Origin of the sequence: Pseudomonas sp. MIL9 (genome assembly GCF_016887925.1) — a bacterium.
GTDB lineage: Bacteria > Pseudomonadota > Gammaproteobacteria > Pseudomonadales > Pseudomonadaceae > Aquipseudomonas > Aquipseudomonas mohnii.
Map to the genome: position 1 here is coordinate 56,840 of NZ_JAFEHE010000007.1, position 57,671 is coordinate 114,510.

The 57,671-nt window shown below is 61.0% G+C and carries 49 protein-coding genes and 2 pseudogenes (2 of these 51 running past the window's edge); 31 read left to right on the forward strand and 20 right to left on the reverse strand.

What is annotated here, in order from left to right; translation table 11 throughout:
* The 13 genes and pseudogenes from JQF37_RS09595 to arsJ form a co-directional block, all read left to right on the forward strand.
* A protein-coding gene (locus JQF37_RS09595; RefSeq protein ID WP_130207831.1) for a transporter crosses the window boundary here: on the forward strand, window positions 1-186 show its end. Its footprint begins 807 nt before the window's first position; 186 of the gene's 993 nt are visible here — the last part of the coding sequence; the start codon falls outside the window, past its left edge; the stop codon is at window positions 184-186.
* A 224-nt stretch (window positions 187-410) separates the two neighbouring features.
* Window positions 411-1,277, forward strand: a complete 867-nt coding sequence (locus tag JQF37_RS09600; RefSeq protein WP_223272682.1) for a helix-turn-helix domain-containing protein — start codon at window positions 411-413, stop codon at window positions 1,275-1,277.
* A gap of 1,108 nt (window positions 1,278-2,385) precedes the next feature.
* A complete protein-coding gene (locus tag JQF37_RS09610) occupies window positions 2,386-3,939 on the forward strand; it encodes an FAD-binding oxidoreductase (RefSeq protein WP_130207837.1) in 1,554 nt (517 codons plus the stop codon).
* A gap of 234 nt (window positions 3,940-4,173) precedes the next feature.
* A complete protein-coding gene (locus tag JQF37_RS09615) occupies window positions 4,174-5,739 on the forward strand; it encodes a methyl-accepting chemotaxis protein (protein ID WP_204149622.1) in 1,566 nt (521 codons plus the stop codon).
* 217 nt (window positions 5,740-5,956) lie between these two features.
* Window positions 5,957-7,399 carry a carotenoid oxygenase family protein gene (locus tag JQF37_RS09620; protein WP_189340413.1) on the forward strand — a complete coding sequence of 481 codons (1,443 nt, stop codon included), beginning with the start codon at window positions 5,957-5,959 and terminating at the stop codon, window positions 7,397-7,399.
* A 171-nt stretch (window positions 7,400-7,570) separates the two neighbouring features.
* Window positions 7,571-9,049: an aldehyde dehydrogenase family protein gene (locus tag JQF37_RS09625; protein WP_130207843.1), complete on the forward strand. Its 1,479-nt coding sequence runs from the start codon at window positions 7,571-7,573 to the stop codon at window positions 9,047-9,049.
* A 95-nt stretch (window positions 9,050-9,144) separates the two neighbouring features.
* Entirely contained in the window at window positions 9,145-11,040 is a 1,896-nt protein-coding gene (locus tag JQF37_RS09630) for an FAD-dependent monooxygenase (RefSeq protein WP_130207845.1), read from the forward strand.
* Between the two features lie 526 nt (window positions 11,041-11,566).
* Window positions 11,567-11,938 carry a metalloregulator ArsR/SmtB family transcription factor gene (locus JQF37_RS09635; RefSeq protein WP_103405557.1) on the forward strand — a complete coding sequence of 124 codons (372 nt, stop codon included), beginning with the start codon at window positions 11,567-11,569 and terminating at the stop codon, window positions 11,936-11,938.
* Between the two features lie 46 nt (window positions 11,939-11,984).
* A pseudogene (locus JQF37_RS31335) lies at window positions 11,985-12,119 on the forward strand (arsenical-resistance protein); the annotation flags it as partial.
* Complete coding sequence (arsH, locus tag JQF37_RS09640) at window positions 12,112-12,828, forward strand: arsenical resistance protein ArsH (protein WP_130207847.1); 717 nt, start codon at window positions 12,112-12,114, stop codon at window positions 12,826-12,828. The pseudogene JQF37_RS31335 and the gene arsH, both read left to right, overlap by 8 nt.
* Before the next feature lie 12 nt (window positions 12,829-12,840).
* Window positions 12,841-13,353, forward strand: coding sequence for a tyrosine-protein phosphatase (locus JQF37_RS09645; protein ID WP_130207849.1), 513 nt, complete (start codon window positions 12,841-12,843; stop codon window positions 13,351-13,353).
* Window positions 13,354-13,376: 23 nt separating this feature from the next.
* A complete protein-coding gene (locus tag JQF37_RS09650; protein WP_130207851.1) occupies window positions 13,377-14,381 on the forward strand; it encodes an ArsJ-associated glyceraldehyde-3-phosphate dehydrogenase in 1,005 nt (334 codons plus the stop codon).
* Between the two features lie 9 nt (window positions 14,382-14,390).
* Entirely contained in the window at window positions 14,391-15,611 is a 1,221-nt protein-coding gene (gene arsJ, locus JQF37_RS09655) for an organoarsenical effux MFS transporter ArsJ (protein ID WP_130207852.1), read from the forward strand.
* On the opposite strand, the pseudogene JQF37_RS09660 reads toward arsJ, so the two are convergent.
* Window positions 15,515-15,823: pseudogene (locus JQF37_RS09660) on the reverse strand (hypothetical protein); the annotation flags it as partial. The gene arsJ and the pseudogene JQF37_RS09660 sit on opposite strands and share 97 nt — an antisense overlap.
* 292 nt (window positions 15,824-16,115) lie before the next feature.
* Here JQF37_RS09660 and cynR point away from each other — a divergent pair.
* Window positions 16,116-17,000, forward strand: coding sequence for a transcriptional regulator CynR (gene cynR / locus JQF37_RS09665; protein WP_130207854.1), 885 nt, complete (start codon window positions 16,116-16,118; stop codon window positions 16,998-17,000).
* A 177-nt stretch (window positions 17,001-17,177) separates the two neighbouring features.
* On the opposite strand, the gene JQF37_RS09670 is transcribed toward cynR, so the two are convergent.
* The 3 genes from JQF37_RS09670 to cynS all read right to left on the reverse strand — a co-directional run bounded on the left by JQF37_RS09670 (window position 17,178) and on the right by cynS (window position 18,702).
* Window positions 17,178-17,840 carry a carbonic anhydrase gene (locus JQF37_RS09670; protein ID WP_130207858.1) on the reverse strand — a complete coding sequence of 221 codons (663 nt, stop codon included), beginning with the start codon at window positions 17,838-17,840 and terminating at the stop codon, window positions 17,178-17,180.
* A gap of 41 nt (window positions 17,841-17,881) precedes the next feature.
* Window positions 17,882-18,130 carry a DUF2790 domain-containing protein gene (locus JQF37_RS09675; RefSeq protein WP_130207860.1) on the reverse strand — a complete coding sequence of 83 codons (249 nt, stop codon included), beginning with the start codon at window positions 18,128-18,130 and terminating at the stop codon, window positions 17,882-17,884.
* A 104-nt stretch (window positions 18,131-18,234) separates the two neighbouring features.
* Complete coding sequence (gene cynS, locus JQF37_RS09680) at window positions 18,235-18,702, reverse strand: cyanase (protein ID WP_130207862.1); 468 nt, start codon at window positions 18,700-18,702, stop codon at window positions 18,235-18,237.
* 395 nt (window positions 18,703-19,097) lie between these two features.
* Here cynS and JQF37_RS09685 point away from each other — a divergent pair, with 395 nt between their 5' ends.
* Complete coding sequence (locus JQF37_RS09685) at window positions 19,098-19,553, forward strand: cupin domain-containing protein (RefSeq protein WP_130207864.1); 456 nt, start codon at window positions 19,098-19,100, stop codon at window positions 19,551-19,553.
* A 185-nt stretch (window positions 19,554-19,738) separates the two neighbouring features.
* On the forward strand, window positions 19,739-20,665 hold the full coding sequence (locus JQF37_RS09690) for a Gfo/Idh/MocA family oxidoreductase (RefSeq protein ID WP_103405550.1): 927 nt from the start codon (window positions 19,739-19,741) through the stop codon (window positions 20,663-20,665).
* Window positions 20,666-20,833: 168 nt separating this feature from the next.
* Here JQF37_RS09690 and JQF37_RS09695 read toward each other — a convergent pair whose 3' ends face one another.
* From JQF37_RS09695 to JQF37_RS09715, 5 genes are all read right to left on the reverse strand, one after another.
* Window positions 20,834-21,040 (reverse strand): hypothetical protein, encoded by a 207-nt coding sequence (locus JQF37_RS09695; RefSeq protein ID WP_047530768.1) that lies wholly within the window; start codon window positions 21,038-21,040, stop codon window positions 20,834-20,836.
* A gap of 197 nt (window positions 21,041-21,237) precedes the next feature.
* The gene (locus tag JQF37_RS09700; protein WP_130207866.1) at window positions 21,238-21,666 is read right to left on the reverse strand and encodes a hypothetical protein; all 429 of its coding nucleotides are present in this window, start codon (window positions 21,664-21,666) and stop codon (window positions 21,238-21,240) included.
* A 135-nt stretch (window positions 21,667-21,801) separates the two neighbouring features.
* Window positions 21,802-22,215 carry a VOC family protein gene (locus JQF37_RS09705; protein ID WP_130207868.1) on the reverse strand — a complete coding sequence of 138 codons (414 nt, stop codon included), beginning with the start codon at window positions 22,213-22,215 and terminating at the stop codon, window positions 21,802-21,804.
* 91 nt (window positions 22,216-22,306) lie between these two features.
* Complete coding sequence (locus tag JQF37_RS09710) at window positions 22,307-22,966, reverse strand: TetR/AcrR family transcriptional regulator (RefSeq protein ID WP_130207870.1); 660 nt, start codon at window positions 22,964-22,966, stop codon at window positions 22,307-22,309.
* A complete protein-coding gene (locus JQF37_RS09715; protein WP_130207872.1) occupies window positions 22,953-23,804 on the reverse strand; it encodes a 3-hydroxybutyryl-CoA dehydrogenase in 852 nt (283 codons plus the stop codon). The genes JQF37_RS09710 and JQF37_RS09715 overlap by 14 nt, the downstream gene beginning before the upstream one ends.
* Before the next feature lie 167 nt (window positions 23,805-23,971).
* Between JQF37_RS09715 and JQF37_RS09720 the strand changes: the two genes are divergently transcribed.
* On the forward strand, window positions 23,972-25,012 hold the full coding sequence (locus JQF37_RS09720; RefSeq protein WP_130207874.1) for an AraC family transcriptional regulator: 1,041 nt from the start codon (window positions 23,972-23,974) through the stop codon (window positions 25,010-25,012).
* Window positions 25,009-26,823 (forward strand): ABC transporter ATP-binding protein, encoded by a 1,815-nt coding sequence (locus JQF37_RS09725; protein ID WP_130207876.1) that lies wholly within the window; start codon window positions 25,009-25,011, stop codon window positions 26,821-26,823. The genes JQF37_RS09720 and JQF37_RS09725 overlap by 4 nt, the downstream gene beginning before the upstream one ends.
* Window positions 26,824-26,826: 3 nt before the next feature.
* Here JQF37_RS09725 and JQF37_RS09730 read toward each other — a convergent pair whose 3' ends face one another.
* From JQF37_RS09730 to JQF37_RS09740, 3 genes are all read right to left on the reverse strand, one after another.
* Entirely contained in the window at window positions 26,827-27,780 is a 954-nt protein-coding gene (locus tag JQF37_RS09730) for an alpha/beta hydrolase (RefSeq protein ID WP_130207916.1), read from the reverse strand.
* A gap of 179 nt (window positions 27,781-27,959) precedes the next feature.
* Window positions 27,960-28,958, reverse strand: a complete 999-nt coding sequence (locus tag JQF37_RS09735) for an NAD(P)H-quinone oxidoreductase (protein ID WP_130207878.1) — start codon at window positions 28,956-28,958, stop codon at window positions 27,960-27,962.
* A 172-nt stretch (window positions 28,959-29,130) separates the two neighbouring features.
* On the reverse strand, window positions 29,131-30,360 hold the full coding sequence (locus JQF37_RS09740; protein ID WP_130207880.1) for a YbfB/YjiJ family MFS transporter: 1,230 nt from the start codon (window positions 30,358-30,360) through the stop codon (window positions 29,131-29,133).
* A gap of 115 nt (window positions 30,361-30,475) precedes the next feature.
* Here JQF37_RS09740 and JQF37_RS09745 point away from each other — a divergent pair, with 115 nt between their 5' ends.
* Window positions 30,476-31,351, forward strand: coding sequence for a LysR family transcriptional regulator (locus JQF37_RS09745; protein WP_130207882.1), 876 nt, complete (start codon window positions 30,476-30,478; stop codon window positions 31,349-31,351).
* 42 nt (window positions 31,352-31,393) lie between these two features.
* On the opposite strand, the gene JQF37_RS09750 is transcribed toward JQF37_RS09745, so the two are convergent.
* Window positions 31,394-32,116, reverse strand: coding sequence for a pirin family protein (locus JQF37_RS09750; RefSeq protein WP_130207884.1), 723 nt, complete (start codon window positions 32,114-32,116; stop codon window positions 31,394-31,396).
* Between the two features lie 265 nt (window positions 32,117-32,381).
* Between JQF37_RS09750 and JQF37_RS09755 the strand changes: the two genes are divergently transcribed.
* Entirely contained in the window at window positions 32,382-33,332 is a 951-nt protein-coding gene (locus tag JQF37_RS09755) for a GlxA family transcriptional regulator (protein WP_130207886.1), read from the forward strand.
* Between the two features lie 157 nt (window positions 33,333-33,489).
* A complete protein-coding gene (locus JQF37_RS09760; protein WP_130207888.1) occupies window positions 33,490-34,974 on the forward strand; it encodes a winged helix-turn-helix domain-containing protein in 1,485 nt (494 codons plus the stop codon).
* On the opposite strand, the gene JQF37_RS09765 is transcribed toward JQF37_RS09760, so the two are convergent.
* Entirely contained in the window at window positions 34,939-37,743 is a 2,805-nt protein-coding gene (locus JQF37_RS09765; protein WP_130207890.1) for a winged helix-turn-helix domain-containing protein, read from the reverse strand. The two genes, JQF37_RS09760 and JQF37_RS09765, sit on opposite strands and share 36 nt — an antisense overlap.
* A 358-nt stretch (window positions 37,744-38,101) precedes the next feature.
* Here JQF37_RS09765 and JQF37_RS09770 point away from each other — a divergent pair, with 358 nt between their 5' ends.
* Both JQF37_RS09770 and JQF37_RS09775 read left to right on the forward strand, forming a co-directional pair.
* Window positions 38,102-38,677, forward strand: coding sequence for a flavodoxin family protein (locus JQF37_RS09770; RefSeq protein WP_130207892.1), 576 nt, complete (start codon window positions 38,102-38,104; stop codon window positions 38,675-38,677).
* 34 nt (window positions 38,678-38,711) lie between these two features.
* Entirely contained in the window at window positions 38,712-39,536 is an 825-nt protein-coding gene (locus tag JQF37_RS09775) for an alpha/beta hydrolase (RefSeq protein ID WP_130207894.1), read from the forward strand.
* Between the two features lie 106 nt (window positions 39,537-39,642).
* On the opposite strand, the gene JQF37_RS09780 is transcribed toward JQF37_RS09775, so the two are convergent.
* The gene (locus tag JQF37_RS09780; protein ID WP_130207896.1) at window positions 39,643-40,059 is read right to left on the reverse strand and encodes an AraC family transcriptional regulator; all 417 of its coding nucleotides are present in this window, start codon (window positions 40,057-40,059) and stop codon (window positions 39,643-39,645) included.
* 227 nt (window positions 40,060-40,286) lie between these two features.
* Between JQF37_RS09780 and JQF37_RS09785 the strand changes: the two genes are divergently transcribed.
* The 5 genes from JQF37_RS09785 to ycaC all read left to right on the forward strand — a co-directional run bounded on the left by JQF37_RS09785 (window position 40,287) and on the right by ycaC (window position 45,464).
* Complete coding sequence (locus JQF37_RS09785; RefSeq protein WP_130207897.1) at window positions 40,287-41,207, forward strand: LysR family transcriptional regulator; 921 nt, start codon at window positions 40,287-40,289, stop codon at window positions 41,205-41,207.
* Between the two features lie 705 nt (window positions 41,208-41,912).
* Window positions 41,913-42,329 (forward strand): DoxX family protein, encoded by a 417-nt coding sequence (locus JQF37_RS09790; RefSeq protein WP_130207898.1) that lies wholly within the window; start codon window positions 41,913-41,915, stop codon window positions 42,327-42,329.
* Complete coding sequence (locus tag JQF37_RS09795) at window positions 42,322-42,933, forward strand: antibiotic biosynthesis monooxygenase (protein WP_130207900.1); 612 nt, start codon at window positions 42,322-42,324, stop codon at window positions 42,931-42,933. The genes JQF37_RS09790 and JQF37_RS09795 overlap by 8 nt, the downstream gene beginning before the upstream one ends.
* Window positions 42,930-44,768, forward strand: a complete 1,839-nt coding sequence (locus JQF37_RS09800) for an amidohydrolase (RefSeq protein ID WP_130207902.1) — start codon at window positions 42,930-42,932, stop codon at window positions 44,766-44,768. Before JQF37_RS09795 ends, JQF37_RS09800 begins: the two co-directional genes overlap by 4 nt.
* Window positions 44,769-44,837: 69 nt before the next feature.
* On the forward strand, window positions 44,838-45,464 hold the full coding sequence (ycaC, locus tag JQF37_RS09805; protein WP_095942850.1) for an isochorismate family cysteine hydrolase YcaC: 627 nt from the start codon (window positions 44,838-44,840) through the stop codon (window positions 45,462-45,464).
* Window positions 45,465-45,653: 189 nt separating this feature from the next.
* Here ycaC and JQF37_RS09810 read toward each other — a convergent pair whose 3' ends face one another.
* Together JQF37_RS09810 and JQF37_RS09815 are read right to left on the reverse strand one after the other, a co-directional pair.
* Window positions 45,654-47,081, reverse strand: coding sequence for a mechanosensitive ion channel family protein (locus tag JQF37_RS09810; RefSeq protein WP_130207904.1), 1,428 nt, complete (start codon window positions 47,079-47,081; stop codon window positions 45,654-45,656).
* Between the two features lie 208 nt (window positions 47,082-47,289).
* Window positions 47,290-48,309: an alpha/beta hydrolase gene (locus JQF37_RS09815; RefSeq protein ID WP_130207906.1), complete on the reverse strand. Its 1,020-nt coding sequence runs from the start codon at window positions 48,307-48,309 to the stop codon at window positions 47,290-47,292.
* Between the two features lie 159 nt (window positions 48,310-48,468).
* Between JQF37_RS09815 and JQF37_RS09820 the strand changes: the two genes are divergently transcribed.
* A complete protein-coding gene (locus JQF37_RS09820; RefSeq protein WP_130207908.1) occupies window positions 48,469-49,368 on the forward strand; it encodes a LysR family transcriptional regulator in 900 nt (299 codons plus the stop codon).
* 221 nt (window positions 49,369-49,589) lie between these two features.
* Here JQF37_RS09820 and JQF37_RS31340 read toward each other — a convergent pair whose 3' ends face one another.
* The 3 genes from JQF37_RS31340 to gspG all read right to left on the reverse strand — a co-directional run bounded on the left by JQF37_RS31340 (window position 49,590) and on the right by gspG (window position 51,977).
* Window positions 49,590-50,183 (reverse strand): hypothetical protein, encoded by a 594-nt coding sequence (locus JQF37_RS31340; protein WP_239142515.1) that lies wholly within the window; start codon window positions 50,181-50,183, stop codon window positions 49,590-49,592.
* Window positions 50,184-50,340: 157 nt separating this feature from the next.
* The gene (locus tag JQF37_RS09830) at window positions 50,341-51,528 is read right to left on the reverse strand and encodes a type II secretion system F family protein (RefSeq protein ID WP_103406644.1); all 1,188 of its coding nucleotides are present in this window, start codon (window positions 51,526-51,528) and stop codon (window positions 50,341-50,343) included.
* Between the two features lie 14 nt (window positions 51,529-51,542).
* Window positions 51,543-51,977: a type II secretion system major pseudopilin GspG gene (gspG, locus tag JQF37_RS09835; RefSeq protein ID WP_130211324.1), complete on the reverse strand. Its 435-nt coding sequence runs from the start codon at window positions 51,975-51,977 to the stop codon at window positions 51,543-51,545.
* A gap of 206 nt (window positions 51,978-52,183) precedes the next feature.
* On the opposite strand from gspG, the gene JQF37_RS09840 reads away from it, so the two are divergent.
* Window positions 52,184-52,792: a lytic transglycosylase domain-containing protein gene (locus tag JQF37_RS09840; protein ID WP_130211325.1), complete on the forward strand. Its 609-nt coding sequence runs from the start codon at window positions 52,184-52,186 to the stop codon at window positions 52,790-52,792.
* A gap of 206 nt (window positions 52,793-52,998) precedes the next feature.
* Window positions 52,999-57,671, forward strand: partial view of a manganese-oxidizing multicopper oxidase MnxG gene (gene mnxG / locus JQF37_RS09845; protein ID WP_130211326.1) — the 5' portion only. 1,141 nt of this gene lie beyond the right edge of the window; the window shows 4,673 of its 5,814 coding nt (coding positions 1-4,673); it begins with the start codon at window positions 52,999-53,001; its stop codon lies off the right edge, out of view.

A 57,671-nucleotide genomic window follows, 5' to 3' on the forward strand; every position in this document is an offset into this window, starting at 1 on the left:
GATGATCGAGCGAACGGCCACCGTCTGGAGGACTCGCGTGAGAAGGTGCTGGGGATCGGTCCGGGCCTGTTCTGGGCCATCAACAAGTCGGACGGGTTCTGGTTGAATACCTACCGCGAATCTCAAGTGGAGAATCGCGCGCGCAACGATTACGTTGTGCAGGTCCGGTTGGCCCACGCCTTCTGACATTATCCGAACCAGTCGATCAGTGGTGTAGGCTGGCTCGCGCGCTTCGGACATACTTGTGTCCGGTGCGCCGTGCCACCTCTACCATTGAACGATGAGCAGAAGAGGGCCCTCCAATGAATCAACTATCGATCCTGTCAACTGAGCAGCTCCCGGCGGGAGAGCGCATGGCTCAGTGGGCCCAATGTATAAGCCTGTACGCAGGCCAGACGTCCGCAGTGGTCATGCAGAACGAGGAGAGCTCTGTCGAACCCTACAGTCCAAGGGGGTTCAGAGGGCGACTGGAGTTCGGTGACCTGGGTGATCTCCACATTTGTCGAATGATGGCGAGTCCGCATCGGTATCGGAGGAAGTTCCGTGCCGCGCAGGCTCATGAAGGGACCAACTGGACGCTCGTGCTTCAGGAGGGCGGCGTCAGTCATTTCGAGCAAGGCGGGAACACCCTGATGCTGGTGCCCAACCAATTCGCGCTTATCGACGTGAATCAATCGCTGGAGGTGACCAGTTCAAAGGGGTGCGAGCAAATCATCATTCCTTTGGCAGGTCAGCGGTTCAGCCTTGGCGGCAGCGGGCGTCTGTACCACCTGCAGACCGAAGAAGGCCTGCCCAGGATGCTGCGTAGCATGCTGCACGATGCACTGGCGCAGTATTCAAGCCTTTCCTACAGGGCCTCCCGATCTGTCGGGGACGCACTTCTTGGTGTGTTGGAGAGTGCCATCGAGCAGTCCTGCTCCGGGGAAGAGGAAGAGAAAACCAAGCCTTCTCTCATTGCCATGATCCAGGGGTGTATCGAAGAGAACTTGCATGATCCAAGTCTGAATGCAGAAATCATCGCGCGTAACTTGAACTGGTCATCACGATCGCTGCATCGCCATTTTCAGAACTGCTTTGGGTGCACCTTCAGTGATTATGTCTGGCAAAGAAGGCTGAGTCGCTGTGCCGAGCAAATGCTGGACGTCTCGCAGTTCAATCGTTCCATCACTGAAATTGCATTTGGCGTGGGGTTCAGCAGCAGCTCCCACTTCAGTCGCAGTTTCAAGGAGGCTTTTGGTATGACACCTCGCGCGTATCGCAAGTCCCTCATACGCTGAGTGTTCGGCTGAGGTGTCTCGACGGATCAAAACCAGGCTGATCCAGGCAAGTCGAAGGAGGTATCGGGCTCTTAAGGTTTCACTGCACTTTCTACCGCTGATCGAGCGGCCATCAACAACAAGAAAGCCAGGTGAAACTCATGTCCTTGCCAAGCCAATGCCGCATGCCGCGGCCAGTGTACACGCCTCGAAACAGTCGAAATCTCCCTGCCATAGTCCTGCTCTTTCTATCGAGCCTGCCTCTATCAGTGACTGCCTTAGCCGAGGACCGTTCCCCTCAGAAAGTTTACCAGGCCGTTTGTGCGCGCTGTCACGAGGAAGGCATTGCGCTGTCGATTCGAGGCTTCCCTGCGGCAGTGGTGCAGTGGAAGGTACGTAACAGTGTAGGTGCCATGCCTAGATTCCCTGCCACGGACATCGACGATCAGTCGCTCTCTGAGCTTGGCGCATACATCCAGCAATTGAAGCCCATTGCCGCCAATCAAGGTGAGCGGCAATGAACCGTCGGCAGTTTCTCAATAGAAGTGGAGCGGCTTTGGCGGTTGGAGGGCTCTCTTTTGCCTTGCCCACCCGCTTGATGGCCTCTCCAGATCTCGATCCAGTCGAGCGGCCTGTCCTCTTGGTTGGCAACCAGTCACGTCCATCGCGAGCTTTCGACGTGGCGTTCACCCATTCACTGCATCTCCCTTCTTCCAGGATTCGGCGCGTGGCGTGGAGGGATGGCGTTACACCCCGCACCCTGGCCGAGTTCATTCAGGAGGTTGCCGGAAGCGGGCTGATGGTTGCTGGGCTGGTCCAATGGGGGGACTGGGAAATCCTTCAATCGCAGTTGCCTCCACATGGGGTTCTGCACCATCTGCGGCATACGCAAGCGGCTTGCGGTACTCAAGGCATCCGATTGCATTCTCCAGGCGTCACGCAAGAGGGCGTCGTCTCGAGTTCGACGCGTGTTGGACGCAAGAGTTGGGCAGCAATGAGCGGTGTCTTCGCTGCTTCGGCTGTACAAAAAAGAGAATCGCCAGGGGGATGGCAGTCCGAAAGCCCCGTCTCCTCTACCCCCTACGTCTCTTTCGTCCTTCTGACTTGATTGTTTCCCTGGAGCTGTGACATGACCACTTCAACAAATCTGCCTGCTGGCGTGAGCCAAAATACCTTCAACCAAGCCGTCTCCGAGTACGCCGCGATTGTCGGCAACGACAACGTTTTTGTAGCCGATGAATCAATGTCGCCTTACATGAAGGCCTACATTCCTGTTGACGAGAAACTCTATGCACCCTCCGGTGCGGTCTCCGTGTCGAGTGTGGAGCAGATTCAGGAGGTCCTGAAAGTCAGTCATAAGTATGGGATCCCGCTGTGGCCTATCTCGACGGGCAGGAACTTTGGCTACGGGGAGGCCTTGCCTGCCGTACCTGGGCAGCTCCTTCTGGACCTGCGCAAGATGAACAAAATCATTGAGGTGGATCCTGTGTTGGGCACTGCCCTGGTCGAGCCAGGCGTCACCTATGCCCAGCTTCACGCCTATATCAAGGAGCACAACATTCCGCTTTGGTTGAGCGTGCCTGGTCCTGGACCGCTGGTGGGGCCGCTCGGACAAACCCTCATTCGCGGCGAGGGGTACACCGCCTACGCAGAACAGTTCTCGGCCTGCTGCGGGATGGAAGTGGTTCTCGCCGATGGTCAAGTCGTCAGGACGGGACTCGGCGGCATAGAAGGTACCGGCGCCTGGCAGACCAACAAATATGGCTATGGTCCCTATCTGGATGGCATTTTCAGTCAATCCAACTTCGGCATCGTCACAAAGCTCGGGCTGTGGCTGATGCCCGCCCCGGAAAGCTACGAGATTTTCACGATCAGCTTCCCGCTTTACGCAGATATCGAAAAGGCTGTCGACTTGGGGCGCCGGCTGAAGCTGTCCGAGACCGTCCGGTCGCCGCTGTTGATCGCGTCGACCGCTACCGGGATGGCGCTCGCAGGCGTTCCCCGCTCGGTGATCAAGCCTGGGCCTGGCGCTCTTACTGCTGACGAAATCCAGGCGTTTGCTCAGAAAAACCATCAGCCAACGATCTCCATGACCGCCGCTCTATATGGCACCAGGGATCAGATCGCTGCCCACCTCAAATTCGTTGAAAAGGAAGCCAAGGCCGCGGGTGGGATGTTGCTGCATGGCGATCAACTGAACGTGCTGCCGGAAAAACTGGTGCATCACTTCCATGACATGTTTACGGGAACGCCTGACCTTCAGGAGTTTGCACTGCTCAACTGGATTGGTGGTGGCGGTCTGATCTGGTTTGCTCCGATCTGCCCGACCCGAGGCAGTGAGGCGATCAAGCAGATCGACATGATGAAATCACTTGCCGCCGAGTTCGAGTTCGATTTCATCGATGCGTTCTTCCTGAACGGCCGCAGCATGGTGCATCTGTTCAACCTGTTCTATGACCGCAGCAATGAGGATCAGAAGAAGAGGGCGTATGCCTTCTTCGAGAAGGCGCAAGCGACTTTCGCGAAGGCGGGGTATGGGGTGTATCGCAGTAATCCCGCGTTCATGAAGAAAACGGCGCAAGTCTATGGCTCGGCGCAAATGGACCTCAATCGGCGAATCAAGAAAGCCCTGGATCCGAAGGGCCTGATTGCTCCCGGGATGTCAGGCATCACCATAGCCTGACCGGCTGAAGGCGGTATTCCACCGAAGGATAAAAAGCTCGGTGGAATACCTGCTGTTCTCCTGTCTGCGCATCGCCGTATCAATTTCTCCATCCAGTTGACTGACAGCCTTGGTCAACGCTGGCGCAGCCAGAATAAATAACAAGAAACCCTGGAGCCTGAAGTCCCGGTCAATCCTGAGAGTCCTTCCACTTCTCGGTGCCGATCAGGTCTCCACAATAAAAGGGGTACCCGTATGGGGTATGTGTTGAGCAATCTCTCGATTGGTCGAAAGTTGCTTCTAGGCTTTGGATTGGTTGTCGTGGTGGCGTTGGGCGTAGCCAGTGTGGGCTTCATCAACATCTTCGCATTGTTAGAACGTGGCGACCTGATGACGGGTATTGCTGAAAGCCAGGTCCACTTGCTTCGCGCGAAAGTGGCTCAGCAGGAATACGTCCGCTCTGGATCTCTGGACTCCGCGCAGCGCGCCCAGGCGTCGCTCACGGCTATGCAGTCTCGGTTGGACGCGCTTCTGGGGTCCCGCCTGAACAGTGAGCAACGGGCGCTTCTGGTGGAAATGAAGTCCGCTACGAAAGCCTGTCAGGCGTCTTTTGATCGCTTGGGGGGGATTGCGGATGGGGCTTCCCATGGAGGGACGGCGTATGAAGACCTGGAACAACAATTTGCCAAATTGATGGGTCTTGCAGAGGCCGCTTATGTGGCGCCTGGCAAAGAAATGGCGGCTCTCGATAGACGAATCCCACGCCTTATGGGATTCAGCTGTTTCGCTCTCCTCTTGGTTGCGGGTGCCGTTGCTTTGTTTTTGCACCGTCAGATCGTCTTGCCTCTGCGTCATGCCGTCTCGGTGTTGCGTACCGTAGCAGCAGGAGACCTTTGCATTGCGATCGAGGTTCGCCAACAGGATGAGTTGGGGCAGTTGCTGCTTGCGACTCGCCGCATGGTCTGTGATGTACGTGGGGTGGTTGAACGGATTGGCGGCGGCGTTGAAACGCTGTCGGCGATGGCGGCCGGCTGCGCTGTTATCAGTGCAGGAGCCGGCGAGATTACGCGCAGGCAAAGCCAGGAAGCAGAGCAGAGCGCGTCGGCACTCGTGCAGATGGCTGCAAGTGTGCATGAAGTGGCGAGCCATACGCAGCAAGCGTCTGTGGCGGCGCGCGATGCGCAACAGCAGGCGCGATCCGGCGCCATGATGGTGGCCGACGCAGTGGGCAGGATCGATGGATTGGCAGAAGGCGTGCTGGCAACTAAAGCCAGTATGGTTTCCTTGTCCGCAGAGAGTGAGCGAATCGGCGGCATACTCGATGTGATCAAGTCTGTTGCCGAGCAGACGAACCTCCTGGCGCTCAATGCCGCGATCGAGGCTGCTCGCGCGGGAGATCAAGGGCGCGGATTTGCGGTTGTTGCAGACGAAGTCAGGGCGCTTGCAAGACGAACCCAGGACGCCACGATGGATATCGCCACGACTATCGAGTCCCTGCAAGAACTGACGCGGCAAGCCCTGTATCGCAGCGAGGATTGCCTGGTGCAGGCGAGCAGGGCCGTTGAGCAAGTCCGTCTGGCCGATCACAGTTTGATATCGATCACACAGTCGGTTTCTCTGATCGAGCAAATGAACCAGCAAATCGCTGCGGCGGTCACGCAGCAGAGTGCCGTAGCCGAGCAAGTGAGTCGGAGCGTCGTCAAGGTGCGAGACGATGCGCAGGCCAGTGCTGCCAAAGCCAGCGAGAGCACTGGCTTCAGCGACGCGTTGCAACACCTCAGCGTTGAGCTGAGCCAGTGCATCACGCTGTTCCGGTACTGATATGCCGCGGTTCTGAGGAAACGGGAGTCGCGTGCGGCAGCATTCAGCAAACGCTGTCCTTGACAGTCAAGTTGTCGCACCGCTCAGGCAAGTCGTGTCGCCTTTCCAAGTCTAAATTCGTGCTCGGATGCTGCGCTCAGCTCCAGGGTTTCGCCCATTGCGGCGAGCATGAAAACAAGAATCCGGTCGAACCGGTTCTACGATTTAGGTGATGCACATGACTCTGCAATTTCCGGCTCTGCCTAATTTCACTGGCTACAATGCCCCGATGCGCACTGACTGCGAGATCCTGGATCTCGAGGTGGCTGGAGAGATTCCGGCCGAGATCGAGGGTACCTGGTATCGATGTGGTCCCGATCCACGCTTTGCGCCCAAGCTTGGCGACGATATCTATGTGAACGGTGATGGCGTTGTGAGTATGTTTCGCTTTCACCGTGGGCGAGTTGAATTCCGTATGCGTCACGTCCGCACCGAGCGCTTCCTCGCCGAGCGCGAAGCGGGTCGCGCCCTGTTCGGTGCCTATCGCAATCCCTTCACCGACGATCCTCTTGTGGCCACTGTCAGCGGTAACACCGCCAACACTACCGCTTTCTTCCACGCTGGCCGTCTGTTCGCCCTGAAAGAGGATGGGCTGCCCTACGAGCTGGATCCCGACACCCTTGAAACACGCGGAACCTGGGACTTCAAAGGCAAGCTGACGAGCAAGACCGTGACGGCACATCCCAAAATCGACCCTGCCACAGGGGAATGGTTGCTGTTTGGTTATGAGGCTGACGGACTCGGCTCAAGGGACATGGTCTTCGGTGTGGTCGACAAGCACGGAAACCTGATCCGCGAAGACTGGTTTGAAGCACCGTATACCGCAATGCAACACGATTTCGCGGTCACTCAGGACTACGTCATCTTCATGGTCTTCCCGACGACCGCCGACGTTGAACGCATGCGCAAGGGTGGGGATCACTGGGTGTGGGAGCGTGACAAGGAGAGCTGGATCGGCATCTTGCCGCGTCATGGCTCGGTGGACCAGCTGCGCTGGTTCAAACGACCTGCGGCTTATTCGTTTCACGTGGGTAATGCCTATAACGAAGGCAGCATGGTTCACATGGACCTGTGTCTGTCCCAACGCAATGCCTTCCCGGGCATTCCCGATGCAGACGGTGCGCCTTACAACCCCGAGGAGGCGGCGCCATTCCTGACCCGCTGGAGCTTTGATGTGCAGGATCCCGAGCAGAGCTTCAGCTCGCGACAGCTCAGCCCCATCCCCGGGGAACTTCCTCGGGTAGACGGGCGAGTGGTTGCGGCGAAGCACCGGGTCATCTACTACGGTGGCATCAACCCGGAACTTCCCCTGAACATCTCCGGCCCCATCGGGCCAGGCTCCAACTTGTTGGTTCGTGTCGACGTCGAAAGCGGCGCTGTCAGTGCACTGCATCTTCGCGATGCCGATTCGTTCCAGGAACCACAGCTGGTTCCCGCCGCCGACCACGAAGGCTATCTGCTGGTGGTAGTGGATCATCACGACCGGATGCTCGCCTCGGTGGCGATCCTCGAGGCGGCCCACCCGGAAAAAGGGCCTGTCGCCACGATCAAGCTGCCCATCCGATTGCGTGACGCTTTCCATGGTTGCTGGGTTGCAAGTGGCGCGTCGAACGGAGCCTGAGCCCCCTGCCAGGCGACCACCACTTTCAGCGACGACTCAAGGCACGGGAAGGGCTTTAGATCCCTTCCGTGCCGTTGCGTCTTTCTCGTTTGTACATCAACTGTCGATTGTGCTTTGAGCGCGAATCTTGCGCAGCTCGTTGGCACATCACGAAGATCAAGGATTTGCACCATGGAACACACTCAAGTACCGCGCTATCTCATTGAAGGTCATCAGTACATCAACGGTGCCTGGCGCACAGGTCGCTCTGCCAAGCGCCTGGACGATAACAATCCGTACACCGGCGAAAAGCTTCTGGAGATGCCGCTGGCCTCTATCGGCGATCTCGATGACGCCTACCAATCTGCCAGGACGGCTCAGGATGCATGGGGGAAAACATTTCCCGGGCAACGCCGCGAGTTGCTGGAGAACCTGGCCCGTGTAATGGAGGCGCGAGCCGAAGAAATTGTCGAATGGCTGATCCGGGAGTCGGGCAGTACCCGGCTCAAGGCGGGGTTCGAATGGCATAACACGCTGCAACTGGTGAGGGAGTGCTCGGGGCTCCCATTCCAGGTCGAGGGGCGCATCCTCAGCAGCCACAAACCGGGTGAGCAGAGTTTTGTGTTCCGCGAAGCACTGGGGGTCGTGGGGGTTATCAGTCCCTGGAATTTCCCTCTTTACTTGAGTATGCGTTCGGTCGTTCCGGCCATTGCGCTGGGCAACACCGTTGTACTCAAACCGGCCAGTGACACGGCTGTCAGCGGTGGGTTGCTGATAGCGCACATGTTTGAGGAAGCGGGATTTCCTGCCGGAGTGATTAACGTCCTGGTCGGTGCCGGCTCTGAAATCGGTGATGCGTTCGTCGAGCACCCGGTGCCGAGTCTGGTTTCCTTCACGGGTTCGACTGAAGTCGGGCGAAATGTCGGACGGATTGCTACTGGCGGCGCCCACCTCAAGAGGGTTGCCCTGGAACTGGGCGGCAATTGCCCTCTGGTTGTCCTGAAGGACGCTGACGTCGAACTGGCGGCTCATGCCGCTGTCGTTGGGCGTTTTCTCCACCAGGGTCAAATATGCATGAGTGCCAATCGGGTCATTGTCGAGCGTTCGCTCTACGCGGATTTCGCCGCACTGGTCGTCGAGCGTGTCAGGAAACTCAAGGTGGGTGACCCCATGGCAGCCGATACGGTAATCGGTCCGCTGACCAATCAAGCGCAGATGCAGTCGTTGCAGGCCAAGCTCGCCAATGCAAGGAACTCCGGCCTTGAGGAGCTTCATGGCGGCGCGCCGAATGGCCTCGTGTTGCCGCCTCATGTTTTCGGCAAGGTTCCCGCGAACCACGAACTGGCACTGGAGGAAACCTTCGGCCCGGTACTTCCTCTGCTTGTCGCCGATAACGAGGCCCATGCGCTAGACCTCGCGAATGCAAGTGAGTACGGACTTTCCAGTGCGGTTTTCACTCGCGACATGCAACGGGGTATCGAGTTCTCGCGAGGGATTGTGGCCGGCATGACCCACATCAACGACATCACTGTGGACGACCAGCCGAATGCGCCTTTCGGTGGAGAGAAGAACTCCGGGTTGGGGAGGTTCAATGGCCATTACGCCATTGACGAGTTCACCCGGGCTCACTGGATCACCTGGAGACAAAACGGCGCGAACTATCCGTTCTGAGAACACCTGGCCCCCTGATGGGGGCGAGTCGCCGCCGCACCGAAAGGCACAGGCCAAACGGTAACCATCGTTCACGTAGTGTGAGGACAACATTCATGCAGTTTCATCTCAACGGTTTCCACGCGGGTGATCCCTGCCTGCAACCCGCAAAGGAGGGTGTGCACAATCACGAATTGCCTGAAGCAGTTGATGTACTTATTGCTGGCAGCGGTCCTGCGGGATTGGTATTGGCAACACAGCTCTCGAAATTTCCAAACATCGTGACGCGCATCCTCGAGAGGCGCTCCGGGCCTCTGCTGATGGGGCAGGCCGATGGAGTCGCCTGCCGAACAGTCGAGATGTTCAATGCGTTTGGCCTGGCCGACCGACTGCTGCGTGAGGCCTACTGGGTCAACGAAACGGTGTTCTGGCGACCTGACGCCAGTCATCGAGGTTCGATCACCCGTACGGGGCGAGTCCAGGACACCGAGGACGGTCTGTCGGAATTCCCGCACTTGATCGTCAATCAGGCGCGAATCCAGGATTACCTGCTTGAGTCCATGGAGAAATCCAGCCGCCGGCTGGTCCCTGACTACAATTGGGAAATCGTCGAACTTGCGCGTGACGACACAAACCCCTATCCCGTCCAGGTGACCTTGCGCCGTACAGATCCCGGTCACGAGGGGCAGGAGCGCCAGATTCGAGCCAGGTATGTGGTCGGTTGCGATGGTGCCCGCAGTGTGGTGCGTGGCGCTATCGGGCAACAACTGCGCGGCGATGCTGCCAACCATGCCTGGGGAGTGATGGACGTATTGGCGGTAACCGACTTCCCCGACATTCGTCTCAAGGCGGCTGTTCAGTCCGCGACGGGTGGAAATCTGCTGATCATTCCTCGCGAAGGCGGTCATCTCGTTCGTTTCTATGTCGATCTTGGCATCGTCGATCAGGACAATCGCCAGTCCATTCGGCAGACCAGCATCGAGCAGATGACCTCGATTGCCCGGAGCATTCTTCATCCTTACACGTTGGATGTGAAGGAAGTCGCCTGGTCCTCGGTCTACGAAGTCGGGCAACGTCTGACCGATCGCTTTGACGACTCCCTGGATCAGCGAGGTGATGAGCGCGAACCAAGAGTTTTCATTGCCGGTGACGCTTGCCATACGCACAGTGCCAAGGCTGGCCAGGGCATGAACGTTTCAATGCAAGACGCGTACAACCTCGGTTGGAAGATTGCAGCAGTGCTCGAAGGGCGCAGTGATGCCACTCTCCTGAAAACCTACACCCAGGAACGTCAGCCTGTCGCTCAGGAACTGATCGACTTCGACAAGCACTGGGCGGCACTGATGGGAGGACGGCCAAAGGACCCTGATAACCCCGGCTCTAGCGGAATCGACCCCGCCGAAGTGCAAGAGTATTTTGTCCGCGCCGGGCGTTATACGGCAGGTGTGGCAACACGCTACAAGCCTGGAATGCTGACGGGGGAGGGTCACTGGCAGCATCTGGCCGAGGGGTTGCACATAGGAAGCCGGTTCCACTCGGCACCCGTGATTCGCCTGGCAGACGCCAAGCCTGTCCATTTGGGGCACACGGCTTGTGCTGATGGTCGCTGGACGCTCTACGCCTTTTCTGACAAGGAGCAGACAGGTCTGCGCGGTCTGTGCAATTTCTTGAGCGAAGCCGCGTCCCCCTCGTTGCGGCGCATCGCGGCGCTGAACGCTGACGTGGACGGCATCCTGGATGTACGGGCGATTTTCCAGCAACCTCACCGTACGTTGCGCCTGGAAGATCTGCCTCCGCTTTTGCTTCCACGAAAAGGACGATACGGGTTGATTGACTACGAAAAGGTCTTCACCGCGGACAGTCACCTGGATGTATTCGCGTTACGCGGCATTGATCGTGAGCGGGGCGCAATGGTACTGGTGCGACCGGATCAGTTCATCGCCCATGTTTTGCCCCTGGATGGATACGAGGCGTTGGAGGCGTTCTTGCGTCCGGTCTTCAATGGCGAGTGAAGGTGTGGGCTTGAATTTCCCCAAGTCCAGTCACCTGGGGCAGCCGTGTTGATCGATCCTTCCCGATCTTGATGGCTTTGGTTTATCCGCTATCGGTCGCTCAACCTTGTTCGTGTCGATCGGATCTGTACCCACCTGCCGCATTCGGCAGGTGGGTACGTTGGGTGCACTCGCGCAGGCATCATTAGCCGATGCGAACAGGCGTGAGACTGTTTCTGTGTGAGCGCCTGACTCATTACAGCTTTCGAATATTCAATTTCCCCAATATATCCAAGGCATTTCGCCAGGTGCCAGCCTGCTGCTCGCCTTAAGATCAGGGCTTTGAGCTGATTGTGATCCTCAGGAAAAGGCGCCTTGAGGAAATATTTCGTTTCTTTTCCTTTACCTTATATACGTAAAAACATATATTCGATAAATCGTATATGAGTCGAGATTTCACAGTGACCTACAAGCGCCGGCACCCTTCACGACATTCATGAGCGCATCAAGTTATTCATCCTGGTGAAACCAAACGCTGAGCATCGATATGGCTGACCATCTGACACCGACCACTGTTTTCAAATGCCTGGCTGACGACACCCGTGTCCGCACCATGCTGCTCATTACCCGTGAAGGAGAGCTTTGTGTGTGCGAGCTGACCTGCGCCTTGAACGAGAGCCAGCCAAAAATCTCCAGGCACCTGGCGCAATTGCGTACGTGTGGCTTGTTGTCGGACCGTCGCCAAGGTCAATGGGTGTACTACCGCCTGCACCCCAACCTCCCTGATTGGGTTCATCAAGTGCTGACCACCGTGCTGGAAAGCAACAGGCACTGGCTGAGCCCTGACGCCAAACGCCTTGATGAAATGGGTGACCGTCCTGAACGCGCAGCCGTGTGCTGTGCAAGCAAAATCGCCTGATTGCGCCTTCGACTGCGAGACTGCTTGATGAAAATCCTGTTTCTCTGCCTTCGCCACGGTGATTGGCCCATTGGTGGAAGTGCCAGTGCTGATTTCCCTGGTCGGCGTGGCCCTCTGGTTGAAACGCCGCTGGTTCGATGAATCCAAGAGCGCCGCTGCGCAGGACAAAGACTATGTTTGATGACCTTATCCCCCAACTCGATACCGAACTGGTTGATCTCCCATCGACAGACAAACTCGGTATCGAAAAGACCTCCATCCATAAGCCGCGCATTTTGCTGCTGTACGGATCGACCCGTGAGCGCTCCTTCAGTCGCCTGCTGGTAGAGGAGGCCGCTCGACTGCTTGAGCACTTCGGCGCCGAGGCGCGGATTTTCAATCCGTCAGGTTTGCCGCTGCCCGATGACGCAGCCGACGATCATCCCCGTGTGAAGGAACTGCGCGACCTGATGCTGTGGTCCGAGGGGCAGGTCTGGTGCTCTCCAGAACGTCACGGTTCCATGAGCGCGGTCTTCAAGGCGCAGATCGACTGGGTGCCACTGGCGATGGGCGCGGTACGCCCGACCCAGGGCAAAACCCTCGCCGTCATGCAGGTGTGCGGTGGTTCGCAGTCGTTCAACGTGGTCAATCAGCTGCGAGTGTTGGGGCGTTGGATGCGCATGTTCACCATCCCCAACCAATCCTCCGTGCCGAAGGCCTATATGGAATTCGACGATAACGGCCGGATGAAGCCTTCTCCGTACTACGACCGCGTCGTGGATGTGATGGAAGAGTTGGTGAAATTCACGCTGTTGCTTCGCGACCGCCAGGACTATCTGGTGGATCGTTATTCCGAGCGCAAAGAGTCAGCGGAAGAACTCATGAAACGTGTCAATCAGCGCTCCATCTGAGGACTTTTCACTGTGCAACAACACCCATATTCCGTATTGCCCCTGGCACAATTCAACGGCCAGTTGATCTTCACCCCGTGCCCAGGCACGAAGGGCATCAGGCCTTTCGAGGCATTGCAAACCCTGAAAGATGCGGGGGCCTCGGCGTTGCTGACGCTGATGCCGACCGAGGAGTTGCTTCAGAACGAGATCGACCTGCTGCCCGAAGAGTGCCAGATGCTTGGCATCGAGTGGTTTCACCTGCCAGTAGAGGATGATCAAGCTCCTGGCGAAGCATTTAAAGCCGCATGGGGGCAGCACCATCGGCGACTCCAGCAGCTGCTGACCGAAGGGAAAACCATCGCCATTCATTGCAAGGGCGGTTCGGGTCGCACGGGCTTGGTCGCCGCTCAACTGTTGATCGAGAGCGGTGTGCCATTCAGCGATGCCATCCGCGATGTTCAGTCGTTGCGCCCACGTGCCATTCAGCATCCCGCCCACATTGAATACATCGGCCAGTTCGACACCCGGTCGAACGCTCACTGACAGCAGATATGGAGCACCACAACATGACGATCAAAGTTGGCATCAATGGTTTCGGCCGGATCGGTCGCCTCGCGCTGCGAGCCGCCTGGAGCTGGTCAGAGTTTGAGTTCGTGCAGATCAACGATCCAGCAGGGGACGCGGCGACTCATGCGCACCTGCTTAATTTCGACTCGGTACATGGTCGTTGGCATTACCAGGCTGATTCCGAGGGCGACAGCATCGTCATCGACGGCAAACGAATCCAGGTGACGGCCAATAAGGCGATTGCCGACACCGATTGGTCGGGCTGTGATCTGGTGATCGAAGCCAGCGGCAAAATGAAGACGGTTGCGGTCCTCCAGGCTTACCTGGACCAGGGCGTGAAGCGAGTGGTGGTCAGTGCGCCAGTGAAAGAGAAGGGCGCGTTGAACATTGTCATGGGCGTCAACCATCAGCTATTCAAACCGGCGGAACATCGCATCGTCACCGCCGCTTCATGCACGACCAACTGCCTGGCGCCGGTGGTGAAAGTCATCCACGAGAAACTGGGCATTCGCCACGGTTCGATCACCACCATCCACGACCTGACCAACACCCAGAGCATCCTCGATCAGCCGCACAAGGACCTGCGCCGAGCGCGTGCCTCGGGGATGAGTTTGATTCCGACCAGCACCGGATCGGCCACCGCGATTGCGGAAATTTTCCCGGAGCTGCGTGGTCGCCTGAATGGTCACGCCGTACGCGTACCATTGGCCAACGCCTCGCTGACGGACTGCGTCTTTGAGGTCGAGCGGGCCACCACGGTCGAAGAGGTCAATCAGTTCCTCAAGAACGCTTCCCAGAACGAGCTCAAAGACATCCTCGGCTTCGAGGAACGCCCCCTGGTGTCCATCGACTACCGTACCGATCCGCGCTCGTCGATCATCGATGCGCTGTCGACCATGGTCATCAATGGCACCCAGGTCAAACTCTATGCCTGGTACGACAACGAATGGGGCTATGCCAATCGCACCGTCGAACTGGCCAGAATGGTCGCAATGGCAGTCTGAGGAGCGGTCATGAAAGCGTTGTCAGCCCTCGCTCCGGAAGTGCGGCAGTACCTGCTCGTTACGGGCAACTACTGGGCCTTCACCCTCACCGACGGCGCCTTGCGTATGTTGGTGGTGCTGCACTTTCACGCGCTGGGCTACAGCCCCCTTCAAATCGCGGCCCTGTTTTTGTTCTACGAGCTGTTTGGCGTGATCACCAACCTGGTGGGGGGCTACCTCGGTGCCCGGTTGGGTCTTAACCGGACCATGAACATCGGGCTGGGCCTCCAGGTCGCGGCGCTGCTGATGCTGACGGTGCCTGGCGCCTGGCTGACCATCCCTTGGGTAATGGGTGCCCAGGCGCTGTCGGGGATTGCCAAGGACCTGAACAAGATGAGCGCCAAAAGCTCCATCAAACTGCTGGTTCCGGATGGGCAGCAGGGCACGCTCTACAAATGGGTGGCGATCCTCACCGGCTCGAAGAACGCACTCAAGGGTGTCGGCTTCTTTCTGGGCGGAGCCTTGCTAGCACTGATCGGTTTCAAAGGCGCCTTGCTGGCCATGGCAGGTGTTCTGGCGTTGATCTGGATCAGCAGTCTGATCCTGTTGAAGAAGGACCTGGGAAAAGCGAAAGCCAAGCCAAAGTTTCGCGACATCCTGTCCAAGAGCCGGGCGATCAATATCCTCTCAGCGGCACGGATGTTTCTGTTCGGCGCCCGCGATGTCTGGTTTGTGGTGGCCTTGCCGGTTTACCTCAGCAGTGTGTTTGGCTGGGACTTCTGGGAGGTTGGCGGCTTCCTTGCGGCCTGGGTGATTGGCTACGGCATTGTGCAATCCTTCGCGCCCAACATCACCGGCAAGAAACGTGGGCACGTACCCGATGGTCGTGCGGCGTTTCTGTGGGCGCTGGCGCTGGCGGGCCTGCCTGCGGCCATTGCTCTGGGGCTCGATACCGGGCTGTCGCAACAGGGGGTGTTGCTCGGCGGATTGATGGTCTTTGGTGCGCTGTTCGCGGTGAACTCTTCGCTGCACAGCTACCTGATCGTGTCATACGCCAAGGAAGACGGCGTGTCGCTGGATGTGGGGTTTTACTACATGTCCAACGCCATGGGACGGTTGGCAGGCACGGTGCTCTCCGGCTGGGTTTATCAGGTCTATGGGCTGGGTGCGTGCTTGTGGATATCGAGCGCATTCGTGTTGCTCGCAGCACTGATCTCCATAGGGTTACCGAGGCATGCCGAGGCGATGTGAAGGGTCAGGTCCGTGACGCTATGACGAGTAGCCACCATGTGTGCACCCAGTACGCGATCCGTATCGGCATCCACCACCAGCTTCATCAGCGTCTGCTCGGACGATTGCGTGAGGGTCAGTTTCATCGGCTTGAAGCGGCTCTCGAAAATCACCACGTTGTGGCCATTTTCCAGTGCCTGTTCTTCGGTCAATCCCACCGTCCCTATATTGGGCTGGCAAGTCATTTCGTTTCCCTGCAAGGACAGCACAGCGCGTGTGCGTCAAAAGTGGCAATTGCTTCTGTGTCCAGTCTCGCCATCCCGGCGCAATCAGAGAACCAGCAGGGTTGTCATGACTCAATTGTGCTGGGTGAAACAATCCGGGCCGCGATCTGGCATGAACGATCAGGCGATGCCCGCCAAGCCGTGCCCCTGGGGTTGTAGCCCGCTGCTGTCGACTGACCGATAGCGTCCAGGAGCGAATACAATGCAGCGCATAAGCAGAACCTATCGAAGGGGAACTCACATGCTGCTACGACATTTGCGCTATTTACTGGCCGTCGCGGATAACGGCGGCTTTACCCGCGCCGCCGAGGCGTTGCATGTTTCCCAGCCGACCTTGTCCCAACAGATCCGGCAATTGGAAGAGTCGCTTGGCGTTGTGCTGTTCGACCGAACATCACGGACAGTGAAACCGACCGACGCGGGGCAGGCCTACATCGACTGCGCGCGTCGCGTGCTGGTGGAGTTGGCCGCTGGCAAGCGAGCACTGCACGATGTGAAGGACCTGTCCCGGGGCACCTTGCGCCTGGCCATGACGCCAACGTTCATGGCGTATCTCGTCGGGCCACTGGTACGCGACTACAAAAACCGCTATCCCAACATCCATCTGGAAATCTTTGAATTGTCGATGGACGATATCGAAACCGGGTTGGCGGAGGATTCGCTGGATATCGCGATCGCGTTTGACCAAGTGAGAAACGCGGACATCGAATCGATCCCGGCGTTTATCGAAACCCTGGGGCTGATGGTCGGGCGCGATCATCCGCTGTACGACTGCAAGACACCTTTGACGGCCCAGCAGGTTGCTCAACTGGAGTTTGCCCTGTTGACGCCGGACTTCGTCACTCGCGTCTGTATCGATGAGTACTTCGCAAGCGCGCAGATCACGCCGAAGGTGGCGATTGAGGTCAACTCGGTCAACACACTGCTGGAAGTCATTCGGCACACGGCGATCGCCACCATTCTCCCCGAACCGATCGCTACCCAGGACCGCGCCCTGCGCAAGCTCGCATTGATGGACAACGGACCTCGACGCGCAGCGGCGTTACTGCGGCGCAAAAACAACTACCACAGCGCAGCATCCATCGCCTTCATGGAATTGGTGTCAGGAACCACGGTGGGCGATTAGAGCCGTCCACTTCGTCCAGATCGACAGCGATCATTACGCTGGGTGAACTCGGCCTGCCAACGCAATCCTGATTGACCTCGCCGCCCAATAGGGCCAGGGCCAACGTCCATTCCTGGCCGGTGACAAGCCGACGGTCGCCGACATTGCCGCCTACACCGGGCCGGAGTCGGTGCCTGATCAGGCAACGGCTTTTTCGGGGCGGGCCTGCACGGCGCAGGTCGTCGGGTGCTGGACCAGGGACTTGAACGTCTTGTTGTCGGCGTCCAGGGCATCGATCGAACCGGTCCCGATGTCGTAGACCCAGCCATGCAGATTCAGCCGACCTTTTTCCTGGGCCAGGCGCACGCTCGGGTGGGTCTGGATGTTGGCCAGTTGAGCGATGACGTTTTCACGCACCATCGAACTCACTTTGGCGGCTTCATCTGCGTGAGGGCGTGACTCGTTGATGACTTTGGCCGACTCGGAATGTTGCAACCAGCCGGCCACGGCAGGCAGGTGATCCATGCATTTGCACTTGGCGACGGCGGTCATGGCACCGCAATCGGAATGGCCGCAGATCACGATATCGGTCACGCCCAGCACGGCCACGGCGTATTCGACAGTGGCCGACACGCCACCCGGGTGCGGGCTGTAGGACGGCACAATGTTGCCGGCGTTACGAATCACGAACAGCTCACCGGGCTCTTGCTGGGTCAGCAGCTCCGGTACCACGCGGCTGTCGGAACATGTGATGAACAACGTGCCTGGGTGTTGCGTGGTGGCCAGGTGTTTGAACAGGTCCGTCCGTTGTGGAAACGCTTCCTTTTGAAACTTCAAAAAACCTTCGATGAGCGCTTTCATGATGCGTACCTTTAATTGATTGCTTGATGATGGCGTGACGATCAGTTGGTACAGCCGGCCCCGATCACGTTGTATTCCAGCGTTCGGGTATCGCCGCGGGAATCCTTGTAAGTCATCTGTACGGGCGTCGGACCGCAGACATCCGCGGCCGGGGTGATGTTGATTACCTTGGCGATATCCAGATGCATGCCGTAGGCATAGGGAACGGCCTCTGGTGCGACCACCGGTCCCTGTGCGTAGGCTGACAGCGAGGCCGTCAGGGACAGGGCGAGAAACAGAATTTTTTGCATGACGCGTCCTCCATTCAAATGGGCTGATTGATAGAAGCGGGTTCGGTCGGTTTTGAAGCGGGCCCGCAAAGGCTGCGGGCCGGATGACAGGCCGGGTTGCGCCCTTAGAAAGGACGCAGTGGCAGGAACTTGCCGTCGAGGGTGATCACTGCACGGTGGCCGCCTTCCGGGTCTTCGACTTTCTTCATGTCCAGTTTGAAGTTGATTGCGCTGATGATGCCGTCGCCGAACTGTTCGTGAACCAGGGCTTTCAACGTGGTGCCGTAGATCTGGATCATCTCGTAGAAGCGGTAGATGGTCGGGTCGGTCGGCACACCCGACAGGCTGCCGCGCAGCGGGATGATTTGCAGGCGGGCTACCGAATCGGCGTCCAGGTCCAGTTTTTCGCCGATGACTTTGGCAGCTGCTTCTGGCAGCGGGTGCTGACCGAGCAGGGCTGCGGTGACGTAAGCCAGACCAAGGCCGGTGCCTTCGGCCATGTCCTCGAAGGACAGGTTTTTGCGAGCCTTGGCGTCCAGGATTCTGGCGGTCAGTTCGAGGCTGGTGTCGTTGTAAGCGTGAGACTGTTGCATGGTGAATCTCCTGTCGGGGTTGCTGGTGGGGTGTTGCTTGGGTGTGAAGCAATCTTCTGCCGTTTGTTCGATAGCGTCCAAGACCGATATGCAATTCTTTGCATAGGTCCTGCCTATAGATGCCGGTCGGAGTGCGCGCTGCTGTTGGCCCCGCACCGGTGAGGAAGCGCAGGCCGGCGAGGCGAATGCGTGAATGTGTGGATCGCGGGGAAAAGCCGGAAAACGCACGCGCCCAGAGGGTTTGTATCGCTGTGTATCTCCAGTGCCGCCCGCTACCTCGGCATACAAAAACCGGTCAGTCGGACATGTGGGAGATACACCGTTGACTCGAAATGGACTCACTGCATGAGCGAAACCCGACTCGGCGTTTACCGTGCACTGACCGGAGAAATTCAATGCCTCGTTTCAACACCCATAAGACACTCGGCAGGTTTGCTGCCGCCCTGGCCGCCGCCATATCCCTGTGTGCGTTCGCGGGGATGGCCCAGGCTGAAGCGGCTCACGAGACGTCTGCGGCGAAAAGCTGGCAGACAGGCCTCCATCGCACGGATCTGGTGAAACGCGATCTGGGCGTTTCCGACCGCGAAGTGATCCAGGTCCGCGTTGACTTCGAGCCGGGGGTCGCCGCCCCCAGGCACTCGCACCCCGGTGTGGAAGTGGCTTACGTCATCAGTGGCACTTTTCAGTATCAGCTCGAGGGGCAGCCAGCGGTGACGCTCAAGGCCGGTGACTCGCTGTACATTCCGGAAGGAACCGCCCACACCGCGACGAACATCGGCACGACCGCCGGCTCGGAACTGGCGACCTACATCGTCAGGAAGGACACTCCGCTGGTTGTTTTGCAAAAATAAGCCGCCTGCGCCGATTGCCTGGCGGGCACGACCTCCAGGCAACCGTCACGGGCCAATTTGAGCGCTGGCGAAATGAGCGTCAGGAAGAAAAAGCTGGCCTTCAAGGCCGCCGAAAATTACCCAGTCGAGACAAACAGTGGTTCAATCCCGGCCAACCCATAAATACAAAAAATCAGGAGTCATTGATGCAACCGATCCGTCTCGGTTTGGTGGGCTACGGCAAGATTGCCCAGGATCAACACGTTCCAGCCATCAACGCCAACCCGGCGTTCCAGTTAGTGTCGGTCGCCACGCAAGGGCGGCCCTGCGCCGGGGTAGAGAATTTTCAGTCCCTGAGCGAGTTGCTCGAACGCGGCCCGCATGTCGATGCGATAGCGTTTTGCACGCCACCCCAGGGACGATTCGCCCTGGTCCGACAGGCGCTGGCCGCTGGCAAACACGTGCTGGTGGAAAAACCGCCGTGCGCCACGTTGGGCGAAGCGATGGCATTGGTGGATCAGGCCGGGGAGCAAGGGGTCAGCGGATTGTTCGCCTGGCATTCACGCTATGCGCCCGGCATCGAAGCCGCCCGTGACTGGCTGGCCACCCGCACCCTGCAAAGCGTGCAGATTGACTGGAAGGAAGACGTTCGCAAGTGGCACCCCGGCCAGGCATGGATCTGGCAACCCGGCGGCCTGGGCGTCTTCGATCCGGGCATCAACGCCTTGTCGATTGCCACCCATCTGCTGCCGCTGCCGCTGTTCGTTGAGTCAGCCGAACTGCGAGTCCCCGCAAACTGCCAGTCGCCCATCGCCGCTTCCATCAAAATGTCTGACGCGCGCCACCTCGATGTTCGTGCGGAGTTCGATTTCGACCACGGACATGACGAACTCTGGAGCATCGAGATTCGTTGCTCCGAAGGTATCCTGCGACTGGACAACGGGGGAGCGCGCTTGAGTATTGATGGCGTGCGCCAGGCGGTATCGGAGGAGGGCGAGTACGCGGCGGTGTATCGACATTTTCAGCAGTTGATTGCCGACAAGGCCAGTGACCTGGACCTCCAGCCGTTGCGACTGGTGGCCGACAGCTTCTTTGTCGGCAGCCGGACGGAGGTCGAGCCGTTCTTTGACTAGCGGCCGCCAGCCGTTACCGCGATAAAGACGGTTTGCGACTGGCGTTTGCCTCGGGCAAGGCAGGTCTGTCCGTTGCTGGGTGATGGGCTGGTTTCCTCGCCCTGAATGTCTGGCATCGTCGCATGCCCCGGTGTGAACACTGTCGGGCATGCGCAACGTTCACCGCAGTCAGAGTGAGTAGCTGATCGCCTGTCCAAGGTTATTGTCCTGCGTGCCAGCGATCAGGTGCAGTGGCACATGCTGCTGCGCATCCACGGACTGGATTTCGATACTGCCCACCACATGGAGCTGTCGCTCACTCAGTCCGGTCGACTCTTCTTCCTTTGCCTTGGCCATTCTCGCGTGGTTCGCTGCGATTTCATTGAGAGTTGACACGTTACATCTCCGGTGACTGACCAAGCGTATCGCTGGCGTCCTTAAGCGTTGAATTGAGGCGCAGCCGCGTCAGAATTATGTCGTTCTGGGGTGCTACGTCGGGCCTGTGCAAACCCTAAGCCAGACAAGAGGCCCAGGTGTCGTTCCGTTTTCATTTACGACGAAAGGTTGTCTTGGCCATTCGGCGCAGGACCACACTATCGGTACTTGATGACGATCCCTTTAAGCTTGCGCCCCTCAATGGTCTGTACATCGCGAGCCCATAGTGGCCCGTTGACATAAGCCCCCACCGCTTGAATATGGTCATAGACCACCACCACCGCATCGCCCCCGAGCTTGGCCGCTTCGTCCCGCAGTTTTTCTTCTACCTGAGTGATGGGCGGCGCGGGATCGACGCTGGCGTCAATCAATATTTCACCCAATCGAACATGCGGGCGCAGCGGCTCGGTACGCAGTACGACCACTTCACTGGGCAGTGTTGGCGCAGGATGCTCGACGCCGACATAAGCGGTCGTTCGGGCGTCGACGGTTGCGCACCCGCCGAGCGTCATCAGGGAGGCGATGAGCCCGCCAGCCAGAAGCGCCAGTTTGAGTCGGGTGGACCCTGTCAGGTCAGGAGCTGGCATAGGGGATCCTCCGAAAGGTCGCTGCTATGCGAGTGACTATTTGACGGTAGCAGACGGCCCGAGAGTTGCCAGCCAGCCCAACCTCTGCCGGTCGGGCTTTTTCACGCCTTGAGCATCGCGATCAGCAGGGCGTGCTCACTGATCCTTTTCGCAATTGATCATCCATGACACGCCAAAACGGTCCACCAGCATGCCAAAACGTACCGCCCAAAACGTGGCATCCAGGGGCATTTGCACGCTGCCGCCCTCCGACAGTGCGGCGAAGACCCGCTCGGCCTCGGCGATGCTGTCGACGTTCAGGGAAATCGAGCAACCGCTCATGGCGTCGACAGGGCGGTCGGGTGTGGTGTCTGACCCCATGATCGCCTGATCGCCCACTGCCAGGCGGGTATGGATGATCAGGTTGTGCAGGTCTTTGGGCACGTGTTCGCCGGCAGGGGTTTCACCGAAAGTCAGCATGGCTTCGATCTGGCCCGGCAGGCTTTGGGCGTAGAACGTGAAGGCGGCGTTACAGTCGCCATTGAAGATGAGGTAGGGATTGATTTTCATGGTTCGGCTCCCGGTCATTGAAGGTGCACATCGGATCGGACGTTGCGTTTGACGGCAAAATTCCGATGGCATTGACCCGGCAAGCAAAGCGCTAAATCGTGGCGGGAGCCTGGGTTTTTTTAGATGTTTTCTCGATAGACGAGGCCAGGCTAATTGCCTCGCTCGTGCGGCGTGGCGCCAGCAGGCGTTCGATGGCGCCGCTCACCATGCTTTCCAGAAGCTCGTCGTGCTCGCGTTCATCGAGTGTGTGCGAAGTCAACCAGGTGGGTGCACTGTTGAGCAGCGCGGCAATGGCGTGCCCGGCCGCCAACTGGCCCGCCTCACTGAACCGCGAGCGCGCGCCGAGCATCAGCAGCAACTTGCGCTCGTATTGCTCGCGCAGATGCTGAACCCGCACCTGTTGCTCTTCATTCAGGCAGCCGCCGTCGCGCTCTGCCAGACGAAAATGCCATGGCATGTCGCGATGCAGGTTCAAGTGCGCGCGGATCAGATTGTTGAGGCGATCACGCCTGGCCGGGGCTTTTTTCTCGATACGCCCGAGGGTGGCCAACAGCTCTTCGTAGAACTCCTCGATCAGATCGAGCAGCAAGTGCTGTTTGCTCGGGTAATGGTGATACAGCGAGCCTGGGGAAAGCCCCAGGCACGTGGCGAGCTCACGCATGCCGACCTGACCGAAACCTTTGCTGGCAAAGAGCTCCAGCACCTTGTCCCGGTATTCGGCGAAACGCGAGCAACGCTCAGGCATAGGCATGGAAGCCGCGCCCCGTTTTGCGTCCCAGATAACCGGCGGCGACCATTTCCTTGAGCAGCGGCGCCGGACGGTATTTGCTGTCGTTGAAGCCGTCGTAGAAGGCTTCCATGATCGCCAGCAGGGTGTCCAGGCCGATCAGGTCCGCCAGAGCCAGCGGGCCGATCGGCTGGTTGCAGCCCAGGCGCATGCCGGCGTCGATGTCCTCGGCGCTGGCCAGGCCTTCCTGCAACACCAGGATGGCTTCGTTGATCATTGGCACCAGAATCCGGTTCACCACAAAACCCGGACGATTGCCGGCGGTGATCGCGGTTTTGCCGAGTCTGGTCGCCATTTCCAGTGCCAGGGCATGGGTGGTGTCGCTGGTCTGCAGGCCGCGAATGACTTCGATCAGGCCCATCACAGGCACCGGATTGAAGAAGTGCAGGCCGATGAAACGCTCAGGCTGGCTGACGCTGGCGGCGAGTTGGGTGATCGACAGCGACGAGGTGTTGGAGGCGATCGCACAGTCGGCGCTGACCTGGGCTGCGATCTGTTGCAGCACTCGCAGTTTCAGATCGAGGTTTTCGGTCGCCGCTTCGATCACCAGTTGCGCGTCTTTCAGGCTGGCGTAATCGGTGCTGGTGCGGATCTTGTCGAGGGCGGCGAGTTTTTGCTCCGGCGTCAGGGTTTCCTTGGCGACCTGCCGATCGAGATTTTTGCCGACAGTGGCGAGGGCTTTTTGCAGCGCGCTCTCGGAGATATCGATCAAGGTCACGTTGAAACCGGCCAGGGCGCAGACTTGCGCAATACCGTTACCCATGGTGCCGGCGCCGATCACGCCAATGTTTTGCAGATTCATCTTGCCGTCCTTCGAGTCAAACCTTGCGATACCTTGGCCGCCGTGATGGCCGAAGGCGTACTATTGACCCGGAGTCTAGAGCTGGCAGGGCGGTTGTCCTATGCCGAAACTGTTCAACGGCACTGATGTTTTTTGCCATTTCGGGTGATGGGGAGTGAAGCGTTCACATGCGGGAAAAGGACTCAGTGGCCGCCTACTTCGTACAGGCAATGCTCCACGGGATAGGGGACGACCCGCAGCGTGTGCGGGCCGTGCTTGAGCAGGCCGGCATCGATCCGGCGGTGATCCGGCAGCCCATGGCGCGGGTGCCGGCCAATGCGTTTGCGGCTTTGTGGCTGATCCAGATCCGCGATTTGAACGACGAGTTTTTCGGGCTCGACTCCCATGGCATGCCACCGGGCGCTTTCGCCCTGATTTGCCGGGCATTGATTCAGGAACCCGACCTGCACAAGGCCATGCGTCAGTGCCTGGTCAATTTCGGCCTGTTCCTGCGCGACTTTCGAGGCACCCTGACTGTGCGCGGCAAACGCGCGGTCATCAGCCTTGACAGCCATTCGGCCACCGAAGACGCCAGCCGCTTCGGCGAAGAAACGTACCTGGTGCTGATGATCAGTCTGCTGTGCTGGCTCGGCGGCCGGCGCATCCCGATCGACCGTGCCGACTTTCGCCACAAGCGTCTGCCGCTGAGCGATGACCGACTGCTCTGGGGGCCGAATCTGACCTTTGGCGCCGAGCGCACCGAAATAGAGTTCGCCAGTCACTATCTGCGTCTGCCGGTGGTTCAGGACCTGGCTTCGCTCAAAGTGTTCCTGCGCACCGCGCCGCAATGGCTGGTGATCCGCTTCCGCAACCAGCATGGCCTGGCGTCCCAGGTGCATCAGCGTTTGCGCAGCAGCCATTACAGTGATTGGCCGACCCTGCAGGCCTTCGCCCTTGAACAGCATTTGAGCCCCAGCACCTTCCGCCGAAAACTCGAGCGTGAAGGGTGTTCCTATCAAGAGATCAAAGACGAAGTACGGCGTGCCGTGGCGTTCGAGCAATTGCGTGAAAGTCGGGCAAGCATCAGCGACATCGCCGAACAGCTGGGTTTTCAGGAACCGAGTGCGTTCCACCGCGCGTTCAAGAAGTGGACGGGGGAGAGCCCGGGACGCTATCGGGCGCGGTATCAGGGGGAGCGGGCCGGCACTTCAGTGGAATCCGAGGCGTGAGCGCCTTACTGATTCGCTTCACCTCACTGCTCGACCAGGCCCGACGTGCCTTGCTGCTGGTCTGGGGCACCTCGCGCGGGTTGTTTCTCGGTCTGGTGCTGGCGACGCTGATTGCCGGCGTTCTTCCAGCGCTCGCGGCCTGGTTGGGGCAGCGCATCGTCGACGCCGTGGTATTCGCCATGCAGTTGCATGCGCAACAGGGCAGTGCGCCGTTGTGGCCGGTGGTGCGTTATGTGCTGATGGAGGCGGGTGTGTTGGCATTATTGTCCGCCACCCAGCGCGCGCTGTCGGTCCAGCAGTCGCTGCTGCGCGTGCAGTTGGGGCAGAAGGTCAACACGATGATTCTGGAAAAGGCCCAGACATTGTCGCTGGTGCAGTTCGAGAATTCCGAGTTCTACGACAAGCTGGTACGGGTACGCCGCGAAGCCTCGACCCGACCGTTGGCCCTGGTGATGAAGTCGCTGGGGCTGATCCAGAACCTGATCGTATTGATCAGTTTTGGCGTGTTGCTGGTGCATTTTTCGCCGTGGGCGCTGGTGCTGTTGGTGGTCGGTGCGTTGCCGGTGTTCTTTGCCGAGGCGCATTTTTCCGGAGACGCCTTTCGCCTGTTTACCCGCCGTGCGCCAGAGAGCCGGCAACAGACCTACATCGAGACGCTGCTCTCCCACGAGGGCTACATCAAGGAGGTCAAGCTGTTCGGTTTCGCGCCGCTGTTGTTGCAGCGCTATCGCGATACGTTTGCCCGTCTCTACGCCGAAGACCGGCGCCTGACCCTGCGCCGCGATGGCTGGGGATTCGTTCTCGGCTTGCTGGGCACCGGGGCGTTTTACCTGGCGTATGCCTGGGTGGTGGTCGATGCCGTGCACGGCAGCATCAGCCTCGGACAGATGACCATGTACCTGGTGTTGTTCAAACAAGGGCAGACGGCGGTGAGCAGCAGCCTGAGCGCCATCAGCGGTCTGTACGAAGATGGCCTCTACCTCTCGAGCCTCTACGAATACCTGGCCGAACCCGTGGTGGTCGACACGGGCCACCTCACCGTCGGTGCGGTGCCCGGCGATGGCTTGCGTTTCGAGAACGTCGGTTTTCGTTACCCGGGCGCCAGTCGTGCGGCGCTGGAAGGCATCGATCTGCACCTTGTCCCCGGCCACAGCCTGGCGCTGGTGGGGGAGAACGGTTCGGGCAAAACCACCCTGATTAAACTGTTAACCCGCTTATACCGGCCCGATCAGGGGCGCATCCTGCTTGATGGCAGCGACCTGCAGACCTGGGAGGAAGACGCATTGCGTCGGCGTATCGGCGTGATTTTCCAGGATTACATTCGCTACCAGTTCTCCGTCGGCGAGAACATCGGCGTGGGCGATACCCTGGCGTTCGACGATCAACAGCGCTGGCAGGAGGCCGCTGCCGAGGGCATGGCCGCGCCCTTTATCGAGCGTCTGGATCGCGGCTATGCCACGCAACTGGGGCGCTGGTTTGCCGGTGGCCAGGAGCTGTCGGGCGGGCAGTGGCAGAAGATCGCGTTGTCCCGCGCGTACATGCGTCGCGATGCCGATATCCTGATTCTGGACGAACCGACCTCGGCGCTCGATCCGGCGGCGGAAGCCGCGGTGTTCGAGCATTTCAGCCAGCACACCCAGGACCGCATGACCTTGCTGATATCCCACCGTTTTTCCAGCGTGCGCAACGCCGATCACATCATCGTCCTCGATCAGGGGAAGGTGCTCGAGCGCGGCGATCATGAGCATCTGCTGGCCCAGGGCGGGCGCTATGCGCAGTTGTTCGATCTGCAGGCGCGGGGTTATCGGTAACCCTCAGGAATCCTGCGCCCCTCGCGAAGTTGCCGGCCCGGCGATTTGTGGTTTTGCCTTCATCAAGCTGTCGAGTGCCTGGCGATACTGCCTGCCGCCCAGGCTCATGCTGTTGTTGTGCGTACCGCCGGGGATCAGCAACAAGCGCTTGGGTTCGTTGGCCGCATTAAACAACTGCTGGCTGAATCGCGACGGCATGAACGGATCGGCCAGGCCATGGACCACCAACAACGGCATGTCGATATCGACGATCTTGTCGATGGAGTCGAACTTCTGCGACAGCAGCCAGCGCACCGGCAGCCAGTTGACCGGCAGGTTGTTGTCGGCGACTTCCGCCACCGCATCGCCCAGCGAGGTAAAGGTGGATTCGATCACCAGGCCGCGCACCGGCACCGCAACATGATCCTTTTTCGCCTGCGCGGCCAGGTCGGCGGCGAGGTCGATGGCCACCGCGCCGCCCAGTGAGTGACCGTAGATCAGACGCTTGCCGGCATCCGGCTGCATGGTCGTGAAACGCTCCCAGGCGGCCCGGGCGTCTTCGTAAACGCTGGCTTCCGATGGCAGGTCACCATGGCTCTGGCCAAACCCACGGTAATCGATGGCCAGCACCGAATACCCCATGGCGCGCAATTGCTCGATGCGAAACGCCTGGCCGGTGAGGTTCCAGCGCACGCCGTGCAGGTAGAGGATCGCCGGCGCATCGCGGCGCGCCGCCGGCCACCACCAGGCATGCAGGTTCTGCCCGGCCTTGAAGCTGGCGGGCTTGATATCGAACTCCTGAACGTCCCCGGGCAAGCCGCGATACCAGCCGGCCGTGCCCGGTTCGATGCGAAACAGCAGCTCGCGCTCTTTGTACTTGAGTGCGCCACAACTCACCGGCAGGCCGACAAGCAGCGCGGCCATGCACAGCAGTGGCAGCCAGCGTGGGCGCAGACGGGTGAGAAAAGCAGAGGGCATCGGGTGGTCTACCGGCACAGACATGAAGCGCGCGTTTTAACAGATGTGTGCCGGCAACAGGAATAATTTCGACTTGTGGGAGCGAGCGTGCTCGCGATGAGGCCGTGACATTCAACATTCATGTCAATTGCCAGGCCGCCTTCGGGAGCAGGCACGCGCCCACAGGGATTTGCGCGGTATCAATCCACACGCAGCACGATCTTGCCAATGTGATCGCCACCTTCCATGCGCGTATGGGCTTGGGCCGCATCGTTGAGCGCATAGACCTGGTCGATCATCGGCCGGCACCGCCCGGCGACGAGCACGGGCCAGACGTACTCACGCAGTTGTTCGGCGATCGAGGCTTTTTCTTCCCGGGTGCGTGCGCGCAACAGCGAACCGGTAATCACCGCGCGCTTGCCCATGATGGCCAGCAGATCGACGTCCCTGGCATGAGCGCCACCGAGGAAACCGAGCATCACCACTCGGCCGTCCATGCCCAATGCCGCGATGTTCTGGTTCAGGTACGAACCGCCCATGATGTCGAGGACGACATTAACCCCCTGGCCGGCGGTTTTTTCCTGTATGACCTGGACGAAGTCCTGATCGCGGTAGTTGATCGCTTCGGCCCCCAATTGACGGATCACCGCACACTTTTCCTCGCTGCCTGCGGTGGCGAACGCCTTGATGCCGAACTCGCGGCACAACATCAGCGCAGTGGTGCCGATGCCGCTGGTGCCACCATGAATCAGCGCTCGCTGGCCTTTGCTGGCGCCGCCCATGTCGAACAGATTGGCCCATACCGTGAAGTAGGTTTCCGGGATCGCTGCCGCTTGCACCCAGTCCATGCCCTCGGGGATCGGTAGCGTCTGGCTGGCCGGGACCGCGCAATACTGGGCATACCCGCCACCGTTGGTCAGTGCGCAGACTTTGTCGCCGACGATGAAGTCGCTGGCACCTGAACCAATGGCGACCACTTCACCAGCCACCTCCAGCCCCGGAATCGGGTTCATGCCGGGTTTCATCGGGTACTTGCCGGCGCGTTGAAGCACGTCAGGACGATTGACCCCGGCGGCGTGCACGCGGATCAGCACTTCGCCAGGGCCCGCCACAGGCAAGGGCACCTGGCGCGGTTGCAGGACTTCGGGTGCACCGGGCTGGGTGATTTCAATCTGGGTCATGGTTTGGGGGAGGGTCATGATGGATACCTGTTGTGATTACAAAAAACGTTTCGGTTCGACGTGTTGAACCCCTGTGGGAGCGAGCCTGCTCGCGATAGCGTCCGGTCAGGCACTACGGTTCCGGTGCCATCGTCCTCATCGTCGGAACGCCGCCCGGAGCGCGCTCGCTCCCACACGGGTTTTGCGTTGTTCATGCAACGGTCGGTTTGATGCAGGCGCCATCATTCGGTTGACCCAGTGAACGCACAGCCAGCTCCAACAGCAATGCGACAACGATGGCCCCGGCCGCGATCACGAACATCAGGGCGTGATGGCCGCCGCTGGCGTTGAACAGCGCCGAGTAGGCAAACCCGGCGATGGCCTGGAAGGTGGCAAAGGACACGGTGGCGCGACTCCAGGCGACCTGCTGCCGGTGATGCCCGGGAATCAGTTCGTGAACCCGCGCCAGGGCCAGTGGCACGATGCCTGGCGGGAACGAACCGAGGATCACCGCCAGCAAGGCCAGTGCCCAAAAGGTGCTGGAGATCGACAGCAGGCCGACGGCAATCGCTTGCACCACCAGCACCAGACGAATGCTCGACTTCGCCCCCAGTTGGTCGGCCAGAAAGCCGTAGCTCACTGGCCCGGCAATCGCCCCGAGGCCGTACATCACCCAGATCAGCGCGCCGACATGTTGCCCGGCCCCCAGCCCACGGGCCACGTAGTCCACCAGGAACACCATGGCCGGCACCAGCCCGGCCGCCATGAGCGCGTACTGGGCAAACAACAGGTAGACACTCGGGTTTGTCGTCGTTGACGCGCTATCGGTCGGCGTGGTCGCCGGTGCGTGGGGCGTGGCCGATGGCCAGCCGAACCAGCTGACCGCGGTCAGGACCAGCGCCAGCAAGCCCAGGCCGAGCCAGGTTTGTTGCAGACCCAGGCTCAGCAGGGGCGGAACGATCGTCCCCGACCCGGCAATGCCCAGGCCGATCCCGAGAAAGATCGCGCCACTGGCCAGGCCTTTGCGCGAAGCCGGCACATGGGGCAACACCGTTGCCGCCACCAGCACCATGATCGCGCCACCGGCAATGCCGGACAGCAAGCGCCAGACGAAAAACCAGCTCACCGACAACGGAAAGGCACAGGCGAAGAACGCCAGGGTCACCGCCAGCATCATCAGTCGTAGCGCAGTGTTGTTGGAGGTGCGTCGAGCCAGCGGGTGACCGATCAGCGCGCCGATCAGATAGCCCACCAGATTGGCGGCGCCGAGAAATACCACGTCACTGGCGCTGAACCAGTGGGCCTGGATCAGCGAGGGAATCAACGGCGTGTAGGCAAAACGCGCCAGACCGATGCTGACCAGGCTGGCGCAGAGGCCGGCGAAGATCGGCATCCAGATTGCGCTGCGCGGGGCAGGGGTGTGAGATGAGGCGTTGAGCATGAGCTTTGTCCTGTGGGGTTACTCTGGGGGCCAGCATATCGGGGTTTTATGATGCAATAATGCTGCGATTTCACGTTGCAGCGATGCGAATATGCATCGGTCGGGGAGAGGCCTTATGAACTGGGATGACGCACGGGTATTTCTCGCGGTCTGCCGCGAATCAACGCTGCGCGGAGCCGCGCGGGTGCTGGGGGTGGATCAGGCCACCGTAGGGCGGCGGATCACGGCGCTGGAGAAGTCCTTGAGCGCAACGTTGTTTCTGCGTACCTCCGAAGGCTATGCCCTGACGGCGGTAGGCGAAGCAGCGATGCGCGCGGTGGAGAAAATGGAGCTTTCGGCACTGGAACTGGAGCGCCGGATCCAGGGCCTCGATGACCGGCTTACCGGTACGGTACGCGTCACCACCACCGATTCCCTGGCCATCGACTTCCTGATTCCGGCGGTCGCCCGCCTGCATCAATTGCATCCCGATGTGCGGGTGCAACTGGACGCCTCGACACAAATCCTCAGCCTGGCCAAACGCGAAGCCGACATCGCCGTGCGCAATACCCGGCCGGATAACCCCGACCTGATCGCCCGGCGAATCGCCCGCTGGCCCGTGGGCCTGTTCGCCTCACAGGACTATGTGGACGCCCACGGCGTGCCGGAGCCGGGAGCGGCCTTCGAGGGGCATGATCTGGTGGTGTATCAGCCTTATTTGCAGGGCGGCAAAGACATGAGCCTGGTCAACGAGCCCTTGGGGCGCGGGCGGATCGTCGCCAGCCTGAGTTCCAGTCTGTTGGTGCGCCGCTCCATCGCGGCAGGCGTCGGGCTGGGGGAAGTGCCGGTGTACATGGGGGAGAGGGACGGGCTGGTCAGGTTATGGCCCGAGCGGACACGACTGCTGCCCTATGACGTCTGGCTGGTGACCCACGCGGACTTGCGGCATACCGCCCGGGTGCGGGCGGTGATCGATGAGATTGTCGCGGGGTTTGCGGGGACGGGGGAATAAACGGTGGCCAGGGAGCAAGCTCCCTGGCCTAACAGTTGGTGTTCAAGGCATTTCCGGCAACTCTTGCGGACGCAGATCGAACACCAGGACTTCGGCATCCACGCCGTTACTCAAGGTCAACAGCTGTTCCTCGCGAACCCGTACGCCATCGCCTTCCTGCAACGACAGGCCGTTGAGTTCGACACTGCCACGAGCCACGTGCACGTAGGCATAGCGGTTGGCGGCCAGTTCCAGGGTCGCACTTTCCTTGCCATCGATCAGTCCTGCGTACACCCGCGCGGCCTGACGCACCTTCAACGAACCCTCGGCGCCGTCGGGGGAGATGATCAGCTGCAGGCGACCGCGTTTTTTCTGCGTGCTGAAGTGCTCTTGTTGGTAGCGTGGCTTGGCGCCGCTGACGTCCGGCACGATCCAGATCTGCAGAAAGTGCACCGGCCGGCTGTCCGAGTGATTGAATTCACTGTGCGCCACGCCGCTGCCGGCACTCATCAGCTGCACGTCGCCGGGGCGGATCACCGAACCGGTGCCCAGAGTGTCCTTGTGTTCCAGCGCGCCTTCGAGCACATAGGAGAAAATCTCCATGTCGCGGTGCGGGTGCTGGCCGAAGCCTTTGCCGGCCGCCACGCGGTCGTCGTTGATCACCAGCAGGTCGGAGAAACCTTGTTCCCGCGGGTTGCGGTAGTTGGCGAAGGAAAAGGTATGGAACGACTTCAACCAACCGTGATTGGCGGCGCCGCGTTCCGAGGCTTTGCGAAGGGTCAGCATGATGAAATCTCCTGTGGGGACGTTGATTCGTCCGAGTGAGGAGAAGGTTAATATTTACTCGTTGATGCAATAAGTAGATGAAAATTGAAATACTGTCCCCCTCAGGTTGACAGTTTTGCGAAAATGAATCACCGACGTTCGCCGTGAATTTAGCCATAATGCTCAACACACATTTTTAATGCCGGGCGCGAACCCTGTGGGGGCGGACTTGCTCCTGCGGGTTCGATGCGCGGGTCTTCCTTGATTTCAATGATGATTCAAACCCATGAAAACCGTGGCAATGGTGCTGTTCCCCGACTTTCTCCTGCTCGATATGGCCGGGCCGATGGAGGTGTTTTCCATTGCCAACCGCTATCTCAAACCCGCCGACCACTATGTGCTGACGACCATTGGCACTGAACCCGGCGCACTGCGGGCGTCCAATGGCGTGAAGGTGCAGGCCGACCAGCCTATCGACCAGGCCTGTGACGGCTTTGATTTGCTGCTGGTGCCCGGCGGCCCCGGTGCCTACAACGAAAAACATCCGCCCTTGCTCGAGTGGCTCAAGCACAACGTCAGTCGATCCCGAACCTATGGCTCGATCTGCACCGGGGCGTTTGTGCTGGGCCATGCCGGTCTGCTCGACGGCTTTCGCGTGACCACCCACTGGCACTACACCGAGCGCCTGATCAAGGGCTTCCCCAGGGCCACCGTCGAAACTGACCAGATTTACATCCAGGACCGCAACCTCATCACCTCTGGAGGCGTGACCGCGGGCATCGACCTGGCGCTGGCGGTGGTCGCTGAAGACCATGGCAAGAAAGTCGCCCAGGACGTGGCCAAGGTGCTGCTGGTGGTGATGAAGCGCCAGGGTGGCCAGGCACAGTTCAGCCCGTTGATGGCGGCGGTCGCCCCCCATGAAACGGCCATCACCCGGGTGCAGAACCATGTGCTCGAACACCTCGACGAAGCCTTCAGCATCGAGCGCATGGCCAGTCTGGCCAGCATGAGCCCACGGCATTTCGCCAGGGTGTTTGCCCGGGAAGTCAACATGACGCCCATGGAGTTTCTGCAAGGCGCACGCATCGACTGTGCCCGCAACCTCCTGGAAACCGGCGATTTGCCGCTCAAGACCGTGGCGTTCAAGAGTGGCTTTGGCAGCGTGCGACACATGCGTTTTCTGTTCAGTGAAAAGCTTGGCCTGACCCCGACCCAGTACCGAGAGCAGTTCAGCTAGCCCGTGTCCGTCGCGCGCACCGTAATGGCCGTGACGCTCCCCCCGTGGCAGTTGTACCGTCACCCAAGCCTGCCAAGATATCGTTGAACTCATTGCAAGGAAGGTACGGAGCCTGGATGGACTCGCGTGCCGGGCAGGTTCCAGCAGGTGACGATGCATGAATAGCCTCAGAGATATCAACGGCGACACGGTGCTGCACTTCGGCCCCTTCGCGTTCCATCTGAATCAACGCCTGGTCGTGGAAGGCAATCAGCCGCTGCGCCTGGGCGGACGGGCCCTGGATATCTTGCAGGTGCTGGTCGAGCACGCAGGCTCGGTGGTCAGCAAAGACGAACTGATCGCTCAGGTCTGGCCAAGGTCGGTGGTTGAGGAAATCAACCTGCGCGTGCACATCGCCGCACTGCGCCGGGCCTTTCGTGACGGGCAGAACGGTCACTGTTACATCGCCAACATTCCCCAGCGTGGTTACAGCTTCGTCGCACCGGTGCACCAGGTCGCGGCGGCCGCGTCCGTCGCTTTCGAAAACCTGCAAAAACCTCAGCACAACCTGCCCGCGCGCCTGACACCGGTCACCGGTCGCGATGCAGTGGTCGGCAGCCTGGTGCGGCAACTGCCGGTACGGCGCTTCATGACCCTGGTCGGGCCGTGCGGCATCGGCAAGACCACCGTGGCCGTGCGAGTCGCCGAACTGCTGCTGCAGCATTACCGTGACGGGGTGTGGCGGGTGGATCTGGCGATGATCGATGACCCGGCGCAAGTGGTCGATCATCTGACCCGCACCCTGGACCTGGAGGTGGGCGCCGACCTCGATGCGCTGGGGCAATGGCATGCGTTGCTGGTTCTCGACAATTGCGAGCACGTGCTCGAACGTTGCCGGACACTGGTCGAGGCGCTGCTGATCGCGGCACCCCGTCTGTCGATTCTTGCCACCAGCCGTGAACCGCTGTTGGCCACGGGCGAATCGGTCCTGTTGCTGCCACCGCTTCTGGTCCCGAAAGCGTCGGCCCTGGGCAGTGTCGCCGAGGTCATGGGCTATTCGGCTGTGCAGCTGTTTGTCAGCTGTGCCCGAGCCCGCCAACAAAGCTTTGCCTTGCGCGAACAGGACCTCAAGGCCATACGCGAAATCTGTCAGCACCTCGACGGCTTGCCCCTGGCGATAGAGCTGGCGGCGGCGCAGATCGATGCGTTGGCGTTGGTGGGGCTGCAAGCCCAGCTGGGTAACTGTTTTCAACTGCTGACCCGGGGGCGACGCACCGCCGTGCCGCGCCACCAGACGCTCAAGTCCGCCCTGGACTGGAGTTATGAGCGGCTGAGCCCGGTAGAACAAATCGTGCTGCAGCGTCTGGCGGTGTTCAAGTCGGCGTTTACCCTGGACGCGGCGATGGGGGTGATCAGTTGCGCAACCTTGTTGCCCGCCAACCTGCGCCATGTGATGGAGGGCCTGGCACTGAAATCGCTGCTGTCGCGCGAACAGGTCGATGGGCTGACGCGCTACCGTTTTCTCAACACCACCCGTCGTTACGCCCTGGAAAAACTCGAACACAGTGGCGCCTTATGCACCTTCGAAATGCGTTACGCCACTCACATCGCTCGGGCCCCCAAGCCATCAGGCCGGCAAGTGCTCCTGCAACTCGCCGAGTAGGCGTCGCACGGCGATCAGGTCCGGGGTGGCATAGCCTTCGGTAAAGCGCTGGTAGATCGGCGCCAGCAGCTCATGGGCTTGCCGATAGCGTCCCTGACGCTGCCACAGCCGCGCCAGCGAAGTGGCGCTGCGCAACTCCCAGGCCCGGGCTCCCTGGTGCTGCGCTACGTTGAGCGCCCTGATCAGCACGCTCTCGGCAGCGTCGTTGCTCGCCGGGCTACCGGCTGCCAGCAGTGCGTCGGCCCGGGCCCGCAGAATCTCCGCCGTGCACCAGCCCGCCGCGCCGGTGTCGGCGCGTTGCAGCAAATCGTCATCGATGAATGTGCTGTCCAGCGTGACCATGATTTCCTTGATCAAACCTGCGCCGGGGCCTGGCAATGCCGGCGCGTCGGCACGGTGGATGACCTGCGCATAGTGCTGAGCCCAGGAATAGAACAGCTGTACCGAGTGTTTTTGCGCCTGCTCCTGCAGCAGGCACAAGAGCTCGCGGGCGGTGCGGGTGTCGCCGTTGTAGTGGGCGATCAGGCAACCCGACAGTGCCAGGGTGTAGCAGATGGACGTGCCGTGATTGATCTGTAGCGCAATGTCCAGCGCCTGTCGGGCCGTGCGCCAGGCCTGCTCCGGTTGGCCCTGGATCCAGAGGATGCGCGCGAGGATGGTCAGGGCGGCGACGCTCTGGTCATATTGCACACCAAAACCATGGGTGAAGCGGTTGAGATGGCCGCTGTGGGCCATGCGCTGGATGACTTCCTCGGCATTCACCCGTGCCCGATGCTGATCCCCGGCGAAGTGCAGGGCCAGCACCCGAAGGCGGTGGGTACTGAGGTCCAGTAGCGCATCGCCGTTGAGCCCCAGGCGGTCGAATTGCTGGCTCTGTTCCAGGGCCATTTGATAGTTGCCGCAGCTGAGGTTGACCGCCAGATGCCCGGACACCGCACGCAATTGCCCGGCCACATCGTCACAGAGCCTGGCCAGGGCCCGGGCGCTGACGAAGGCTTCGATGGTTTCCGCCGTGCCGCCCTGAGCGTGATAACAGGCGCTGCCCAAGGCCAGTTTCAGGGACATTTTCAAGCGCGGGCAGGGCTCGGGTGCCGCTTCGAGCAAGGCCAGCGCCCTGCGCACATACCCGCCGTGCTCCTTGAGCAGCGACAGTTCCTGCCACAGGGGCGTCGAGGTCGCCGTCAGACGGATCGCCAGGGTGTGCGGCCCCGTTACGGACAATCCCCAATCGAGCGCCGAGCGGACGTCTTCCAGGCTACGGGCATAGCGCTCGATCCACAGGCCGGTCGGAATGTGCTCCCAGTCGTTTTGCGCCTGATGCATCAAGGCCAGGCAGCGTTCGGCATGGCGTTCGCGGGTGGCGGGCAACTCGCCGGCCTGTTCGAGTTTTTCCAGGGCATAGCTGCGCGTGGTGTCGAGCAGACGGTAAAACACCTCTTCGTCACCGACGTCCACGTTCAGCAGGGATTTGGCCACCAGTTGCGTGATCGAGCCAAACACCTCGCGCGTTTCCACCTGTTCGCCGACGATCACCGCCGCTGCCGACGCCAGGGTAAAGCCGCCACGGAACAACCCGAGTCGGCGCAGGCAAGTTTGTTCGCAGACACTGAGCAGATCGAAGCTCCAGTCCAGGGTGGCGCGCAGGGTCTGATGCCGGCCCAGGGCTGACTGGTTGTGCGGGGTGAGCTGGCGAAAGCTGCCTTGCAGTTGCCTGAGCAAACCTTCGAGGCCAAGGCTGGCGACTTGCCCGGCCGCCAGTTCCAGCGCCAGCGGGATGCCATCGAGGCGACGGCAGATATCGATGACCCGCGGCAGATCGGCATCAGTCAATTCGAAGCTGTCGTGGCTGGCCATGGCCCGTTCGACGAAGAGTTGCAGCGCGGAAAAAGTCAGGGCCTGGGCGCGGTCCAGCACGGCGATGGGCGGGGGGCAGTCCAGGGATTCCAGGCGTTGAACGAATTCGCCTTCAGCCCGCAGGCACTCGCGGCTGGTGGCCAGGATGTGCAGATGTGGCGCGCCACGCAGCAGGCTCTCACACAGCAGCGCCACGCTGTCGATCAGGTGCTCGCAATTGTCGATGACCAGCAGCATCTGGCGTTCACGCAGGAACTCGGCGAGGTTGTTCAAGGGTTCTGCATCATGCAGGGACAGCTCGAGCAGCGTCGCCAGATGACCGGTGATCATCGACGGATCGTTGATCGGCGCCAGGTCCAGCAGGCGAATCCCGTCCCGATAACGACCGATCAGCTGTTCGGCGACCCGCAGGGCCACGGTGGTCTTGCCGATCCCGCCGGGGCCGACCAGGGTGATGAAACGCTGGCGCGGCAGGTGCGTCATCAGGCTGTCGACCAGCGCTTGCCGGCCGATCATGCGGGTGCGGCGCAGGGGCAGGTTATGGCTGCTCGATTCGACCGGCTCGCTTGGCCAGTCGAGCTCGATGTGCTCCAGCGAGTACGGCGCGACAAAGCTGTAGCCACGCTGGGCCACGGTGACGATATAGCGCTGGCCGGCCTGACCGTCCCCCAGCGCCTTGCGCAGGGCGGCCATGTGCACCCGCAGGTTGATTTCTTCCACCACGCTGTTGGGCCAGATTTCGGCCATCAGGTGTTGCTTGCTGACCACATTCCCGGCGTGTTCCAGCAGGATCAACAGGATATCCATGGCCCGCCGGCCCAGGCGCAGGGGCCGCTCGGCCTCCATCACCAGGCGTTGTCCGGGGTAGATCCTGTAGGGTCCGAAATGGACAGCCTGCTCGGGGGAAAAGGTCAACGGGTCACTCCTGATCGCATACGTCTAGTTCGCGGCTTTCGAACATGTTTATCAGTTTATTTCCCGAACGCAATGCATGGCTCGGGTGACTGCAGGGTGCCAGTATCGACCGCTGTGTTTGCCAGCCTATTGCCCAGTCCCGTGTTAATTGGGCTCGAAGCTGACAAAGGCGCGGTCGAGGCTTTTGGCGCGCCAGGAAAAATTAACAACGTTTAACTCGTCCTGCGTCCGCTCTACACCCAAAACTCCAATTCTGTAAGCGTTGTCGTCGACTGCGAACCGTTGATTTTAGCTTCTAAAATCAAGCGCAGCCTGCGGCGACACCTACATGGATTTTGCATGTCTGGAGGACACCGCAATGAGCAAGGTGGTCGTGGTCTATCACAGCGGCTACGGCCACACCCGGGTCATGGCCGAAGCCGTGGCTCAAGGGGTGGAGCGGCACCTGGGCAGCACCTGCCGGCTGATCGCGGTAGAAGAGGTGGACGAGCACTGGGAGCACTTGCACCAGGCCGACGCAATCATTTTCGGCGCCCCGACCTACATGGGCAGCGCCTCCGCCGCCTTCAAGGGCTTCATGGAAACCACGGCCGCGTTTTACCTGGCGCAGCCGTGGCGCGACAAGCTGGCTGCCGGCTTCACCAATTCCGGCTGCCTGTGCGGCGACAAACTCAATACCTTGCTGCAGATGGCCGTGTTCGCCGCCCAGCATTCGATGATCTGGGTCGGCCTCGACCTGTTGCCCGCGCGCTCCGGCACCGGTGTGTTCGACGGGCAATTGAACCGGCTGGGCAGCTCGCTGGGCGCCATGGCCCAGTCGAATGTCGAACAGTCCCCCGACCTGGCGCCGCCCCCTGAAGACCGCTGCACCGCCGCCCATCTGGGTGAGCGGGTGGCGCGGCTGGCCGAGCGCATGGGGCCCGTATCCGATTGATTCACCCCAACCCCCACGTAAAGGAGCACGCCTCATGAGCACGTTCACCACCCGCGACGGCACCGAGATTTACTACAAGGACTGGGGCACCGGTCAGCCGATTGTCTTCAGTCACGGTTGGCCGCTGAATGCCGACAGCTGGGAATCGCAAATGATCTTCCTGGCGTCCAAGGGCTACCGCGTCATCGCCCACGACCGCCGTGGGCACGGCCGTTCCAGCCAGCCGTGGTTCGGCAACGACATGGACACCTACGCCGATGACCTGGCGCAATTGATCGAACACCTGGATTTGCGCGACGCCGTGCTGTTCGGTTTCTCCACCGGAGGCGGCGAAGTGGCGCGCTACATCGGTCGTCATGGCACCGGTCGGGTGGCCAAGGCCGGGCTGATTTCATCGGTGCCGCCGTTGATGCTCAAGACGGCGGCCAACCCCGGCGGGCTGCCGATCGAGGTGTTCGACGGCATTCGTCAGGCCTCACTGGCGAACCGTTCGCAACTCTATAAAGACCTCGCCAGCGGCCCGTTCTTCGGCTTCAACAAGCCTGACGCCAAGCCGTCCCAAGGCATGATCGACTGGTTCTGGATGCAGGGCATGACCTCCGGCCACAAGAATGCCTACGACTGCATCAAGGCGTTTTCGGAAACCGACTTCACCGAGGACCTGAAGAAATTCGACGTGCCGACCCTGGTGGTACACGGCGACGCCGATCAGGTGGTGCCGATCGAAGCGGCGGGCATCGCTTCGGCGGGACTGGTCAAGGGTTCGACGTTGAAGGTCTACCCTGGCGCGCCCCATGGCTTGACGGACACCCACAAGGATCAACTCAACAGCGATTTGCTGGCGTTTCTGAAGGGTTAATCCCGGAGTATCACAGCAGGGTTGCATCGCAATAACGCAACCCTGCAACAACCCGGCTTGCCGGCGAAGGCGATCGTGAAATCGCCATCGCCGGCAAGCCATGGGCTTACAGGGACAATTGAGGGAGGGAACGCACAACCCGGCAGCGCCAGGCAAACGGATTGATGCCTTCGCTGCGGGTGAACATGTGACAGAAGTGCGCCTGATCGCAAAAGCCGCATTCGAGGCTGATTTGCGTGAGGCTCAGGTCCGTGTGTTGAATCAACAGCTTGGCCCGGGCGATGCGCTGTTGGCGAATCCATTCCTGGGGCGAATGGCCGGTGCTGCATTTGAACGCACGGGAGAAGTGACTGCGCGAGAGGGCGCAGGCCCGGGCCAGCTCGGTGACTTCCAGGCTGTCGCCCAGGCCATCGAGGATCAGTTGCTTCACCAGCCGTTCGCGCTGTGGGCTGAGGCCGCCACTGCCGGTGTTGCAGGGTTCGCTGACCGGGGCGCGGGCGAGGGTTTGCTGTGAGTGAGCCATGTCCAATGTCCGTGTCGGTGGGAATGCAACGGCGTACGGCCTGTTGGCCAGTGCCTTCCCTCTGGAAGAAAAACAGCTCTGCGCAGAGGTTTTCATTCTTGGGCGCGGCCCTGTGGCTGACGAGTTAAACGTTGTTAATTCCTCCCGGCTGAAGCGGGCAGTTTTGAGTAAAGTCAGAGACAATCATTGCCTTCGCGCCTGGCTAATCACACAAGGGAACCGTGCCCATGAACCGTAACGATCTGCGCCGTGTAGACATGAATCTGCTAGTGATTTTCGAAGCCTTGATGTTCGAAAAAAACCTGACCCGCGTGGCGGAAAAACTGTTCATGGGCCAACCGGCGGTCAGTGCTGCCCTGGGGCGGTTGCGCGACCTGTTCGATGACCCGCTGCTGTTGCGCAATGGCCGTGGCATGGAGCCGACCGCGCGGGCGCTGGTGATTCTCAAGGAGCTGCAACCGGCGATGGACACCATCTCCGGGGCGGTCAGCCGGGCCAAGGAGTTTGATCCGGCGACCAGTTGCGATGTGTTTCGTATCGGCCTGTCGGACGATGCCGAGTTCGGCTTGTTTCCGCCGCTGTTGCGTCAGTTGCAAGAAGAGGCGCCAGGCATTGTCGTGGTCGTGCGCCGGGCCAATTACCTGTTGATGCCGGCGTTGCTGGCATCGGGGGAAATCTCCGTGGGCGTGAGCTACACCACGGACCTGCCGGCCAATGCCAAGCGCAAGAAACTGCGCGACATTCCCTGCAAAGTGCTGCGTGGCGACACGCGGCCAGGGACTCTGACCCTGGACGAATATTGTGAACGGCCCCATGCCATGGTGTCGTTTTCCGGGGACCTGAGCGGCAACATTGATCTGGACCTGGCCAAGCTCGGTCGCACCCGCCGGGTGGTATTGGGTGTGCCGCAGTTCAGTGGCTTGCGCGCGTTGCTTGCCGGTACTGAAATGATCGCCACGGTGCCGGACTACGCGGCCTGCGCATTGGTGGAAGGGTGTGGCTTGCGTGCCGAAGACCCGCCGTTCGCCATCGACGCGGCGCAATTGTCGATGGCCTGGAGCGGGGTGCATGACAATGATCCGGCGGAGCGTTGGTTGCGTTCGCGGATCAGTCAGTTCATGTCGGTGCCATTGCCGATTCCGGGTTGATCGTGTTCGCCTTCGATCTACTGCAGGAGCTGGGTTGTCGGGGCGCCGCATCGCAGCGATGGCGGCCTGACAGCCGACCTGTGTGTTGTTGACCGCGTACATATCCGTTTCCGCGGTAACGGCGACTTAGGGTTTCGCCCTTACGGCGACTCACTTTTTTACAAGCGCCTAAAAAAGTAAGCAAAAAACGCTCGCCCCGGCGTCCGGCCCCTCGCTAAGGCTCGGCGTTCCTTCGCTACGGTATCCATCCGGGGACACTGCCCTCCGGTCTGCTTCGCGACGACCTATATGCAGCGTGTTCGACTGCGTCGAACGGCGCTGCGCGCCACTCCCCGGATGCACACCTCCACTCAGCCTCCCGAAGGGGCGGGTGGATCAAGATCAAGCGCTGCAGGCGAGCTAACGCTCGGCCTGATGAGTGGTGACGAGCGGGGTGGCGCGCCTTGCCTTTCTGTAGGAGCGAGCCTGCTCGCGAAGAACGTCCGGGCAACGCGGGCATTCAGACAGCCCGCGTCATCGTTGACGTCCATCGTCGGAACGCCGCCCGGAGCAAGCTCGCTCCTACAGGCACCTATGTCGCCCTGTGGACGATAGCCTCGCGCAAAAAGAGCACGTACATCCAATTTTTCCCGCCCTGGCCCCGTCACTATCGAATCAAGTTCCGGCGCCTCCATGCCGGTCGTTTTTCATTTGTGCGGGGCGGTCATGATTGTTTCGCGTTGGGATGAACGGGCCAGGGACGTCGGGCTGCTTTTCTTGCGGGTCAGCGCGGCGTTGTTCCTGTTGTGGGTGCATGGTTTGCCGAAGCTGCTCAACTACGCTGTCGAGTTGCAGCGCATCGAAGACCCGTTCCACCTGGGGGCGAATCTCACGCTGATGCTGGCGATTTTTGCCGAAGTGCTGTGCCCGTTGCTGATCGTCGCCGGGGTGCTGGTGCGTCTGGCCTGTCTACCTATTCTATTTGTGCTGCTGGTGGCGTTGCTGATCGTGCATCCGCAATGGAGCTTGGCCGAAGGCCAGTTCGGCTGGCTGCTGTTGATTCTGTTCACCAGCATCCTCATCGCCGGGCCGGGGCCGCTGGCGTTCAATCACCGATTTTCCGGAGCCTTTCGTTATGCCTGAATCCAATTTGCTCGACACACCTGTGCGCGGTTTCGAAGAGGTTGTGACGCTGATCATCAAGCACCGGGTCAAGGCCGGGTTTGAAGCGCCTTACGAAGCCTGGCTGCGCAACATTGTCCGAGTGGCCGGGCAGTGGGACGGGCACTTGGGGGTGGACGTGGTTCGTGGCAAGAACGCCGGTCTCGACACCTACACCTGCGTCTTGCGGTTTTGCTCCACCGAGGCGATGCAGCGCTGGCTCGACTCGGAGCAGCGTCAGGCGCTGATCAGCGAAGCCACACCCATGCTGGCCGACGGCGACCAGACCGAAGTCAACCCGGTGAACGAATTCTGGTTCGCTCCAGCGTCCGAAGCGGGCTCGCCGCCGCCACGCTGGAAGCAGGCCGTGGTGACGCTGTTGGTGATTCTGCCGCACACCTTGCTGGTGCCGCTGCTCTGGGGCCCGCTGTTGAAGCTCAATGCCTGGCTCTCCAACTACGTGGTCGCGACATTCCTGATCACCCTGACCATCGTGCTGTCGGTGGTGTACCTGTTCATGCCAATGGCGACGCGTCTGTTCGCGCCTTGGCTGTCCTCTTCCACTCAGACCAAGGAAACGCGATGAACGCCGATCTGATTCTGTTCAATGGCCAATTTCATACCGTTGACCGTGAGAAGCCCCTCGCCAGCGCTGTGGCCATCAGCGACGGCCGCTTCGTCGCCGTTGGCAGCGATGCCGAAGCCATGGCCCTGCGCGGTTCAGCCACGCAAGTGATCGACCTCAAGGGGCGCTGCGTCATTCCGGGCCTCAACGACTCGCACTTGCACTTGATCCGTGGCGGCCTGAACTACAACCTCGAACTGCGCTGGGAAGGTGTGCCGTCCCTGGCCGATGCCTTGCGCATGCTCAAGGACCAGGCCGATCGCACGCCGACGCCGCAGTGGGTGCGGGTGGTGGGGGGCTGGAACGAATTCCAGTTCGCCGAAAAGCGCATGCCGACCCTGGCAGAACTCAACCAGGCTGCGCCGGACACCCCGGTGTTCGTGCTGCACCTGTACGACCGAGCCTTGCTCAACCGTGCCGCGTTGCGCGTCGCCGGCTACACCCGCGATACGCCGAACCCGCCGGGCGGCGAGATTGTCCGGGATGCCAATGGCGAGCCGACCGGCATGCTGGTGGCACGACCCAACGCGATGATTCTGTACTCGACGCTGGCCAAGGGGCCCAAGTTGCCACTGGAGTATCAGGTCAACTCGACACGCCAGTTCATGCGTGAGCTCAACCGCCTGGGCCTGACCAGCGCCATCGATGCCGGCGGTGGTTTCCAGAACTACCCGGACGATTACCAGGTCATCGAGCAGTTGGCCAAGGATGAGCAACTGACCGTGCGCATCGCCTACAACCTGTTCACCCAGAAGCCCAAGGAAGAACTGACCGACTTCAAGAACTGGACCAGCAGCGTGACCCTGCACCAGGGCGACGATTACCTGCGGCACAACGGCGCCGGGGAAATGCTGGTGTTCTCGGCGGCGGATTTCGAGGACTTTCTCGAACCGCGCCCGGACCTGCCGCAAACCATGGAAGACGAACTCGAACCGGTGGTGCGCCATCTGGTCGAGCAGCGCTGGCCGTTCCGTCTACACGCCACCTACAACGAATCCATCAGCCGCATGCTCGACGTGTTCGAGAAGGTCAACCGCGACATCCCGTTCAACGGTTTGCCCTGGTTTTTCGATCACGCCGAAACCATCACCCCGCAGAACATCGAGCGGGTGAGGGCGCTGGGGGGCGGCATTGCGATTCAGGATCGCATGGCGTTCCAGGGCGAATATTTCGTCGAGCGCTACGGCGCCAAAGCCGCCGAAGCTACGCCGCCGATCAAACGCATGCTGGCCGAAGGCGTGCCGGTGGGCGCCGGCACCGATGCGACGCGGGTGTCGAGCTACAACCCGTGGACTTCGCTGTACTGGATGGTCAGCGGCCGCACGGTCGGTGGCATGGAGTTGCATGCCGAAGGCCTGTCACGCCTGACCGCCCTGGAACTGTTCACCCACGGCAGCGCCTGGTTCTCGTCCGAACAGGGCAAGAAGGGCCAGATCAAGGTTGGGCAATTGGCGGACGTGGCGGCGTTGAGCGCGGACTTTTTCAGCGTCGACGAAGAAGCGATCAAGTGGATCGAGTCGGTGCTGACCGTGGTCGGCGGCAAGGTGGTGTACGCCGCCGGTGATTTCGAAAAACTCGGGCCGGCCAGTGTGCCGGTGCTGCCGGACTGGTCGCCGGTGGTGAAAGTGCCGGGGCACTGGCGGCCGAACTCGCCCTTGCAGGCGCAGGTTCACCAGTGCAGCGGGCCTTGCAAGGTGCACTCCCACAGCCATGAGCGGGCGCGACTGTCGAATGCGCCGGTGAGTGATTTCGCCGGTTTCTGGGGCGCCTTCGGCTGCTCGTGCTTTGCCTTCTGACGAATACAAAAAAGCGCCGGCCCGATGGCCCGGCGCTACCTGCAATAACCATCCTCCAAGGAGTTTCTTATGAGCAACGTTCCGTACAAACGCCTGAACAAAGACGATGCCGTTGTACTGCTGGTTGACCACCAGACCGGCCTGATCTCGCTGGTGCAGGATTTCTCGCCCAACGAATTCAAGAACAACGTGCTGGCCCTGGGTGACATCGCCAAGTTCTTTAAACTGCCGACCATCCTCACCACCAGTTTCGACAGCGGCCCGAACGGCCCGATCGTGCCGGAGCTCAAGGCACAATTCCCCGACGCGCCGTTCATTGCGCGCCCGGGCCAGATCAACGCCTGGGACAACGAAGACTTCGTCAAGGCAATCAAGGCCACCGGTCGCAAGCAATTGATCATCGCCGGTGTGGTGACCGACGTGTGCGTGGCGTTCCCGACCCTGTCGGCCATCGCCGAAGGCTTTGAGGTGTTTGTGGTGACCGACGCTTCCGGCACCTTCAACACCACCGTGCAACAGGCCGCCTGGGCACGCATGTCGGCTGCCGGTGCACACCTGCTGAACTGGTTCTCGGTGGCGTGCGAGCTGCAGGGCGACTGGCGCAACGACATGGAAGGCCTGGCCAACCTGCTGTCCGAACGCCTGCCGAACTACCGCAACCTGATCAACAGCTATACCAAGTTCACTGCCAAATAAGCCGTCTCACTGACACCGCGAAATGCCCGCCGTTGCGGGTAATGCTGTCCTGTAGGAGCGAGCTTGCTCGCGATGGTCGTTAACGATAACGCGTGTTTACTGGCTAAACGCGGTGTTCTCGAGTCCATCGCGAGCAGGCTCGCTCCTACAGTGGTTCAAACATCGCACCAACGCGCGGGCATTTTTGCCTCAACGCTTTTGCAACCAGCCGAGAAAACCGCCTTTCTTGACCGCCACCGGTTTGCTCATCAACGCCAGACGACTGTTCTGCTCCCGCACAGCTTGCAACTTGTTCAACGCCTGGCCGACTTCGCTGCGCTGCTCCATGCAGTGGCGGGTGAGGGATTTGTCGAGGCGGTAAATGATGCACGAAGTCAGGGTAGTGAACGTGGCCTGCGAGGGGGTGTCGGCGAGGATGCTTTGTTCGCCCATGACCTCGCTCGGTCCCATCCGGCCGGCTTCGGTTTGACCAGCGCCGTCGGGCACCGAAGCGCTGACGACACCGGTGGCAATCACATACAAGTAGTCGGGCACTTCACCCAGTCCCAGCACTACCTGACCGGCTGCGTACTGTTGCGCGGTCATGGACTGCGCCAATTGATCGCGTTCGTCTTCACCCAGCGAACGGAAAATCTTCACCTCGTCGAGCAAGGCTCGCGCCCGTGTCGAAGGCTCGATCACACCGTCGAGCTGCCGGGAAATGCCGGCCGCTTCCAGGTGTCGATGGGCCAGGTCGAACAACTGATTGCGCACTTCGCTTTTTTTGCCGAGCTCGGCGATGAAACCGCTGGCCACATACTCGGACAGGGTTTCGCCGGCCTCCTTCAAAACCGCTTTGGGTGCCGGGTTCAAGAGCAGGCTGCTGCTGCCTTGAAGCGTACGGTCCAGCGCGTCGAGGACTCGACGCGGACGAATGTGGTTAGGCACTTGAATGCTGATCGACACCCCGTGCATGTTGCTCGGGCGACTGAGGTTGACGATCTTGGCCTTGGCCGCCACCGAGTTCGGCACCACGGCGGTACTGCCGGCGCTGGTGAGCAGGTGGGTGGCGCGCCAGTCAATGTCCAGCACCTTGCCCTCGACGCCGTCGATCGAGATCCAGTCATCCACCTGATACGGCTTGGTGGTGTTGAGCACGATGCCGGAAAACACATCGCTCAGGGTGCTCTGCAACGCCAGGCCGACCACGATGGCCACCACCCCGGAGGTCGCCAGCAGCCCCTTGACCGGCAACTCCAGCACGTAGCCCGCTGCGGCGACGATCGCGGCCAGAAACACCAGCGCGCCGATGACATCCTGCAACAGCCGGCCGCTGTGACCGATGCGCCGCATCAGCACCAGGCCAATGACTTCGGTGAGCACCCGCGCCGCGTACAGCCACCAGAGAATCCCCAGGGCCGTGGCCCCCAGTTGCGCCACGCGATCATCGGCGAACAACGGTGCCTGCAACGGACTGACGCCTGCATTGATGATGAGCGTGCTGAAGACCAGGAACAGGCCGGTGCGCCAGCCGATTTGAGTGACGCGATGCTTGAACGGTGCGAGATGCCAGAGCAGTGCATCGATCACCAGCAACAGGGCGCTCCAGGACAGCAGGTGAGCCAGGAGAAAGGACATGGGCAAACTCCATTTAAAAAGGTTCTTCACGGAATTCCGGAATACAAAGCTAATGCAATACCTGTAGGAGCCAGCCTGCTGGCGATGGTCGTGAACGAAAACGCGGGGAACCTGACGCCCCGCGGTGTTCTCCAGCTCATTGTCGGAACGCCGCCCGGAGCAGGCTCGCTCCTACAACATTGGTTCGAAGGCAGACTATTTACAGGACTCAGTTCAAGTGTGTCTTGAGCTCCAGTGCTGCCTGACGCACCGCTGCCTGGACTTCCGGAATCTGGCTCAGCGGATTCAACAGGCCGAAGTCGTGGATCATGCCGTTGTAGCGCACCGCCGTGACCGGCACGCCCGCCGCGTCGAGGTGACGGGCATAGGCTTCGCCTTCGTCGCGCAAGACGTCGAATTCGGCTGTCTGCACCAGGGCGGCCGGCAAGCCTTTGAGCTGTTCGGCGCCGGCCTTGAGTGGCGAGGCGTGGATCTGCGCACGCTCGGCCTTGTCGGTGGTGTAGTTGTCCCAGAACCACTGCATCATGCCCTTGGTCAGGAAGTGGCCCTCGGCAAATTGCCGATACGAGCCAGTGTCGAACTGCGCGTTGGTCACCGGCCACATCAACAGCTGGAAGCGCAGTGCCGGGGTTTTCTGTTCCTTGGCCATCAGGGCAACGACTGCGGCCATATTGCCGCCGACGCTGTTGCCGGCCACGCCCAGGCGCTGGCCATCGACGCCGATGTCCTTGCCGTGCTCGGCCACCCAACGGGTCGCGGCGTAGGCCTGGTTGATCGCGGTCGGGTAATGCGCTTCGGGCGATGGTGTGTAATCGACATACACCGCGACGGCACCGGAACCCACCACCAGGTCGCGAATCAGCCGCTGGTGCGTCGGGAAGTCGCCCAGTACCCAGCCGCCACCGTGGAAGAACATGAACACGGGCAATTCACCGTTGACCTTGGCCGGGCGCACGACTTTGAGGTTGAGGGTCTGGCCATCGACCTTGATCGCCCGGTCGCTCACCTCGACACCGGACAGGTCCACTTTCACCGAGGCCTGGGCGCCGGTCAGCACCGCACGGGCATCTTTCGGGCTCAGTTGTTCCAGCGGTTTGCCACCCCCGGCAGCGAGGGCTTCGAGGAAGGCCTGGGTGTTGTGTTCGACGCCGGGGCTGCCTGCGGCGAATGCATTGCCGATGGACAGGGCGAGGAGGGAAGCGGTCAGGGTTTTCTTGACGATGTTCATGGCAAATCCTTTTAAGTGCTTGGACGTTGTGTACCTGGGTTTCAGGTTGCTGTTGGCTGTTTGATTCAGGCCTCAGCAACACCGTGAGCACAGATTAATAGGGTGCCTAAACGGGAAAAAGCCGCTATAAAGTGTTTGACTGTCAACCGGGATGTGACAATGAACCCCTTCGAAGATATGCGTATTTTTTGCCAGGTGATGGACTCCGGCAGCTTCACGGCCGCTGCCGATCAACTGGGGCTGTCCAAGCAATTTGTCAGTCGGCGCTTGATGCAACTCGAAGAGCGCCTTGGCGTGCGATTGCTCAATCGTTCGACCCGGCGACTGGACGTCACGCCCCTGGGGCAGAGTTATTACGAATCGGCCCTGCGCTTGCTGAACGAGGTCGAGCAAGTGGAGCAGGGCATTGCCGGCCAGACCACCGAACCGCGCGGCACCCTTCGCGTCAGTGCGCCGCTGTCCTTTGCCCTGGCCCATCTGGGGTGCTTGCTGCCGGTGTTTTTGCAGCGCTACCGCGAGGTCACGGTGGAAGTGGACTTGAGTGACCGGCCGGTGGACCTGCTGGGCGAGGGCTACGACCTGGCGCTGCGCATTGGCATACTCGAAGACTCGACGCTGATCGCCCGCCGCATCGCTTCCATCCAGCGAGTGTATTGCGCCAGCCCGGCTTATCTGAGCGAGCGTGGCACGCCGCTCAAGCCCGAAGACTTGCACAACCATGACTGCCTGCCTTATGGCCACGGCCGTCAGGTGCAATGGCGTTTCGCAGGGCAGGGCAAGCCGCTGGCCGTCAACGTCACCGGGCGCATGCGGGTCAACAACGGCGAGTTGCTCAAGGACGCAGCGATTGCGGGGATGGGCATCACGTACCTGCCGACCTTCATTGTCGGTTCGGCATTGAAGGACGGGCGGCTGGTGTCGGTGCTGGATGAGTTTCGAACCGAGCCCCTGACCCTGTCGGCGGTGTACCCGCAACACCGCCAGTCATCGCGACCGGTGCAGGCGTTGATCGAGTTTTTGCGCGAGCGGCTGGATCAGAGTGATGGGGTGGGCCATTGAATAGGGATGGAGCCTGATAGACCGCCTTCGCTGCGAGGCGGCGGCCCGACAAGCCAGCTCCCACAGTTTTATGGGCATACACACAAATGTGTGACTGCCCATAAAACTGTGGGAGCGAGGCTTGCCCGCGATGGGGCCGGCACATCCAGCATCGATGGTGCCTGACACATCGCCTTCACCGGCAAGCCAGCTCCCACAGATCGTATGTTGATGAGTGAATGTCAGGTCCGTTTGTCATCGCCTGCTTCGCCACCCACATGTACGCCGCGATCATCCCCGACTTCGCCAGCACGATGGACTCCGCGATCGTCCCCGACTTCGCCGGCACGATGGACTCCGCGGTCGTCACCTACCTCGCCGGCACGATGAACGCCGTGGTCATCGCCCGGTTCTGCGTGGCTGCTGTTGCGTCCCGATCCGGAGGAGGCTGTGCTGCCGCTGTGCCCCGAAGCATGGTCGCTGCCGCTGTTGCCGCTGTTGCCGCTGCTGCCACTTCCACCGTGACCACTGCCGCTTCCACCACTTCCGCCGCCACCACCACCGTGGCCGCCACCGTTACCACCACCACCGCCGCCACTTCCGCCACCACCGTGGCCACCGCCACTACCGCCACTACCGCCACTACCGCCACTACCGCCACTACCGCCACCACCGTGGCCTCCACCGCCACCACCATGGCCGCCGCCACCTCCACCACTCCCCCCTTCTTTTGCGTGAGCGCTCGAAACCCCGGACAGGTTGTCCGGAATCAGTACGGTAGATGCCGACAGAACCGCGCCAATTGCAACAGCCAGCATAAGCTTGTTCATGTGCATATCGATCTCCGTCTTCTTCTTCAGGTGGAACGTTGATAAACAATGCAATGCATTGCTTTATTCAGCAGGAACCGTCGATAAACACCTCAACGTCCCGCTTTATTCATTTGCAACGTCGATAAATCGTTCATCGCGCTGCCAGACCCGACGCCAGGGCTCAGTGAATGCTCGAGGCCAGTTCGAAAATGGGGATGTACATCAGGATCACGATCACTCCGATCAACAGGCCGATGAAGGTCATCAGCAAGGGTTCGAACAAGCGCACGAACCATTCGATCCAGCGGCTGATTTCTTCGTCGTAGAAGTCGGCGCTGCGCTCCATCATTTGCCCGAGATTGCCGGACTGTTCACCGGCACGCAGCAGGCGCAGGGACACCGGGGTCACCAGATGATTGAGCTCCAGCGCCGTCGACAGCGATTGCCCTTCGCGTACCCGCTCGCACGCCTGGTCCAGGCGTGTGCGCGAAGCCACCGTGAGCAGGCCACGGACCATGCCCATGGCGGTGACCAGGGGAATGCCGCCTTGCAGGAGGATCCCCAGGGAGCGATAAAAACGCGCCAGTTCGTACATGAAAATGCGCTGGTGCACCGCCGGAAGTTTTTCGATCAAGTGGTCCACGCCCCGGCGAAAGGCCGGTTGGCGCTTGAGCAACACCAGGACGACGATGATGGCCAGCAAGGCGCCGAAGAACTCGCCCTGGTGGGCGTGCAGGAACATGCCGCTGCTCATCAGGATCTGCGACAGCCACGGCAGGTTTGACCCCAGTCCTTCAAACACCAGACTGAAGCGCGGCACCACATAGCCCATCAGGAACAGCACCACGCCACCCCCGACCACCAGCAACAGCATGGGGTAGATCGAGGCGCTGATGATCTTCTGGCGGACCTCGTCCATGCGCTGGCGATAGCTGACATAGCGGCCCAGGGCTTCGCCGACGGCGCCGGTCTTCTCGCTGGACTGCACCAGGGCCACGTACAACGGCGGGAACACCGCCGACAACTGGGCCAACGCCTGGGAAAACGACTTGCCTTCATAAAGCAGGCGCACCAGCTCGCTCAGGGTCTTGCGGGCCTGGGGCGCGGTTTCTTTTTCCGCCAGGCTTTCGAGGGCATCGATCAACGGCAGGCCGGCATTGAGCAAGGTGGTCAGTTCCTGGCTGAACAACACCAGGTTGAACGTCTCGCGCTGCTTCAGGCGCAGCGCCCGCCAATGACGTTCGGCGTGCAGGCTGACCACCCGCAGGCCCTGGTCTTCGGCGATGCGCCGCGCCTCGCTGTGACCCGGTGCCTCGACGGTCATGGAAACCACGCCGGCCTTGCCGACGGCTTTGAGATGAAAACGCAGGGTGGCCATGTCCGTCACTGCCAACTGGTGACTTCAGCGTTCTCGCCTTCGCCGCCGGGTTGACCGTCCTTGCCCATGGACAGCAGGTCGTACTCGCCGTTTTCGCCAGGGTAGCGGTAGCTGTAGTTACGGCCCCACGGGTCCTGCGGCAGCTTTTTCTGCAGGTACGGACCGGTCCAGTGGGGCTCGTCACTGGGCGCGGTGACCAGCGCCTGCAAACCCTGTTCGGTCGACGGGTAATGGCCGACCTCGAGTCGATACAAGTCCAGTGCCTTGCCCAGTCCTTCTATCTGCGCCTTGGCCACCTTCACTTCGGAGCGGCCCAACTGAGCGAAATATTTCGGCGCGACGATGCCGGCCAACAACCCCAGCACCACCAGCACCACCAACAATTCGAGCAGAGTGAAGCCGCGTTGGGCACGCGGGGCGAAACACAGTCGCTGATTCATGATGACCTCACACAGTCGGCAGAAGGGTCGCAACAGGGCCTTATGCAATTGCCATGCAAAGGGTTGGTCAAGGCTTGGGCATCTCCCTGTAACCCGCATGCCACGGGCTTCTGCGCTTTCGGCACAGTGCTTGCGTATGGCTGATTCACGACTGGTCATTGGGGCATAACCCCCATTTTTCGGGGCCGGGCAGGGGAGGCGGAACAATGAAAACACTCACCACGGGAATGCTCGGCTGCCTGCTGCTGGCGGGCGTCGCTCAAGCCGATGTGTTCGTGTCCACGGATGCCAGGGGCAACTTCGTCCTGTCCAATGTCCACCGCCCCGGCCGGCACTATGAACGGGTCATTCACGAGCCCTCGGCGGCGGTGGTCAGCCTCGATCAACAGCCGCAGATGATTGCCGCGCAACCCTACGCCGAGCTGGTGTCGGCGGCGGCCACGGCCAACCAATTGCCGGCCGCGCTGCTGCACGCGGTGATCAAGACCGAGTCGGCCTACAACCCCAGTGCGGTGTCCGCCAAGGGGGCCGGTGGCTTGATGCAGTTGATGCCCGACACGGCCCGCGAGATGGGCGTGACCGACGTCTACGACCCCAAGGCCAACATCCAGGGCGGCGCCCGTTATCTCAAGCGGCTGATGACCCTGTTCGACAACGACATCGCCCTCGCCGTAGCCGCCTACAACGCCGGGCCGCAAGCGGTGCTCAGCCGTGGCGGGGTAATCCCGCCGTTCGCCGAAACCCAGCGTTATGTGCCCAGCGTGCTGCGCCAGTACCGGCGTTTGCAGGGCTTGTCGGCCGACGCCCCGTTGTGAACGTAAGCCGTGGGGTGGTTTTCCCCAACATTGGGGCAGGGTGGCCCCGGCGAAAAAGTGGGGAATAAGTGGGGAATTATCCCCCGATGTATCAAGTGATAATCGTAACTAGCTGAAAAATAAACGTAATTTTTATGGCATGCAGATTGCTCAACGGAGTTGTCGAGAATTATTCCCTGTGAGCACCCACAGCGAGGCCCGTGATCATGACCGGCATTTTCCACGTTCCATCCGTCTTTCATTTGTTGCTGCTGGTGGCCTCGATGTTCGGCGTCGAGTTGGCCGAAGCGGCTGCGCGCTGTGAGCGCAATCTGGTGGCCAACGTCGTGGCGCTGGATCAGCCGCTGATGTTCAACCGCCTCGGTGCGCAAAACGTCAACGGCATGATGTTCGCCCTGCGTCGCGATGTGGTCGATGACCACGAGATCTCCCTGGCACAGGGCGGTGCCGCGGTGCCGGGCAAGGTGTCGCTGCGCCCCGACAAGCGTCCGCGTCCGCTGGTATTGCGGGTCGCCGCCGGCGATTGCCTGACCATCAACCTGCAGAACCTCCTGGCCTATCAGGCCAACCCCGGTTCGCACGAAAATGGCGGCGTGGAAGGCGAAGTCGAAGTCGGCAACGAGAATGCCTTCAAGGTCGATGAGCAGGTCTCTGACCGCCATGTCGGTTTCCAGGTCAACGGCATGCAAGCGGTCAACACCATCGACGACATCGCTTCGTATACCGGACGCAACGCCAACACCTTGATCCCGCCCGGTGCCACGCGCAGCTACACCTTGTACGCCGAGCGTGAAGGTGCATTCGCCGCCAGCAGCCGTGGCGCGACCTTCGGTGGCGAAGGGGCGGCCGGCAACGTGGCCAACGGGCTGTTCGGCGAAGTGGTGGTGGTGCCCAAGGGTGGTCGCACCTACCGCAACACCGTGACTGAAGAAGAGATGCGCCTGGCCACCACCGGGCGCACCCCGGCCGGCCAGCCGATTGTCGATTACCAGGCGCGCTACCCGCAGCGCCAGCCCTGGATAGGTGAAGGCAAGGCCGGCACGCCGATCATCAACATGGTCGACGGCAACGAAATCATCTCCAGCGAAAGCGACGCCATTGTCATGGGCAGCAACGCCGACGGCAGCTTCCCGCCCTCGACCTATCCGCTGGAATCGGTGGGCAAACGCAACCCGGCGCTGCCCAATCGTCTGGAGCCGTTCCGCGATTTCGCTTCGCAGTTCCAGGATGAAACCGCCGCGACCCAGGCGTTTCCAGGCTACTGGGCCGACCCGGTCATGGCCCACGTGCTGGAGCCGACCCGCGATGGCTTCATGATCAACTACGGATCCGGCGGCATGGGCGCCGAGGTGGTGGCCAACCGACTGGGCGTGGGGCCGATGCACGATTGCCTGTCCTGTGCCTATGAAGAGTTCTTCCTCAGCGCTCACACCGTCGGCGACGTGGCGATGCTGGTGGACGTACCGGCCAACGCCGGACTGGAAAACATCCGTCCCGGTGAAGTGCCCAAGGCCGATCAGGTCGGGGTCAAGGCGACCATGGCGCTGTATCCGTCCGAGCCGTCCAACGTCAACCACAGCTACATCGGCGACTTCGTCAAATTCCGCAACACCCACAACGGCCATGAGCAGCACATCTTCCACCTGCACGGGCATCAGTGGCTGTTCAACCCCAACGACGACAACTCCGACTACGTGGACGCCCAGGGCATCGGGCCGGGCGCCGGCTACACCTATGAAATCGCCAACGGCGGTTCGGGCAACCGTAACCGGGTAGCGGGCGATGCGATCTATCACTGCCACTTCTACCCGCACTTTGCCCAAGGCATGTGGAGCATGTGGCGGGTCCATGACGTCTTTGAAGAAGGCACCAAACTCGAAGTCTCGCAACAGGGCGCCGACGGTTACCACAGCGAACCCTATGCCCTGCGCAGCGGTAAACCGGCAGCGGGTGCACGGGCGTTGCCCGATGGTGAGATTGTGGCCGGCACGCCGATTCCGGCGGTGGTACCGCTGCCGGGCAAAGCCATGGCGCCGATGCCGGGCAAAGTCGCGGTCGTACCGAAAATCAGCGAGTCCCAGGTGGCCGCCAATGACGATGACGACGATGAAGAGGGCGACGATGACAGCGGGCATCATGGCGGTAGCGCCCAGGCGATTGGCTCGCTGGCGCTGGTGGATCGCAGCGAAGCCAACCGCAATGCCGACGGCAGCCTGAAAAACCCGGGCTATCCCTTCTGGATCGGCGGCATGGAAAGTTCGGTCGGCCAACGCCCGCCGACCCCACCGCTGGACATGCTCGACGCCGCCAAGGCCCAGGCCTTGAAGTCGAGTGGCAATGCCTTGTGGGCCAACCTCGACCCGGCTCAGTCCGGTGGCTGGGATGGCGGCCTGGGGCGTCACTCGCTGGACGGTTTCGCCTCCGGCGGCGAGGCGCACACGGTGACCACGTCCCTGGATTTCTCCAAGGAAGTGACCCGCGCCAAACCGCTGTACCTGCCCGAAGAAGGCACCGAAGTCGAACAGGCGGCCATGGCGTTCCACGCCAAAAAAGACCACCCCAGTTTCGCCGTGCTGCCGGGCAACCAGGTGGTGGCGCGCAACTTCCGCACCAACGGCGCGCTGCCGATGGCGGGCGCACCGTACTACGAACCGTGCATGGATGACCGGGCCAAGCGCCTGACCAGCAGTGCCGGCAGCGGTGAGTTCAACAGCGGTGAGCGGATCGACGGCATGTCGTTCAGCGGTGCCTCGACCTTCACCGCCGACCGTCCGCGCATCTACAAGGCGGCGAACATCCAGTTCGACGCGGTGTACAACAAAGTCGGCTACCACTTCCCGCAGGCGCGCATTCTCGCGCTGTGGGAAGACGCCTGGCCGGTGATCACCAAGCAGCGTCCGCCAGAGCCGCTGGTGATGCGCATGAACACCTTCGATTGCGTGCAGTACCAGCAAACCAACCTGGTGCCGGCCATCTATGAGATGGATGACTATCAGGTGCGCACACCGACCGACGTGATCGGCCAGCACATCCACCTGCCGAAATGGGACCTGACGGCGGCCGACGGTTCGGCCAATGGCTGGAACTACGAGGACGGCATCCTTTCCCCGGGTGCCGTGCAGGAACGCATCCATGCCATTCGCCAGTTCAACCAGTGCGAAGGGACCGACCCGCGCGACGGCACGGCCGCGTGCCCGAAAGCCAAGGTGCACCCGTACTTCGGCCAATACGGCCGGGCCGACTGGGTCGGTGCGCGTACGGCGATGCAACGCTGGTTCGTCGATCCGGTGGTGAACACCAAGGGCGTCGACCGTGGCCTGGGCACCATCTTCACCCACGACCACCTCGGCCCATCGACGCACCAACAGATCGGCCTGTACGCCACCGTGCTGGCCGAACCGGCCGGTTCCACCTGGTTCCACGCCGAAACCGGCGAGCCGTTGTACAGCGGCGCGCGGCAGGACGGTGGGCCGACGTCGTGGCAAGCGGTGATCTCTACCGGCGACCTGGACGGTGACGGCAAGAACGACAGCTTCCGTGAGTTCTTCCTCGAATACAGCGACTTCCAGCACGCCTATGAAGCCGGGGTGTACGTGGGCGCCGGTCCCAATGGCATTCCTGACGCGCAAAGCTTCCCGGCCACCGCCGACAGCTTCCGCTACGCGATCAATCCGCCGGTGCGCAAGGAAGCCGAAACCTTGCTTGAGCAGGTGGTCGAAGCCCGTGGCGGTCTGATGCCAGGCTGCCCAAGCCGGCCTTGCCCGCAGGCAATCTCGGTCGATGACCCCGGTATGTTCGTGGTCAATTACCGCAACGAACCGCTGGCCCTGCGGGTGTACGACCCGAACAAGGTCGGCCCGGACGGCAAGCGCGGCATGCAGGCCGATGGCCTGGGCGGCGACCTGGCGTACGCCATGCAAAGCCGTACCGACCGTGCGATCCCGGCGATGAACCTGGCGCCGAACCTGATCACCGCGGCCACCGGTCCCACCGGCGGCACCACTTTGTTCCCGCCGCACATCAACAAGGGCGGCGCCGAACCGGGCGATCCGTTCACCCCGATGCTGCGCACCTACACGGGCGACAACGTGCGGCTGCGGGTGCATGCCGGCGGTCACGAAGAGGAGCACAACGTCACCCTGCACGGCGTGAAGTGGCTGCAAAGCGGTTCCGGCTTCGGCAACAGCTCCAACTCCGGCTGGCGCGCGTCGCAGATGATCGGGATCTCCGAGCAGATGGGCTTCATCGCGCCGGTGTCGATGCTCTCCAGTTCGGCGGCCACCACCGGTGACTACCTGTACTCGATGGACGCCTCGCTTGAGGGTTACTGGAGCGGAATCTGGGGCGTGATGCGCAACTACACGGCCCAGCGCAACGACCTGTTCGCGCTGCCGAACAACCCGAAACCGGCCGGCATGCGCAACACCGTGGCCTTCGATGGCACCTGCCCACGGTACGGCGCCAACCCCAACGGCATCGGTACCCGGCCGACCCCGCAACGCAACTATGAAGTGGTCGCGGCCCTGGCCAACGACATCCTCGGCAACCCACTGGGGCTGGCCATCGGCGACTCGGCGGGGCTTGGGCAACACGTCGGCGGGCCGTTGAATCCGGCCGGTGGCACCCTGGTCTTCAACTCGCGGGCGGTGAGCATTCCACAAGTCACCGTGACCGACCCTGAAGACGGTCTGACCTTCACCATCGGCGGGCAAAGCGGGCCGTTGCATGACCCGACCGCGATCCTCTATGTGCGCAAGGCCGACCTCGATCCGGTCACCGGCAAACTCAAACCCGGCGTGCCGGTGGAACCGCTGGTGCTGCGTGCGGCGGCGGGTGACTGCATCAACATCACCCTGGAAAACCGCCTGCCCGGTGTGAT

Bases quoted from the DNA above. Each gene is read 5' to 3' on its own strand.
- JQF37_RS09600 (WP_223272682.1), top strand. From the start codon at position 411: ATGCAGAACGAGGAGAGCTCTGTCGAACCCTACAGTCCAAGGGGGTTC.
- JQF37_RS09610 (WP_130207837.1), top strand. From the start codon at position 2,386: ATGACCACTTCAACAAATCTGCCTGCTGGCGTGAGCCAAAATACCTTC.
- JQF37_RS09615 (WP_204149622.1), top strand. From the start codon at position 4,174: ATGGGGTATGTGTTGAGCAATCTCTCGATTGGTCGAAAGTTGCTTCTA.
- JQF37_RS09620 (WP_189340413.1), top strand. From the start codon at position 5,957: ATGACTCTGCAATTTCCGGCTCTGCCTAATTTCACTGGCTACAATGCC.
- JQF37_RS09625 (WP_130207843.1), top strand. From the start codon at position 7,571: ATGGAACACACTCAAGTACCGCGCTATCTCATTGAAGGTCATCAGTAC.
- JQF37_RS09630 (WP_130207845.1), top strand. From the start codon at position 9,145: ATGCAGTTTCATCTCAACGGTTTCCACGCGGGTGATCCCTGCCTGCAA.
- JQF37_RS09635 (WP_103405557.1), top strand. From the start codon at position 11,567: ATGGCTGACCATCTGACACCGACCACTGTTTTCAAATGCCTGGCTGAC.
- arsH (WP_130207847.1), top strand. From the start codon at position 12,112: ATGTTTGATGACCTTATCCCCCAACTCGATACCGAACTGGTTGATCTC.
- JQF37_RS09650 (WP_130207851.1), top strand. From the start codon at position 13,377: ATGACGATCAAAGTTGGCATCAATGGTTTCGGCCGGATCGGTCGCCTC.
- arsJ (WP_130207852.1), top strand. From the start codon at position 14,391: ATGAAAGCGTTGTCAGCCCTCGCTCCGGAAGTGCGGCAGTACCTGCTC.
- cynR (WP_130207854.1), top strand. From the start codon at position 16,116: ATGCTGCTACGACATTTGCGCTATTTACTGGCCGTCGCGGATAACGGC.
- JQF37_RS09670 (WP_130207858.1), bottom strand. From the start codon at position 17,840: ATGAAAGCGCTCATCGAAGGTTTTTTGAAGTTTCAAAAGGAAGCGTTT.
- JQF37_RS09675 (WP_130207860.1), bottom strand. From the start codon at position 18,130: ATGCAAAAAATTCTGTTTCTCGCCCTGTCCCTGACGGCCTCGCTGTCA.
- cynS (WP_130207862.1), bottom strand. From the start codon at position 18,702: ATGCAACAGTCTCACGCTTACAACGACACCAGCCTCGAACTGACCGCC.
- JQF37_RS09685 (WP_130207864.1), top strand. From the start codon at position 19,098: ATGCCTCGTTTCAACACCCATAAGACACTCGGCAGGTTTGCTGCCGCC.
- JQF37_RS09690 (WP_103405550.1), top strand. From the start codon at position 19,739: ATGCAACCGATCCGTCTCGGTTTGGTGGGCTACGGCAAGATTGCCCAG.
- JQF37_RS09700 (WP_130207866.1), bottom strand. From the start codon at position 21,666: ATGCCAGCTCCTGACCTGACAGGGTCCACCCGACTCAAACTGGCGCTT.
- JQF37_RS09705 (WP_130207868.1), bottom strand. From the start codon at position 22,215: ATGAAAATCAATCCCTACCTCATCTTCAATGGCGACTGTAACGCCGCC.
- JQF37_RS09710 (WP_130207870.1), bottom strand. From the start codon at position 22,966: ATGCCTATGCCTGAGCGTTGCTCGCGTTTCGCCGAATACCGGGACAAG.
- JQF37_RS09715 (WP_130207872.1), bottom strand. From the start codon at position 23,804: ATGAATCTGCAAAACATTGGCGTGATCGGCGCCGGCACCATGGGTAAC.
- JQF37_RS09720 (WP_130207874.1), top strand. From the start codon at position 23,972: ATGCGGGAAAAGGACTCAGTGGCCGCCTACTTCGTACAGGCAATGCTC.
- JQF37_RS09730 (WP_130207916.1), bottom strand. From the start codon at position 27,780: ATGCCCTCTGCTTTTCTCACCCGTCTGCGCCCACGCTGGCTGCCACTG.
- JQF37_RS09735 (WP_130207878.1), bottom strand. From the start codon at position 28,958: ATGACCCTCCCCCAAACCATGACCCAGATTGAAATCACCCAGCCCGGT.
- JQF37_RS09740 (WP_130207880.1), bottom strand. From the start codon at position 30,360: ATGCTCAACGCCTCATCTCACACCCCTGCCCCGCGCAGCGCAATCTGG.
- JQF37_RS09745 (WP_130207882.1), top strand. From the start codon at position 30,476: ATGAACTGGGATGACGCACGGGTATTTCTCGCGGTCTGCCGCGAATCA.
- JQF37_RS09750 (WP_130207884.1), bottom strand. From the start codon at position 32,116: ATGCTGACCCTTCGCAAAGCCTCGGAACGCGGCGCCGCCAATCACGGT.
- JQF37_RS09755 (WP_130207886.1), top strand. From the start codon at position 32,382: ATGAAAACCGTGGCAATGGTGCTGTTCCCCGACTTTCTCCTGCTCGAT.
- JQF37_RS09760 (WP_130207888.1), top strand. From the start codon at position 33,490: ATGAATAGCCTCAGAGATATCAACGGCGACACGGTGCTGCACTTCGGC.
- JQF37_RS09770 (WP_130207892.1), top strand. From the start codon at position 38,102: ATGAGCAAGGTGGTCGTGGTCTATCACAGCGGCTACGGCCACACCCGG.
- JQF37_RS09775 (WP_130207894.1), top strand. From the start codon at position 38,712: ATGAGCACGTTCACCACCCGCGACGGCACCGAGATTTACTACAAGGAC.
- JQF37_RS09780 (WP_130207896.1), bottom strand. From the start codon at position 40,059: ATGGCTCACTCACAGCAAACCCTCGCCCGCGCCCCGGTCAGCGAACCC.
- JQF37_RS09785 (WP_130207897.1), top strand. From the start codon at position 40,287: ATGAACCGTAACGATCTGCGCCGTGTAGACATGAATCTGCTAGTGATT.
- JQF37_RS09790 (WP_130207898.1), top strand. From the start codon at position 41,913: ATGATTGTTTCGCGTTGGGATGAACGGGCCAGGGACGTCGGGCTGCTT.
- JQF37_RS09795 (WP_130207900.1), top strand. From the start codon at position 42,322: ATGCCTGAATCCAATTTGCTCGACACACCTGTGCGCGGTTTCGAAGAG.
- JQF37_RS09800 (WP_130207902.1), top strand. From the start codon at position 42,930: ATGAACGCCGATCTGATTCTGTTCAATGGCCAATTTCATACCGTTGAC.
- ycaC (WP_095942850.1), top strand. From the start codon at position 44,838: ATGAGCAACGTTCCGTACAAACGCCTGAACAAAGACGATGCCGTTGTA.
- JQF37_RS09810 (WP_130207904.1), bottom strand. From the start codon at position 47,081: ATGTCCTTTCTCCTGGCTCACCTGCTGTCCTGGAGCGCCCTGTTGCTG.
- JQF37_RS09815 (WP_130207906.1), bottom strand. From the start codon at position 48,309: ATGAACATCGTCAAGAAAACCCTGACCGCTTCCCTCCTCGCCCTGTCC.
- JQF37_RS09820 (WP_130207908.1), top strand. From the start codon at position 48,469: ATGAACCCCTTCGAAGATATGCGTATTTTTTGCCAGGTGATGGACTCC.
- JQF37_RS31340 (WP_239142515.1), bottom strand. From the start codon at position 50,183: ATGCACATGAACAAGCTTATGCTGGCTGTTGCAATTGGCGCGGTTCTG.
- gspG (WP_130211324.1), bottom strand. From the start codon at position 51,977: ATGAATCAGCGACTGTGTTTCGCCCCGCGTGCCCAACGCGGCTTCACT.
- JQF37_RS09840 (WP_130211325.1), top strand. From the start codon at position 52,184: ATGAAAACACTCACCACGGGAATGCTCGGCTGCCTGCTGCTGGCGGGC.